Genomic DNA, 57,324 nt, shown 5'->3' on the forward strand with positions numbered 1-57,324 from the left:
TTAACGATTAAGCGTTTCTACAGAATAAACGCGGCGCCTGTGAGTCCATCGCCAGCAAGCCAGCTCCTACAGTGCAGCGGCGCACACAAGACCCAGCCTCACCCAAACCCTGTAGGAGCCGGCTTGCCGGCGATGGTCGTTAACGATTAAGCGTTTCTACAGAATAAACGCGGCGCCTGTGAGTCCATCGCTGGCAAGCCAGCTCCTACAGTGCAGCGGTGTACGCAAGACCAAGCCTCACCCAATCCCGCAAACGAGCCATTGTTGCTTCGCGCACTTCACTCCAACAGCGAGACCAGGCGCGGTTCTAAAGCAGTCTCGAATACCTCCAGCAACGCCAGCGTCACCGGCAGTTTGAAGCGCCTGCGTCCCGCACTACCCGGATTGAGATAAAGCACTTCACTGCGCCATTCGATGCACGGCTTGTGCGAATGGCCGGTGATCACCAGCTTGACCGTCGCATCAAGCTCGGCCGGGACATCGGCGATGTCATGTACCAACAAGGTCTCCAACCCGCCGAGGTCGAAACGCAGGCAATCTGCAAGATCCTTTGCCCAGGGAGCATCAAGATCATTGTTCCCGCGCACGACATGCAGTGGAGCGATTGCCCCAAGCTGCTCAAGGATTTCGGAGCTGCCGATGTCGCCCGCATGGATGATCCGTTCACACCCCTCCAAAGCCGCAAGGGCCTCAGGGCGGAGCAGTCCATGGGTATCGGAAATCACGCCAACCTTCATACAAAGCTCCCGACCAGGCTCAAGCAGTGGAGCATCGCAGACTAAACCAACGGCTGATGACTGGTCACACAATGAATACCGCCACCGCCGGCCGAGATCGCGTCGATGTTCAGTTGCACCACCTCTCGATCAGGATAAAGCCCGGACAACAGATCAAAGGCTTTGGCATCTGCCACCTTGTCACCAAACTCCGGCGCAATCACCGCGTCGTTGATCACGAAGTAGTTGATATAGCCCGCTGCAAAGTCCGGGTTGCTGCGGTTGAACCTGCTCTTTCGTGGATTAAGCGGCGGCGACACGGTATGGACCTGCAGCTTGCGGCCATCGGCATCCGTGGCATTTTTCAGAATATCCAGATGAGCTCGCGTGACCTTGTAATCGTATGACTCGGGGTCGTTGTCGAGGTTGGCGATCACCACGCCAGGCTTGACGAAACGGGCGTAGAAATCGACATGCGCATCGGTGATGTCCTTGCCCTTGATGCCCGGCAGCCAAATGATTTTGCGCAGGCCCAAGCGGGCTTTCAGTTCTTCCTCGACCTCGGCCTTGCTCCAGTCCGGGTTGCGATTTTTATTGATCCAGCTGCTCTCGGTCATGATCCCGGTGCCGTGACCATCCACTTCGATGCCGCCGCCCTCGCCCACCAGTTCGCTGCGCAGGTAACGCGCATCCGTGGCGTCGGCCACCTGTGCCGCCAGTTGCGCATCTTCGCTGTGCTGCTGTTTGTTGCCCCAGCCATTGAAGTTGAAATCCACGGCGCCAAGTACGCCCTTGTCATCAATGACGAAGTTGGCGCCGATGTCGCGCATCCAGATGTCGTCGAGTTCGGTGACGACGTAGGTGATGTTGCTCTTGCCGCAATGCTCTTCGGCCAGGCTCCGCTCGTGCTCGCGACAGAAAACGGTAACCGGTTCATGGCGGGCGATGGTGCGCGCAATCAGGCCAATGGCCGCTTGCACGTCGGCGGTGAAATCCTCCCAGATCGCCTCTTGTGCACCAAAAGCAATGAAGGCTTGCTCGTGGCGATCGCCCTCATCCGGCATGCGCCAACCGACTTGGGTGGCTGCGTGCGCGGACAAAGGCGTCAGGCCAAAACCGATGGAGGCAACCGCCCCCATCCCCGCCACGACCGAAACCTGCTTGATGAACTCGCGACGCGTCGACATGTATTGATCCTTGGAAAGTGAACTCATTTTGCGGTGGCCGTCTTGAACTTGGTCCAGGTGCGCATCCGCGCGCGCATATCGGATTGGGGGATGTCCTTGCCCGGAATCAGCCGCGCATAGGTGGCCTCATCGAGGTAAATGTCCGGGTTGTTGCGCATTGTCGCATCGACGCTCGGCCGCGCCTTGGCGTTGGAGGTCGGGTAGCCGGTGAAGTTACTGATGTCGGCCATGTTCTGCGGGCGCATGACGAAGTTGATGAACGCATAAGCGTACTCCGGATGTTTCGCATCGACCGGAATCGCCATGGTGTCCATCCACACGGTGGTGCCTTCACGGGGGATGCGGTACTCGAATCGGGTGCTTTTGCCGGCGCTGTCGGACGTCCGTTGCGCCTGGGTCATGTCGCCGCTGTAACCGAGCGACACGCACAGATTGCCATTAACCAGATCGGTCACCGGCTGCGACTGGAACTTGCGAATGTGTGGCCGCAATTTCATCAGCAATTCACTCGCCGCCGCGAGGTCTTCGGGCCTGGCGCTGCGCGGTTCCCGACCGAGGTAATTGAGCACCACGGCGAGCACTTCATCCGGTGAGTCGATCATCGAAATACCGCAGTCGGCAAATTTGCCGGCCAGCTCCGGCTTGAACAACATATCGAGGCTGTTGACCGGTGCATCGGGCAAGCGCTGTTTGATCTGCTCATCATTGTAGGTCAGGCCGATGGTGCCCCACGTGTAAGGCACGGTGGCCTGACTCGAAGTTTCATACTGCCTGCGCAGTTTCTGCAAACCGGGCTCGATGTCGTCCAGCGCGGTGAGTTTGCTGCGGTCCAGCGGCAGCAGGCTGCCGGCGCGCATCAAGCGTTCGGCCACCGTGTCGCCAGGGAAGATCAGGTCATAACCGCTGCCACCGGCGAGCATCTTGGCTTCCAGCGTTTCGCTGCCATCCATGACGTCATAGATCACTTTGATCCCGGTTTCAGCGGTGAATTTCGCCAGCGTGTCCTCGGCAAAATAATCGGCCCAGTTGTACAGCCTGAGGGTTTTCTCTTCGGCGTGCAGCGACGACGAGGCCAGTGCCAACCCCAAGGTGCCGAGCAACAACGTGTGCGCAATGCCCATATCAAACTCCTTGAGTGTTCCAGCGTGCATGAAGGTGACGACCGTCCTGACTCAACAACGCCCCGTACATCTCCGGGCGACGGTCGCGGTAGATGCCCCAGCTCAGGCGCTCTTCGCGCATGGCGCTCAAGTCCAGGCTGTGCACCAGCACGCCAGTGCTGTCACGGTCGGCCTCGGCGAGCAGTTTGCCCTTGTGATTGCAGATGAACGACGAGCCATAGAAGCCCATTTGCAAGGTCGGATCGGTGGTCGCCGCTTCTCGGCCGACGCGATTGGCGGCCACCACCGGCAGGATATTCGCGGCCGCATGGCCACGCATGGTCATCTGCCAGTGGTCACGGGAATCCAGCTCGGCGCAGCCAGGTTCAGAACCGATGGCGGTGGGAAACAGCAAGACTTCAGCGCCCATCAACGCCAGGCAACGGGCGGTCTCGGGGAACCACTGATCCCAGCAGATCCCCACACCGAGGCGCCCGAACGCGGTGTCCCAGACCCGGAAACCGGTATCGCCGGGGCTGAAGTATTCCTTCTCCTGATAACCGATGGCGTTGGGGATGTGGGTCTTGCGATACACGCCCAACAAGCGTCCGTCGGCATCCGCCACGCTCAGAGAATTGAAATAGGCATTGCCGGCCTTCTCGAACCAGCTCAGCGGCAGCACCACGCCCAACTCCTTGGCCAAGGCGGCAAAGCGTTTGAGTACACGGCTGTATTGATATTCCTCGGCCAGTGCCAAGTGTTTGTGGCTTTGCTCGATGCAGAAATACGGCGTGGCAAACAGCTCCTGCAACAGGATGACTTGAGCGCCCTTCGCCGCGGCCTCGCGAACCAACTGCTCGGCAAGGTCGAGGTTGCGCGGCAAATCCCAGGTGCAGGGCATTTGGGTGGTAGCAATCGTCAATAGAGTCATGGCATCAACCCTTCACTGGCCAGGCAGGCTGCTGTTGGGTGATGCAATGCACCCCGCCGCCGCCATGGGCCAGATGGTTGATCCGCACCAGCACCACTTCACGCCCAGGGAATGCCTGGGCCAACACTTCGGCCGCTGCGTGGTCGGCGTCGATGCCGTAGGCCGGCATGATGATCGCGTCGTTGGCGATGTAGAAATTGGTGTACGAGGCGCAGAACACTTCAGCCTCAGTGTCCACCGCATCGGTGGCTTCATAGAGCTCGATCAGCTCGAACTTCCGGCCTTGGGCATCGGTGGCCAGTTCCAGCGCACGGCGATTCTCGCGAGCCACTTCGGCATACACCGACTGCTTGTCGTGAGTCGCGTCCACCAGCAACACGCCGGGGCGTGCGAATGCGCAGACACCATCGACATGGCCGTCAGTCATGTCGCCGGTCACGTAGTCCGGATCGCCCGGCAGCCAGATGGTTTTCTTCACGCCCAGCAGACGCGTGAAAATCTCCTCCATCTCAGCCTTGGTCATCCCAGGGTTACGGTTAGGATTGAGCAACACCGACTCGGTGGTGATCAGCGTGCCCTCGCCGTCGACATGGATCGCCCCGCCTTCGTTACTCAGCGGAGTGCCGAAGCACGGCAAGCCCAGGTGATTGAGTGCGCGGCGCGCCAGGCCTTCATCCAGATCGTGCGCCGACTTGCCGCCCCACGCATTGAAACGCCAGCTCACACCGGCCAGCCCTTGTTGCGGGTGGCAAACGAAGCTTGGGCCGGAGTCGCGGCACCAACTGTCGTTTACCGCCAATTCGATCAGTTCGATGTTTGGCCCACAAAGCGCCTTGGCACTCGCGACAGCCGACGGATCAACGACCATTTTCACCGGTTCGAAACGAGCGATGGCGTTGGCTACCCCGGCGAAATCCTTTTGCACTTGTGCGAGGGTGACGCGCCAACCCGACTCCCAGAGTGCCTGATTGTGTGGCCAGACCATCCAGGTCGCTGCGTGCCTTACCCATTCTGCCGGCATCAACCAGCCGCTGTTCTGAAGTTCGTTCTGCTGCATGACAATCGCCCTTGAGTTAAGTCATTGTGTTCAATGAAAATGACCTTTGCGGTCTTGGCATGCATGCTACGGCTGTAAAAACGGGCGAACAAACGATGGATTTTGCAGAAAAGTGATTAGAGGAACTTATCAATATGCTCAAGCACTGGCCCCCGCTCAGCACCCTTCGCGGCTTTGAAGCCGCCGCTCGCCTGGGCAGTTTTCACAAGGCCGCCGACGAGCTGCACCTGACCCAATCGGCGATCAGCCAGCAGATTCGAACGCTTGAGGCGTACCTTGAGCAGCCGCTGTTTTTTCGCAGTGGACGCAGCGTCAGCCTGACCGATGCCGGACACGATTTGCTCAGCACCACGCAGGCGTTGCTGCAGCAATTATCGGTCGGCATTCGTCGTCTCGGGCAATACCAGAAACCCAACCAACTGGTGCTCAACACCACGCCGACATTCGCTCGTCATTGGCTGCTGCCACGTCTTGGGGATTTTCGCCGGCAGCATCCGGAGGTTGATCTGTGGATTTTCAGCACCGATGAAGTCCCGGACATGGCCACCCAGACCATCGACCTCGCTGTGCGCGATGACATCAGCTCCCAGGCCGAATGCAGCTTCAAAGTGCTGCACGCCGATCGCCTCTATCCGGCGTGTCATCCCGATGTATTGGCCGTGCCCATCGAACAGCGCACCACCCTGCACGGCGAGCGGGAAATGGACTGGAGCCATTGGGACGTCGAGGCCGGCATCGATGTGGGGCAGAAGGATCAGGGGTTGAATTTTTCCGACCCCGGATTGCTGCTGGACGCGGCGTGCGCGGGGTTAGGGATTGCGCTGGTCAGCCAGTTGCTGAGTCGGCAGGCGCGTGACAACGGACTGCTGCAACCGTTGGTGGAGGAAACCATTCGCGGGCCGAATTGGGCGTTGTTGACGCACCGGGACAGTGAGAACAATCCGTTGGCGCGCAGTTTTATCGAATGGTTGCTGAATAACCTGACGTGACGCGGTCTTTTCGACATCCTGCAAAGCGCTTTCGCAGGCCTCAAGGTAAGCTCCTCGTTCCTCTTTGGAAACGTGACCCAGGGATGTACAAATGACCGTTGAAAGCTACGACCAACTCGCGATCTTCTCGGCCGTGGCGCAGGAGCGCAGTTTCACCCGCGCCGCTGCCAGGCTGGGCATGTCACAGCCCGCATTGAGCCGGGCCATGCGCCAGCTGGAGGAACGACTGGGCGTCAGGTTACTGTCTCGCACCACGCGCAGCGTATCCCCCACGGAAGCGGGCGAACATCTGCTGAAAGTGATCGCCCCAAGGTTCGAAGAGATCGACATCGAGCTGGCATTGCTCAGCGAATTCCGCGACAAGCCCGCAGGTAAACTGCGTATTACCGCCGGCGAGCATTCCGCGATTACGGTCCTGCAACCAGTACTTGCGAAGCTGCTGCCCGACAATCCCGATCTCAATATCGAAATCATCGTCGACTACGGCCTGACTGACATTGTGGCGGAAGGCTTCGACGCTGGTGTTCGGCTGGGTGAGCAGGTCGCCAAAGACATGATCGCCATGCGCATCGGTCCCGACATGCGCATGGCGGTTGTCGGCTCCCCGGCGTATTTCGCCCGGCATTCAAAGCCAGACATCCCAAGCGACCTCATGCAGCACAACTGCATTACGCTGCGCATGCCCACCTACGGCGGCCTCTTTCTCTGGGAGTTCGAGAAGGATGGGCAAGAACTGAACGTACGCGTCGAAGGCCAAATGGTGTTCAACAACATCGCCATGCGCATGGAGGCCGCCCTTCAGGGGTTGGGGCTGGCCTATATGCCCGAAGACCAGGTGCAGGAGCATATTGCGCAAGGCCGGTTGATTCGCGTGCTCGCGGATTGGTGCGAGCCGTTCTCGGGGTACCACCTCTATTACCCGAGCCGACGCCAGAGCTCGCCCGCCTTCGCACTGCTGCGCGAAGCCCTGCGCTATTTGGGTTGATTTGCCTGGGCAGCATTCAGCGCCGCGTCGGCACGTTTGGCTGCATCGGCATGACCTTGCTCCGCCAGCAGCCGGACCAATTGACGCAATTGCGAAACGCTCAGGCCGACCCGCAGGCTCGCGGCCATGTGCGAACGCAGCTGCGACTCCACACCGGGAGTGACGGCCAACGCTGCGACCGTGGCCAACTCACGACTTTGCCAGTCCAGGTTATCGCGCTCGAAAATATCGCCGAACAAATGCGCCTGCAGATACTGGTTGATGACAGGTGCGAAGTCGAACAGCGGGCCCTGAACAGGCGCACCGGCAATACGGGTCTGATTGGCCTTGCCCACCGACAGCAGTTCACCACCGGTGGGAATGACACGACCGGGCTCGCGCCCCGGATCGTCCTGGATGCCGTTTTTCTTGCGCACCTCCACAACCCTCATCAGCTCGCCAAGTGCGTTGAGGCTGCGTGGAAAACCGGTGTAGGCGTAGAGTTGCACCAGTATTTCCTTCGCCTCGCTGACGGTCAGGCCCGCGTCCAGCCCCTGATTCAATGCAGTATTCAGCCCCGGCATGTTGCTGCTGGCCATATGGGCAGCAATCAGCGGGATGGCTTGCTGCCTCGCGGACAGCACCTCGGAAGCGAGATTTTCGGTGGACATTGATGTCGGCGTCACGGGTTCGTGGGCGCGGTATTGATCGTCGGTGACTTTCTCCAGCCAATCCACACTTTTGCCATTCACAGCACCGGTCACCGCCAGATGGGTCATGGCACTTGACGGTGCGGCGCCGTGCCAATGCTTGACGCCCGGCGGGCAGACGATCACGTCGCCGGGGAGGATTTCCTGCACAGGCTTGCCCCACTCCTGGGTCAAGCCCACACCGGAAACCACCACCAATCGCTGGCCTGCGGGATGGGTGTGCCAGGCCGAACGCGCCCCCGGCTCGAAGGTCACGTAGGCGCTGGACGCATTGATTTCATTCGTGACGGGGAACAAGGGGTCGACGCGTACTTGCCCGGTAAAATAATCCGCCGGTCCCGCTGTGGAAGATTGGGAGCCTGCGCGACTGATCTGCTGAACGGACCGGGACTCACCGGCACTTTCAGCACCCGCAGCGCTGGCGAAGGGCGCTGCGACGCAAACCGCGATCCCCAAAAGAGTGTTTTTCATAATGCCCCCCAAGTCAGAGCGTTCTGGCGTAAAACGCGTTCAACTGCGCAATGGCGACGTCAACATACTCAGGCACCCAATAGGTTTCGATATGAGTTGCGCCATCGATGGTGAACAGCTTCTTGTCCTGTGTACCGGTGGCCTTGGCAAAGGCTTGCTCCGACATATACAGGCTGTCCGCCTTGCTGCCCGCGATCATCAGCAACGGCTTGTCGATCAGTTCGATCTGATCCGTCGCATCGAAGCTCATCAGGTCCAGCAGGCTGCTCAGGGTGTATCTGAAGGTCGAGTTGGGGTGAGCATGAGTCTTGCCGTAGTACTCAAAACCCTGCCGATACAAATCAAATGGCAGCTTGGCGATCTGCTCGTCGGTGAGTTTGGCATCGCCGATGTAGAGGATTTCTCCGCCCGCCGCTTCCTGGGCACGGGCAGCCGAAGCCTGCCGTAAACGCTCCTGAACGGTGGACAGCTGCGAATCCCTGTAGCCATTGCGCCGTACCAGTCCGGAATTGAACATGCTCACCGTTGCGATGGACTGGAAGCGCTTGTCGGTTTGCGCCGCCTTCAATGAATAGCCGCCACCGCCGCAGATACCGAGCAAGCCCAAACGCGAGCCGTCGGCGCCCGGATAGCCAGCGATAAAATCCGCCATGCCATGGATGTCTTCGACGCGGTTCGTTGGTTTGTCGACGTTGCGCGGCTGACCGCCACTGCCTCCCTGATACGCCGCATCCGCAGTGATCGTGATATAGCCCTGATCTGCCAGGCGCTGGGCATACAGGCCTGCAACCTGCTCCTTCACCCCGCCATTGGGATGCGCCACGACAACAACCGGGTACTTCTTCGCCGAGTCATAGTTCGCGGGGGTGTAAACGTTGGCGGCAATGTCCAGGCCATTGAGTTTGTAGGTGACCGGATGGATGTTGACCTTTCCGGGCTCGTTCTTCGTCAGCGCGCCACCGTAGGTCAATGTGAATGGATTCTGCTTGTAGTCCCCTGCCTCGACTTCGGCTCCGGACATCCCGATCATGGCGGCCAGGAATGTGGCCTTTATCGTGGTTCGCGTCATATGAATATTCCTGCCAATTCCTGTTTCCAAGGTGCACGGCAGCCATGGCCGTGCGCGTAATCAATCAAGATTTTTTTCTGCGAGGAAGGTCGAAACCAGGTCCGCGATCTCGATGTTGTTCAAGTCAGAAAACGGGAAGTGGCTATTGCCCTTGATCCCGATCTCCGGCAAATGAATGAGCTTTACGTCACCGCCATGGCGATTCACCGCATCACGCCACAGGCGCGCCATCTCAAGCCGCGCGCGCCAGCTGTCCTGAGCAGGCAAACGAACCGGTTTGTCGGGGATGTTGTCGCCGTAGAAGATGAGGATGGGGATACGGGTCAGCGCTTCGAACTGTTCCTTCGAGACGATCTGTGCCGAGACTGTGTCGAATGCGCTGGGGATCGGCACGGGCCCCTCCCCCTCGGGAAACACGAAGCTGCTGCCCGGTTCAAATGCGACGATAGCCCGCACATTGCGGCTCTTGATCGCCGTCAGCCAACCGGGCCCGCCACCTTGCGAGTGGGTAAACAGAATGGCCGGTCCCGTCTTTTCCAGCAGCGCGGAAACGCCATCGGATACGACCTCAATGTCATAAGGGCCGGTGTTGGGTGTCATCGAGCGGAAGAACTGCTCCAGCGCCTGCGGCCCCCGAGGGAATTGGCTGCCCTCGAAAGTGTCGGGCCACAGGCCAATGCGGAACTGGTTGAACCACATCTGCTCGTCCGCCACCGGTTTGATCGTCGTTTCAACCAGACTGCGTCCTGCATCGCCACGGCGCGGCTGGTCGATCAACCAGGTGGAGAAGCCGCGACGCAAGAAGATGTTCTGAAACCCTTCGCGTCCGTCAGCCGTCGTTTCCCAGGATTTCGCAGACTGCCCCGCGCCATGCCACATGACAATCGGCAACGGGCGAGCGTCAACCGGGACCTGGTAGAACGCATACACATGGTCGCCATGGTAGCTTTGGCCATCAGACAGGGCAGGCTTGTACGGGTCAAAGATGCCCGGCTGAGTCTCAACCCTCCCGCCGGCAATCACGCTGCCCTGCTCCTTGATGACCAGCGGACTGCGCTCGTCCGCTTCGGCGACCGCAGAGGTGCACAGGGCAAAACACAGGGTGCCTGCCTTTGCCAGGGCTGAAACACGATAGAGAATAACGGGATGGGTCATGGGGTGCTCTCGGCGAGAAACGCAGAGAAGCAACTTACCCTCAGACTATTGATTGATAAACAGTACTAATCGGATAGCACTAATACCAAAATCACATAAATGTGATGAGAAAGCCCAACACTTTCCCTGTAGGAGCGAGCCTGCTCGCGATGGAGGCCAACGATAACGCGGGCTTTCTGAATAAGCGCGTTGCGCCTGAGTTCATCGCGAGCAATCGAGCGTCGACCGGCTGCTCCTACCATTTTGCTCAGCCCTTGGCTGCCATCGCGGTCACTTCCACACGCATGCCTTCAACTGCCAGCGAGGCCACGCCCACTGCCGCACGCACCGGCCACGGCTTGGCGAAGAAGCGCTTGTACACCTCGTTGAACGCGGCGCGGTCGGCCATGTCGGTGAGGTAGATGGTCAGGTGCATGACGCGATCCATGGAACTGCCGGCGCGTTCCAGCGCAACCTTCAATGCCTGCAACGTGCATTCGCTCTGCAGGGTGATGTCGCCCAGTTCCAGGCTGCCGTCGGCGCGGGTCGGGATCTGCGTGGAGACCAGGATGCCGTTGAAGCCGGCCACGTCGGAGGAGATGGAATCCGCGTCGGGATCAGGGGTGAAGGTGATGTCTTGGTTCGCCATGGGGTTCTCTTGTTCGAGGAAGTAAAAAGTGTGGGGAGTTTACAGCTTCACCGGGTGACTTGCGCCTCCCCTGCGGCGGGTGAATTGCTGTTCAGTCACCACGCTGCCCCACTGACTGCCTTGTTGTTCGTGGGTCAGCTCAAAACCTTCAGCTTCATAAAGCCGACGCGCGGCGTCCAGGCCCTTGAACGTTGCCAGCTCGATCGCCTCGAAGCCGAACCGGTCGCAGAACTCCACCGCCTCGCGCAGCAACTGGCGCCCCACCCCGCCACCACGGCAACCGTCATCAAGGATGAACCAGCGCAGGTGGGCCTGGTTATTGCCCAGATCCTGCCCGTCGATGGCGATCGAGCCGACGATGCGATCATTCACTGTCGCCACCCAGAGGTTGTTGCAAGGCTGGTCCAGACGCCCCACGAACTCAGCGATGCCGCTGGCGACCTTGCTCTCGAAGAATTGCCCGAACCCTGAGTGCCTGGCGTAAAAGGCGGCATGCATTTCAGTCACGCGCCCAACGACACCGGGACGGTAACCGACGCTGATCTCGACCGGGTTGCCCGGCGCTTTTCCTTCGCCGGTACGGTGTGCATTCAGGGCGTGGGCATACGCCGCCAGCCCCTGGGCGACCGCTTGTTGTTGTGATGGATTCAAGTGCTCCAGCGCCGTTTGGACCTGCGTTCGCCCGTAAGCATGGATCGCAGCCACCGTGCGCCGGCCCTGCTTCGTCAGTTGCAGGCGCTTGACGCGACCATCGCTGTCGGCACTTTCCACCAGCTCGCCGGCCTTGATGAGCTTGGCCACCATGCGGCTGACACTGGACTTGTCCAGATCGAGCAATTGCACGAGTTGAGCGGCGGTCAGCGCCAGGTGTGCTTCGATTTCCAGCAGCGCGTGTACGGCTGAAGGTGAGTAGTCGGTCGCCGCCAGCGTGGCGCGCATGAAGCCCAACTCACGCACCATTGTGCGCGACGCAGAGCGGATTTCTTCAACCAGAGCGGGATGAGTGGTCACTTCAGGCCTCCCCTGAAAAATAGTTGCACTATACAACCATATTTCAGCGTGGAGGTTCAACAGGCCCTGAGTCAAACGCTCTGCATCAGTTATTTATACTCAAATGCCAGCTTAATAATATTTTACCGATAACAGGGTCATCCCTAGTCTTGAGCCCAAGAAATGGCAGGCCGTTCGCGACCTAAATCCAACTCGAAGGGTATAGAGATGACCACTGAAAAAATAAAAACAGATACGCTGATTGTTGGTGCCGGTCAGGCTGGCGTGGCCATGAGTGAACACCTGAGCAAACTCGGCGTGCCGCACCTGGTGCTGGAGCGCAACCGTATCGCCGAGCGCTGGCGCACCGGGCGCTGGGATTCGCTGGTGGCGAATGGTCCGGCGTGGCACGACCGTTTTCCGGGCCTTGATTTTGACGACCTCAGCCCCGACGAATTTGCACCGAAAGAACGCGTGGCCGATTACTTCGAAGCCTACGCGAAGAAATTCAACGCGCCGATCCGCACCGGCGTGGACGTGCTGAAAGTTGAACGCAACGTTGGCCGTCCGGGTTTCACCATCGAAACTTCTGAAGGCGTGATCGAGGCTAACCGTGTGGTCGCCGCCACCGGGCCTTTCCAGCGTCCGGTCATCCCACCGATTGCACCGCAGGATCAGCCTTTCCTGCAAATCCACTCCGCCGATTATCGCAACCCGCAGCAACTGCCTGAAGGCGCGGTGCTGGTGGTTGGCGCGGGCTCGTCCGGCGTGCAGATCGCCGATGAATTGCAGCGGGCCGGCAAGCAGGTTTACCTCTCGGTCGGTGCCCACGACCGCCCGCCTCGCGCCTATCGCAACCGTGATTTCTGCTGGTGGCTGGGGGTGCTTGGCGAGTGGGATCAAGCGGCGATGAAGCCCGGTCGCGAACACGTGACCATCGCGGTCAGCGGCGCACATGGCGGCCGTACGGTGGACTTCCGTGGCCTCGCTCATCGCGGCATGACGCTGGTCGGCCTGACCCAGGCGTTCAACGGCGGCGTGGCGACCTTCCAGCCGAACCTGGCCGAGAACCTGGCGCGTGGCGACGAGAATTATCTGGCGCTGCTCAACGCCGCCGACGCCTACATCGAACGCAATGGCCTGGACCTGCCGCAAGAACCGGAAGCGCGTATCACCTTCCCCGATCCGGACTGCGTGACCCATCCGATTCTTGAGCTGGACCTGGCCAAGGCCGGCGTGACCTCAATCATCTGGGCCACCGGTTTTGCCACGGACTACAGCTGGCTGAAGGTCGATGCCTTCGACGACAAAGGCAAACCGCAGCATCAACGCGGTGTGTCGAGCGAACCAGGGGTGTATTTCCTCGGTTTGCCTTGGCAGTCCCGTCGCGGCTCTTCGTTCATCTGGGGCGTTTGGCATGACGCCAAGTACGTGGCGGATCACATCGCCATTCAGCGTTCGTACCTCGACTACCACGATGCGGCGCAACGCGAGGCTGAAGTTGTTTCGCTCGCCCCTAAAAAAACTGTCAGCGCTTAAGCCACTTTCCAGGAGCTTCACATGTCCACGCCAACCCATACCCGTATTCGCATGTTCAACACCAAGGAAACCTACCCGAACCAGAGCCTGGACAATGACCTGTGCCAGGCGGTCCGCGCCGGCAATACGGTTTATGTCCGTGGCCAGGTCGGGACTGATTTCGAAGGCCGTCTGGTGGGCCTTGGCGACCCGCGTGCGCAAACCGAGCAAGCCATGCGCAACGTCAAGCAGTTGCTGGAAGAGGCTGGCAGCGACCTCAGTCACATCGTCAAAACCACGACTTACCTGATCGATCCGCGGTATCGCGAGCCGGTGTATCAGGAAGTCGGGAAGTGGTTGAAAGGTGTGTTTCCGATTTCGACCGGGTTGGTGGTGTCGGCGTTGGGGCAACCGCAGTGGTTGATGGAGATTGATGTGATTGCGGTGATTCCCGAGTAGACCGAGTCGCGGCCTTCGCGAGCAAGCTTCGCTCCTACAGGTGATCTGGATTTCCTGTAGGAGCGAAGCTTGCTCGCGAAGAGGCCCGCCCAGACACCTCATTTGCCAAGGAGCAAAACCCATGACCTTCTCCATCGCCGCCCGTTGCCCCGAAACCGGTCAGTTCGGCATCGCCATCAGTTCCTCCAGCATCGCCGTCGGCGCCCGCTGCCCGTGGCTGCTGCCGGGTGTCGGCGCCGTCTCGACGCAAAACATCACCCTGCCCTCCCTCGGCCCGGACGTCCTCGCCCTGATGGAGCAAGGCCTCGCCCCCTTCGATGCGCTGGACAAGGTCCTCACGCGCAACGGCTACAGCCAATACCGGCAGATCACCGCCATCGACCACCTCGGCCAGACCGCCCACTTCAGCGGCGCGCAAACCCTGGGCAACCACAACGCCGTGTCCGGCGAACAATGTGTAGCCGCCGGCAACATGCTTGCGGACCGGGGCGTGATCGAGGCGATGGTCGAGGCCTTCGAACACGGCGAAGGTCAACTCGCCGACCGCCTGCTCGCCGCGATGAAAGCCGCCATCGCCGCTGGTGGCGAAGCCGGGCCGGTGCATTCGGCAGCGATGGTGGTGGTCGGCGAACTGACCTGGCCGATCATCAACCTGCGGGTCGACTGGGCAGATGAAGACCCCATCGGTGGGTTGGAAAAACTCTGGGACGCCTACCGCCCACAAGTCCAGGACTATATCGACCGCGCCCTCGCCCCGGACAAATCCCCCGGCTACGGCGTCGCCGGAGACGACCGATGAGCAGCAGCCGCGACGTGCTGCAAACCCTGGTGGCGTTTGACACCACGAGCCGCGAATCGAACCTGCTGCTCATCGAGTTTGTCCGCGACTATCTCGCGAGTCTCGATGTGCCTTGTGAACTGATCTACAACGAGCAGCGCAGCAAGGCCAATCTGTTTGCCACGATCGGCCCGGCGGACAAGCCAGGGATCGTGCTCTCGGGACATACCGATGTGGTGCCCGTCGATGGCCAGCCGTGGACCGTTGCGCCGTTCGAACTGACCGAGCGCGATGGCAAGTTGTACGGTCGCGGTACGGCGGACATGAAGGGCTTCATTGCTTGCGTGCTTGCCCTCGTTCCATCCTTGGTAAACGCTTCGCTGAGACTGCCGGTGCACATCGCGCTTTCGTACGATGAAGAGGTCGGCTGCCTCGGTGTACGCTCCTTACTGGCGGAGCTGGAACAACGCCTGGTCAAACCGATGCTGTGCATCATTGGAGAACCGACTGAGCTGAAACCGGTGCTCGGGCACAAGGGAAAACTGGCGATGCGCTGTGATATTCACGGTGAAGCGTGCCATTCGGCGTATGCGCCGCTTGGGGTCAATGCCATTGAGTACGCCGCCGAATTGATCGGTAAGCTGGGACGGATCGGTAACCGCCTGAAAGCGCCCGAGCATCACGACGCGCGTTTCGATCCGCCATTTTCCACCGTACAAACCGGTGTTATTTCCGGAGGCAAAGCGTTGAACATTGTCCCGGCCGATTGCCGGTTCGACTTCGAAATACGCGCCCTGCCCTCGCATGATCCAAGTGAAGTCGCCCAGGAATTGAAAGCCTACGCCGAGCAGCAAGTGCTGCCGCGAATGCGTGCGGTCAGTGAACAGAGCGAGATTCGCTTCAGTGAGTTGTCGGCGTATCCCGGATTGGCGACGGACGCCCACAGCGAAGCGGCTGAGTTGATCGCTGCATTTTCCGGCTCCAGGGAATTTGGAACAGTGGCCTTCGGCACCGAGGGCGGCCTGTTCGATGCAGCAGGAATCCCCACCGTTGTCTGCGGCCCCGGGAGCATGGATCAGGGCCATAAACCCGACGAGTTCGTCAGCCTCGAACAATTGAACCGTTGCGATGAAATGCTGCAACGAATGCTCACATTCATCAGCCAATAACGTCGCCCTTGTAGGAGCCAGCTTGCTGGCGATGGCGCCCTCAAAATCGCCATCGCCGGCAAGCCGGCTCCTACAGGTGGCGTGGTGATGCAACGACCCCGAACACCCCAAATAACCCTGTAGGAGCCGGCTTGCCGGCGATGGCGGACTAACATTCAACACCTGTGTTGACTGACACTCCGCCATCGCGAGCAGGCTCACTCCCACAGGGTTTTTGGGCGACCCATGGACCTACTTTTTTTAACGTCTGTACCAACAAAACTACTAATTTATCTATCCCACCCCACCGCACATCATCAACTCCAACAAGAAAAGCGTCGCCCCACGCGGCGCTCACCGAAGTACGTCCACGTACTCAAAATTGCCTTGGAGTCCGTCATGGTTACCGCAGCAACAGCCCCCGCCCCACTCATCGAAAAACACACCATCGGCTACGTGCCACCCGAAGATCGCCACGGCAAAACCCGTGACCTGTTCACCCTCTGGTTCGGCGGCAACATCGCCCCGCTGCCCATCGTCACCGGCGCCCTCGGCGTGCAGATGTTTCACCTCAACCTGGTGTGGGGCATTGTCGCCATCCTCGTCGGCCACCTGGTCGGCGGCGTGCTGATGGCTCTGCACTCGGCGCAAGGCCCGCAGATGGGCATCCCGCAAATGATCCAGAGCCGCGCCCAATTCGGTTCCCTCGGCGCGCTGCTGGTGGTGCTGATCGCCGGCATCATGTACATCGGCTTCTTCGCCTCCAATATCGTCCTCGCCGGCAAGTCCCTGCATGGCGTGGTCGACAGCGTGCCGGTGCCGGTCGGCATCGTCATCGGCGCCCTCGGTTCCGGCATCATCGGCATCATTGGCTATCGCTTCATCCACGTGCTCAACCGCATCGGCACCTGGGTGCTCGGCGCGGGTATCGTGCTCGGCTTCGGCTACATCTTCACCCACGTGCAGACCGCCGACTTCCTCACACGCGGCAGCTTCAATATTTCCGGCTGGCTCGCCACCGTGTCCCTTGCCGCACTCTGGCAGATCGCTTTCGCGCCTTACGTCTCCGACTACTCGCGCTACCTGCCGGCCAACGTGCCCGTCGCCGCAACCTTCTGGACGACTTATCTGGGCACCGTGCTCGGCTCCAGCCTCTCGTTCATCTTCGGCGCCGTCGCCGTCCTCGCCACGCCCGTCGGCATGGACACCATGGACGCCGTCAAACTCGCCACCGGCTCCATCGGCCCATTGATGCTCGTGCTGTTCCTGCTCAGCGTCATCAGCCACAACGCCCTCAACCTCTACGGCGCGGTGCTGTCGCTGATCACCCTGGTGCAAACCTTCGCCTACCGCTGGATCCCCACCGCCAAAAGCCGCGCCATCCTGTCGATCATCCTCCTCGCCGCCTGCTGCTTCGCCGCCGTCGGCGCCTCTGCCAACTTCATCGGCCACTTCGTCGACATGGTGCTGGTGTTGCTCGTGGTGTTGGTGCCATGGACCGCGATCAACCTGATCGACTTCTACGCCATCCACAAAGGCCAGTACGACATCAATTCGATCTTCAAGGTCGATGGCGGCATCTACGGCCGGTACAACCCGCAGGCACTGTTGGCGTACGCGATCGGGATCGTAGTGCAGATTCCGTTCATGAACACGCCGCTGTACGTCGGGCCGATTTCGGAGCACATCAATGGGGCTGACCTGTCCTGGCTGGTGGGCCTGATCATCACCTCGCCGCTCTACTACTGGCTGGCCAATCGCGACACCGCGTACAAGCGCCGCCTCTCCACCGGGAAACTGGCCAATAGCCTCTAACTCCCTCACATTTCAACCGCAATAAAAAACCGCATTAATGCGGTTTTTTATTGCTTGATCATATTATGCAGCTCCAAGATATTGACTATCACGCATAATAAAAACGCCAATAAAACCGTTATTGAAAATTTGACATGTCTCAGCAACTTTACACTCTAATAAAAAATTGATCTGGCTGATTGCAAAATTGTAACGCTGGCGTTGCACCGCGCCAGTGCCGCTTCAAAAAAACGATATATCCACCTGCCTGATTTTGGTGCAAAAATACATATTCTACTCATATGACCAAACGAAATAAGTTAGATATCCATCTGTTTTTATTGATGTTTTTTATTTGCAATTCACATATTGTCTTTTGGCACCTTCCTTGTAACCCCCACTCTTTATATTGCTGGCGCGAACTGTTCGAAATTCCTGTTAAAAAAATGACAGTGCCAGGAAGATGTTTGTCTACACTCTTGGTTCTGCGATTGCTGGCCCGAAAAACACGTTGAACCAAACTGCCGCTTAGTTAGCCAAATAGAGCAACTGTCGGCCTGTGTGGCATGCCGACGGCCATCCGAAATCCGGGTATATGGGGAACTTACCAATGCGTATCAGCATATTTGGTCTGGGGTATGTGGGCGCTGTATGCGCGGGCTGTCTGTCTGCTCGCGGTCATGACGTAATCGGGGTGGATGTCTCGCAAGTCAAGATTGACCTGATCAACCAGGGCAAATCGCCTATCGTCGAGCCCGGCCTGGAACCGCTTCTCGAACAGGGGGTGAATTCGGGGCGGCTGCGCGGCAGCAGTGATGTAAAGGCGGCCGTGATGGACACGCAGATGTCATTCCTCTGCGTCGGTACACCCTGCAAGAAGAATGGCGATCTGGATCTGGTCTACATAGAGTCCGTGTGCCGCGAGATCGGCGAAGCCCTGCACACCAAGGACAGTTGGCATACGGTGGTGGTGCGCAGCACCGTGCTACCGGGCACCGTCAAGAATGTGGTGATCCCGATACTGGAAGACTGTTCCGGCAAGAAGGCCGGGGTCGACTTCGGTGTGGCGATCAACCCGGAGTTCCTGCGTGAAAGTACGGCAATCAAGGACTACAACTGTCCGCCCATGACAGTGATCGGTGAACTCGACCAACGCAGCGGCGACCTGCTCGCCTCGCTCTTTCAAGAGCTGGACGCGCCGCTCCTGCGCCGCAGTATCGAAGTGGCCGAGATGATCAAGTACACCTGCAATGTCTGGCACGCGACCAAAGTCACCTTCGCCAATGAGATCGGCAATATCGCGAAGGCTGCCGGCGTGGACGGTCGCGATGTGATGGACGTGGTCTGCCAGGACACCAAGCTCAACCTGTCGCGTTATTACATGCGCCCAGGTTTCGCGTTCGGCGGTTCCTGCCTGCCCAAGGATGTGCGTGCGCTGAACTACCGCGCCGGGCAACTGGATGTCGAGCACCCGCTGCTGGCGTCGATCATGCGCAGCAATGCGGCGCAGGTTCAGCGAGCCTTCGACATCATCACCAGTTACGGCAAGCGGCGTATCGCCCTGCTCGGCCTGAGCTTCAAGGCCGGCACCGATGACCTGCGCGAAAGCCCGCTGGTGGAGTTGGCCGAAATGTTGATCGGCAAGGGCTACGACCTGCATATCTTCGACCGCAACGTTGAATACGCGCGCATCTACGGCGCCAACAAGGACTACATCGAATCGAAGATTCCGCACCTGGCTTCGCTGCTACGCGCTGACCTTGTGAAGGTGATCGACGAGGCGGAGGTGATTGTACTTGGCAACGGTGACGAGTCCTTCAGAGCCCTCGCGCTTGAGGTGCCCGAGGGCAAGCAGGTGGTTGACCTGGTGGGTTTCATGCCACACACCAGTGACGATCAGCTCGAAGGCATCTGCTGGTAAGAGAGTCACCGAACTGCAACCCGGGCAATACGGGTTTATCGAACAGGAGTCACAAGTATGGCTGGTGCCAGGGATTACTTGCGCGAAGCGGCGGGCTGGCTGTTTTACGTCACCGCGTTGCTGGGGCTTGCACTGCTGCTGCCGCGCTCAGTGTTCGATCCCCAATCCAGGGACTTTCTCCTGTTGCTGGGGGCTGTCGGTATCTGGCGCTACTCGATGGGGGCTGTCCATTACATACGAGGGTTACTGTTCCTTTATGTGGTGTTCCCCTACTACAGACGCAAAGTCACCCGGCTCGGCAGCATTGCCGACCCGTCGCACGTGTTTTTGCTGGTCACCAGTTTTCGGATCGAGGCGCTGACCACGGCGCAGGTGTACCGCTCGGTGATCGAAGAAGCCATCGGTTGTGGTTACCCGACCACGGTGGTCTGTTCCATCGTCGAGCTCGCCGATGAATTGCTGATCAAGGCACTCTGGGACAGCTATACCCCGCCGGAGCAGGTCAAGCTGAGCTTCGTGCGGATTCCCGGCACCGGCAAGCGCGACGGCCTGGCCCATGGTTTCCGGGCGATCTCCCGGCACGTGCCGGACGCCGATGCGGTGGTGGCCGTGGTCGATGGCGACACCGTGCTTTCCGCCGGGCTGGTACGTCAGACCGTGCCCTGGTTCAAGCTTTTTCCGAACGTCGGCGGGTTGACCACCAATGAGTTCTGCGAGGTACGCGGCAGCTACCTGATGAGCGAATGGCACAAGCTGCGGTTCGCCCAGCGGCACATCAATATGTGCTCGATGGCACTGGGCAAGCGGGTGCTGACAATGACCGGGCGGATGTCGGTGTTCCGCGCCCAAGTGGTGACCGATCCCGGATTCATTCAAGACGTCGAGCGCGATTATCTGCAGCACTGGCGCCTGGGGCGTTTCCGCTTTTTGACCGGCGATGACAAGTCCAGTTGGTACAGCCTGATGCGGCTGGGTTACGACACCTTTTATGTGCCCGACGCGGCGATCAACACCGTCGAGCATCCACCGGAAAAGAACTTCATCAAGGCCAGCCGCAAGCTGATGTTCCGCTGGTATGGCAATAACCTGCGGCAAAACTCACGGGCCCTGCACCTGGGCGTGCGGCGGCTGGGCTGGTTCACCTCGCTGGTGTTGCTCGACCAACGCGTATCGATGTGGGCCAGCCTGCTCGGGCCGTCGGTGGCGATCATTGCCAGCCTCAAATACAGCATCGCCTACTTGCTGATTTATGTGCTCTGGATCGGCGTGACGCGCCTGATCCTGAGCCTTCTGTTGCTGGCGTCGGGGCACCCGGTCGGGCCGGCTTATCCCCTGATTCTCTATTACAACCAGCTGGTCGGCGCCATGGTGAAGATCTATGTGTTCTTCCGTCTCGACCAGCAATCGTGGACGCGCCAGAAAACCAAACTCGACCGTGGGCTGGCGAGCTATCAGCGCTGGTTCAATACCTGGTCGTCGCGGGCCATGACGTTTTCGGCCGGCAGCGTGTTTTGCGCGCTGCTGATGTGGATTGTGTAGTGCAGGTGTCAGGGCCGTGGCAGGCCGTGCCGGATCGGACTCAATCGATGGGAAGGAACGCGTTATGAACACAGCTTTTGTTGCTGTTGATGACAATGTCGTGCACGAGTCGGAGGTGCAGCGTCAGCATGCGCGGCTGACTCTGCCGGCGAGGATCAAGTTTCACGGGCCGGACCGGGAGCCGTTCGATTGCGAGCTGATCGACTTGTCAGCCGGTGGATTCAGCCTGAGTCAGCCGGGTACAACGCTGATCGTTGGCCGGCAACACAAAGGCAAACTGGTGTTCCAGGTCGATGCGCTGGGGTTTGCCATCGACGTGGAGTTTGTCGTGCGCTCGATTAACGACGAGGGGCAGCGCATAGGTTGCGAGTTTCAAAACCTGCGCCCTCGTGCGATTTCCGCCTTGCGTTACGTGATCACCTCTTACCTCTCGGGCGGGGTGATCAGCCTGGGTGACATGCTCTCGACCCAGCAGCGCGACAACTTCACCAAGCCGCGAAAGCACGAAAGCGGCCACGGCATGGGCATTCTCGCTCGCGTGCGGGCCACCGCGGTAAGCCTGCTGATGTTCCTGGTGGGACTGTTTGCCTTTGGTTATGTGGTGCACCAGTTGTATGGCATTTATTTCGTCACCCATGCCGAATCGGCGCGGGTCAATGTGCCCGGCCAGTTGATCGGTCTGCCGCGCGACGGCAGCGTCAATTCGTTGGTCAAAGTCGGGTCGGTGGTGGCCAAGGGCGCCCCGCTGGCGACCTTTTCCGCCTCGCTGCTGGATGTGATGAAAGGCAACCTGCCGCCCGGACAGGCGACCCCGGAAAACCTTGAGCGCCTGTTCAGCCGAACCCTGCAAGGTTCGCTGACCAGCCCTTGCGATTGCCGGGTGGTTTCGCAACTGGTGCCGGACGGCCAGGTCGTCGGCAAGGGCACCACGGTGTACGAGTTGATGCCAATCGACGGTGTGGCAACCATCGAGGCGCGCTTCCCCTACAAGAATTTTGCCAAGATCCAGCCCGGCAAAGCGGTGAGCTTCCAGTTGATCGGCGAAGAACAGCCGCGCGCGGGCAAAATCACTGCGGTGGCGCTGGACAACGGCGGCCTGGCCTCGGACCTGCGGGTCACCATTGAGCCTGACAGCCCGTTGCAAACCGATCAGGCCGGGCGGCCGGTGGAGGTCAGTATCGAAGACCTGCAAGGCAATGTCTGGGTGCAGAGTGCCTCGGCGGCCAATGCCTGGGTGAAAAACACCTGGGCGAATAAAGTCATGGCGGCCGGAAAATGAACGGCGCATGGCGATCGGGGCTGCGGTTTTCCGCGCTGGCCGCTGCCCTGACAATGATTCATGGGTGCGGCACCCTCCCCGATCAAGGCTTGGCGCGCGAGGCCATGGCGCGCGGCGATTATGAGACGGCTCGCAAGAACTTCGCGCCGCTGGCCGAGGACGGCTATGCCGACGCCCAGGCCGGAATGGGCGACTTGACGGCCTCGGCGGGCGACCCCGCGAGCTTGAAAGAGGCTGAGGGATTGTACCGGCAGGCCGCGCCGGAATCGGTCAAGGCGCAGTCACGTCTGGGCCGCGTGTTGCTGCGTCAGGGACCGACGGATCCCAAGCAAGTGCAAGAGGCCCGGCAACTGCTGGAAGGCGCGCTGGACAAAGGCGAGTTCAGTGCAGTGGTGCCGCTGACCTTGTTGTACCTGGGTTACCCGCAACTGACGCCGGGGGTGGATCCGCAGCAGAAGGTCAACGGTTGGCGCGCCCAGGGCATTGTCGAGGCAGACCTGGCGCAAATCCTGATTTACCGCAATCAGGGCACTTATAACGCTCACCTGCCGCAGATCGAGCAGATGTGCCGGGCAAGACTGGCATTACTCGATGCCTGTTATGTGGAGTTGGCCACCATCAACCGGATGCGCGCCCAGCCCAAGGCGCAAGCCGACTTGCTGGCGCAGTTGCGCCAGGGTTGGCGCGAGGGACGAGTCGCGCCCTTGCGGGTCGAGTCGGTGGCGCGCGTTCTGTCGACGCCGACACTCGAAGGCCCGGCCGATCCGCAAAGCGCCCAGCGCCTGCTTGAGGAACTGGCACCCGACTATCCACCGGCCTGGACCAGCCTGGCGCGGCTGATCGACGACTACCCCGCCCAAGGCGATGCGCCGCAATTGCTCTCGGCCTTGCAGCGCGGGCGCGAAGCGGGCGATCCACGGGCGGAACTGCTGACCGGGCGCCTGTATTACCTCGGCAAATGGCTGCCGCAGGATCCGCGCCTGGCGCAAGAGCACCTGCTCAAGGCGGCCGCCGCCGGTGAAGTCGGGGCGCATTACTACCTCGGCCAGTTGTACCGGCGCGGTTATCTGGGCCAGGTCGAACCACAGAAAGCGCTGCAACACTTGCTGCTGGCAGCACGCAACGGTTCGCCCAATGCCGACCTGGCGCTGGCGCACATGTTTTCCGATTCACGCGGGGTCAAGGTCAATCGAATCAATGCCTTTGTCTTTGCGCAACTCGCGCAACGCCAGGGCGTGGTAAATGCGGGGCCAGTGCTGTCGGCCGTGCAGTCGGGGATGACCCCGGCAGAGAGGAAAATCGCGCAGCCCTTACTTGAGGAAGAAGCTCAGGCCCGTCTGACGGGCGCGGCTCTCGCCAGGCTGCAAACTCCGGAAAATGGACAGGACTTACTATGAAACAAGCACTGTTGGCAGGTTATGGTCTGGGAGTTTCGCTGATGTGCAGCGCCGGTCTGGTGCTGGCGGCGGAAGTGGCGCCGAAGAATTTCGGCCTGGATGTGAAGATTACCGGCGAGTCGCAGGACGACCGGGACCTGGGCACTGCACCCGGTGGCACCCTCAACGATATTGGCCTCGACCTGCGTCCCTGGGCCTTTGGCCAATGGGGCAACTGGAGCGCCTATGTGATGGGCCAGGCGGTAGCGGCGACCGACACCATCGACACCGACACCGTGAACAACGGCGTCGACGACAGCAACACCCGTGAAGCGGATGACAGCTACCTGGCGCTTCGCGAATTCTGGGTCGACTATTCGGGCATCACGGCCTATCCGGGCGAGCATCTGCGCCTGGGGCGCCAGCGTCTGCGCGAGGACAGCGGCGAATGGATGGACACCAACATCGAAGCGCTCAACTGGACCTTCGAAACCACGCTGCTGCGCAGCCACGTCGGCGCCGCTCAACGCTTTTCCGACTACCGCACCGACCTGGACGACCTGGCGCCGGAAGACAAAGACCGCTCCCATGCCTTCGCCGACATCTCTACGCAATGGACGCCCAACAATTGGGTTGGCCTGCGCGTACATCACTCGGAAGACAGCGGTAATCTGCCGGATCCCGGTGACCGGCTCGACACACTCGACAAGACCACCACCGGCAGCCTGACCTGGGTCGGCCTTGAAGCGAACGGTGACGGCTACAACTATCGCTCGACGATGCCGCTCAATTACTGGGTCAACGCAACCTGGCTGACCGGCGATCGCGACAACCTTAACAGCGTGATCGTCCCTTCCGGCGATCGAATCGCGACAGGCCACACCAGCGGCGACGTCAATTCCTGGGCTGCGGACCTGGGCTTGCGCTGGAACATCGATGACGCCTGGCGCCTCGGTGCTGCCGCCGCCCGTGGCGATGGCGGCGGCAACGACCAGGAGAACCAGTTTCAGCAAACCGGCCTGCAAAGCAACCGCTCGAACTACACCGGCACGCGCTCACGGGTACACCGCTTCGGCGAAGCCTTTCGCGGTGAACTGAGCAACCTCCAGACCGCGACGCTGTTCGGCGCCTGGTCGTATCGCGAGGACTACGACGCCAGCCTCGTCTACCACCGCTTCTGGCGGGTCGACGACCAGACGGAAACCGGCGACGACGGGATCATCAATGCGGCGCTGGTGGACGGCGAGAAAGACCTGGGCCAGGAAGTCGATCTGGTCATGACCAAGTACTTCAAGCAAGGCCTGTTGCCCGCGAGCATGGTGGATTGGGTCGACGAACCTTCGGCACTGATCCGCCTGCGCCTGGGCGTGTTCTTCCCTGGTGACGCCTATGCCAACGACACCGATTCGAGCATGCACCGGGCGTTCATCGATTTCGTCTGGAAAATCTAGGACCCGGTGGCTGCCCGCGCTGAAGCCATCGCGGGCAACGGCACATTGATCACAACCGGCTGCCTTTTGGATGAGTGAGACTTATGGACCGTGTCGTCAAGATAGGACTGATGCTCGCCGCAATGCTGTTGGTGCAGACGGCAGGTGCCAGTGCGGCAGGTGACCTCCTGATACCGCGCTACAGCATCAGCGAGGCTCCGGGAAAACCGTTGCTGATCAAGGAACCGAAAATGCCCGACCTGTCCGGCTATACCGCCGAGGCAGTCGCCGCGAAGATTGCCTACAAGCCCGCCGGCCGTGCCTTGATCCAGCCGATGCTCAAGGAGAACGCGCTCGATGAGTTCATCGGCGGCCAGGACCGCTTCAAGGAATGGGTGGTGCGCCAGAAGCAAATGCCCGTGGCGATCTTCATCGACCGTGGCTACATGAGCCTGACGCAACTGGCACGCAGCCTGCCGCAGACAGCCCTGCGCGAGACCGCACCGGGGGTGTTTCTGGCGCGCTTGCCGATCGTCATCCGTCCCGGCGGGACGCTGCATATCGACAAATCGGTGAAGGAATTGCGCTTGTCCCAGGACGGCGGTTCGTTCCTGGTCAACGACGGCAAACTGTTCATTACCGATACCAAGGTCAGCGCCTGGAGCGAGAAAGACGACAGCCCGGCCTGGTTCAAAAAAGAGGAAACGTTTCGCCCGTTCCTGATTTCCTGGGGCGGCACCGAAACCTACATCGTCAACAGCACCATCACCAGCTTCGGCTACACCGAGAGCAAGAGTTATGGGGTGAGTATTTCCCAGTACAGCCCGAGCATGGCGCCGAAGATGAAGCGCAAGAAACCGACCGGCTGGCTGATCAATTCGCAGTTCATCGACAACTATTTCGGCTTCTATTGCTACGAGGCCGACGACGTGGTGATTCTGCGCAACACCTATCGCGCAAACATCGTATATGGCATCGACCCGCACGACCGTTCGCGCCGGCTGATCATTGCCCATAACGATGTCTTCGATACCCACAAGAAGCACGGCATCATCCTCTCGCGCGAGGTCAACGACAGCTGGATCATCTACAACCGCACCTACAACAATCATCTGTCGGGCATCGTCCTGGACCGTTCCAGCGTCAATAACCTGCTGGCCTACAACGAAACCTACAAAAACCGTTCCGACGGCATCACCTTGTACGAGAGCGGCAACAACCTGATCTGGCGCAACCGCGCGGCCGACAATGACCGACACGGGATCCGGGTGCGCAACAGCACCGGCGTGCGGCTGTACGAAAACGAGCTGATGGCCAACGCCCTGACCGGGATCTATGGCCACACCAAGGATTTGCGTGGCAGCGACCGCGATCTCAAGGAAGACCCTTACGAAGCCAAACTGTCGCTCACCGTGGTCGGCGGCAAGCTGATCGGCAACGGTTCCAGTCCCATCGCCGTGTTTTCACCCTCGCGCCTGGAACTCTATGACTTGACCTTTCTCGCGCCGCAGAAACAGGACGGCCTGGCCTTCACCGGTTTGCTGGGGGACGTCCAGGGCGACTTGATGGACATCCTCCTGCGCCGCCACGCCGCCGCGTTGATTCTGCCCGAGACACTGTGAGGAGCCTGCCGATGAACACCTTTCATGGATTTGCCGCGCTTGGCCTGCTGTCCATGTCGATGGGGGCACAAGCGCAGCCGCAGTACACGGCCGAGGCCTGCTGTCAGCTGTGCCCGCAAGCGGCGCAGGCAACCTATTACGAGCCACCAGAACTGAAAAATTACGCGACGCTGGTGGAGGCCAAGGACCAGTGGCTGTTTCGCACCCGTAGCGATTTGCGCACCGACTTCGGCCTCGACGAGAGCGGCTACAAAGCCCTCAAGCGCCTGCGCGACGGGCTCGCCCAGCGCGGCGTCGAACTGGTGTTGGTGATGCCACCCAGTCGCGGCCTGCTGCACGCCGACCGCCTGACGCCGCTGGAACTGGCCAGCTTCGATCAGGCCAGGGCCCGGCAAAACTACCTGCAAACCCTGGACCGGGTGCGCGGCCTGGGCATCCTGGCGCCCGACTTTGCCAACCTGCTGAGTTCGCCACAGCCCGCCGGGCAGCCCTTCTACTTCAAGGGCGATCACAACTGGACGCCCTATGGCGCCGACCGCAGTGCCCAATTGGTGGCCCAGACGCTCAAGGGCAGCGATGTGCTCAAGGCGTTGCCGCATCAGGTCTTCGCCAGCCAACCGGCCGGCCTGTTGGGACGCTCGGGCACGCTGCAAAAAGCCGCCGCACAGATCTGCGGCAACGGTTATGCGGCGCAGTATGTGACCCGTTATCAAACCCGCGCCCAAGGCGATGCCAAGGGTCCGGCCAAGGTCGCACTGATCGGCACCAGCGCCAGCAGCGAGCTGTTCAACTTTCCCGGTTTCCTTGAACAATACCTGGAGACGCCGGTCCGCAACTTCAGCGTACCGGGCGGTGGCTACGATGATTCGTTGATCGCCTACCTGCTCGGCGACGACTTCCAGAACGCCCCGCCGGCGGTGCTGGTGTGGGAAACCGACAACCTCGACAGCCTTGGCAAACCCAGCTTCTACCGCCAGGCAATGGCGGCGCTGAGCGACGGCTGCGACAACCAGTCCCCGCTGCTCAAAAGCCAGGCGACCCTGCACAGCGGGCGCAATCAAGTGTTGTTCAACGGCAGTGGCGGCAACGTGTATCCGATCAAGGGCAATCGATATCAGGTCGACCTCAAGTTCGCGGATCCCGGCGTGCGTCTGTTGAACGCGACCCTGACCTACCTGAACGGTCGCCAGGAAAACCTCAGCTTGAGCCGTTCGCCGACGGTCAATACCCAGGGCCGCTTCGCCTTCGAGCTGCGCGGCGACGGGGATTGGGGCGAACAGACGCTTCTTTCCATGGACGTGCAACCGCCGCCGGGTATGACCACCACAGGGCTTTCAACCCGACTGTGCGTCAAACCCGCCATTACGGCAGCACCGACCCTGCGCACCGCGCAGACGGAGGAAAACTGATGCGCCCGGCACACTGGGCCGCCATTGGCGTGGCCTTCATTCTGATGGGGCCGATCATGCAAGCGGCCGCACAACTTCGCCCGCCGCAGGGCTATTACGCGCCGGCCACAGAGAAAAAGGGCGACGCGCAGAGCTGTCCGGCGACGCCCAAACCCTATACCGGCGACCTGTTGATCCCCAGCAAATACGAAGGCTCGGGCAAGGCTCGGGATCAGCTCAACGCAGAATCCAACAAACGCTACAAGGAAATGTCCGGCGATATCAACGAACTGGAAAAAGGCGTCAACAAACAAGTCGCCGCCTACTTGCGGCTCGGCCGCCCCGGTCATGTGGACTGCACGTTGAGCTGGCTGGGCGATTGGGCCAAGGCGCAGGCGCTGCTGAGCACCACCTACACCCACACCGGCAAGTCGATGCGCAAATGGGCGCTGGGCAGTATTTCTTCGGCGTACCTGCGGCTCAAGTTTTCGCGTTCACAGCCATTGAAAGGCCGTGAAGCGCAGACCCGTCCCATCGAAGCCTGGATCGGCAAACTCGCCGAACAGGTAGTGCGGGACTGGCGCGACCAACCGCTGGACCGCCTCAACAATCACCAGTATTGGGCGGCATGGTCCGTCATGGCGGCCTCGGTGGTGGTTGACCGGCGTGACCTGTTCGACTGGTCGGTTGCACAGTTTCGCATCGGCGCGTCCCAGGTCGATGCCGACGGGTACCTGCCCAACGAATTGGGCCGCGACACCCGTGCTCTGGCTTACCATAACTACGCGATGGGGCCGCTGATGATGATCGCCTCCTTCGCCCAAGCCAACGGCGTCGACCTGCGCGAAGAAAACCACGGCGCCATGCGGCGTCTGGCGACGCGCGTGGAAGAAGGCATCAAGAATCCAGGTTTGTTCGAACGCAAGACCGGCCACAAGCAAGCACTCGAAGACCTCAACGAGGATGGCAAGTTTGCCTGGCTGGAACCGTACTGCGCCCTATACGACTGCTCGGCGGAAACCAACCGCTGGCGCCAATCGGTCGAACCGATGAAAAACTACCGCCTGGGCGGCGACATCACCCAGCTGTTTGCAGACCAGAAAGACCAGGTGCAACAGCCGGCACGCCCCTGATTGCGGCCGATTTGAATTGAGCTTGTGTTTCAAATAATGGAAGGCAGTCCTTCGCTGTTCGAAGCGCCTTCATATCGAACGATGAAGGTGTGGGAGGAAAGAAAAATGATTCCAGTCATTCTGTCCGGGGGCAGTGGTTCCCGGTTGTGGCCATTGTCACGCAAGTTGTATCCCAAACAATTCCTGAGCCTGGCCGGTGAAGGATCACTCTTTCAGCAAACCCTTCAGCGCCTGGCGTTCAACGGTATCGGCAAACCGATCGTGGTGTGTAATCAGGAGCATCGCTTTCTCGTCAACGAACAACTTGCCGCCATCGGCTGCACGCCGCAGGCGATCCTGCTCGAACCCTTCGGCCGCAACACCGCACCGGCGGTGGCGCTGGCGGCCCTCAAGCTGATTGCCGAGGGCCGCGATGAGCTCATGTTGGTCCTTCCGGCCGACCATGTGATCAGCGACGTCCCCGCCTTGCGCGCCACACTGGAACACGCAGAGCAAGAGGCGCTCAAAGGCAATCTGGTGCTGTTCGGCATTCCGGCGACGCGTCCGGAAACCGGCTTCGGCTACATCAAGGCCGACTGCAGCGATGCGGGTGCCCATGCCTTCAAGGTCGAGCAATTTATCGAAAAACCCGACCAGCAAACCGCCGCCGAATTTGTCCGCTCCGGCGAATACTTCTGGAACAGCGGCATGTTCCTGTTCCGTGCCAGCCGCTACCTCGAAGAGCTGCGCACTCACGAACCGGACATGTACGACACCTGCGTGATGGCCCTGGAGCGCAGCCCCAGCAGCGAAGGCGTGACCAGCATCGATCGCGTCACCTTCGAATGCTGCCCGGACAACTCCATCGACTACGCAGTGATGGAACGCACCCACCGCGCCTGGGTCGTCCCGCTCAGCGCTGGCTGGAGTGACGTCGGTTGCTGGTCGTCGCTGTGGGATGTGCACGAAAAGGACACCGACGGCAATGTGCTCAAGGGCGATGTCGTCAGCTACAACAGCCGCAATTGCTTCGTCCATGGCAGCAGCAAACTGGTGACCCTGCTCGGGGTGGAAAACCTCGTCGTGATAGAAACCGAAGATGCACTGATGGTCGCGCACCGCGACACCGTGCAAGACGTGAAAAAACTGGTGAATGCGCTCGACGCCCAAAATCGCTCGGAAACCCAGAACAACTGCGCGGTGTATCGTCCCTGGGGCAGCTACCACTCGGTGGACAACGGCATCCGCCACCAAGTCAAACACATCACCGTCAAACCGGGCGCGCAACTGTCCCTGCAAATGCACCACCACCGTGCCGAACACTGGATCGTGGTCTCCGGCACGGCCCAGGTGACGTGCAATGAAAAGGTCTTCCTGCTGACGGAAAACCAGTCCACCTACATTCCGATTGCTTCGGTGCATCGGCTGGCCAACCCCGGGAAAATTCCGCTGGAGGTGATTGAGGTGCAGTCCGGGAGTTATTTGGGTGAGGATGATATTGAGCGGTTGGAGGATGTTTATGGGAGGAACCAGCAGGTCAAGAATTGAGCCCATCCAGTAACCCCACCGAATACGACGAAGAGGTTATCAAAAAAATAGTAACTTGTCGGACGCACTTTGAGTGGTTACGCTGAACCTTATCAATCCAGGCTTTAGCGGACATCCTCATGAACAGCACTCCCCGTGGACCGGCCCTCTTCGTCGCCGACGCCGCCGCTCTCGATTTTCTGAACTCGATAGCAACGCCGGTCGATGAACCCGTCGACTGGATCGACGACGGCAACGGCTGGCTTGAATGGCTGAAACAATCGGGCTGGGTGGAAGACGAGATCCTGCAACGGCTTCAGGAACAAGCGATGCCTGGCGAGCTGGAAACCGTCGCGGCGCAGGCACGGTCATTGCGCGAATGGTTTCGCGGCTTTGTCCTGAAATACAAAGGCCAACCGCTTGAAGCCTCGGCCCTGACAGAGTTAGAGGCCTTGAATCGCCTGCTCGAACGCGACGAAAAATACACCCAGATCACGCTGCAGGACGGCGAAACACCAAAGCTCGCCTGGGAACTGAAACGGCGCTGGCGCAGTCCGGATTCCCTGCTGTTGCCACTGGGCGAAGTGCTCGCACAGTTCGTCAGCGAGGAAGATTTCACCAACGTGAAATGTTGCGAAGGACCGAGCTGCACCCTGATGTTCGTCGATCACACCCGAGGCAGAAAACGCCGCTGGTGCAGCATGGCGGTCTGCGGCAACCGAGCGAAAGCAGCGGCCCACCGCGAACGGCAAAAGAAAGTCATCGATGCTTGAGGGCGAAAAACAATAACCTGTCAAAATCATTTTGACAGGTTACTTTGTTCGTGCCAGATTTAATCTCGAAAACCGGCTTGATCTCATCCATGCGGTTACGAGGCCAATCATCATGACCACCACTGCACCCATCCGCTACACATTTGCCGACGTCGACGGCGTTCGCGTCTTCTACCGGGAAGCAGGAGAACCGGCCAAGCCGACCCTCCTTCTGCTCCATGGGTTTCCCAGCTCATCCCACCAGTTCCGCCAACTCATCCCGCTGCTGTCGGCACACTTCCACATCATCGCCCCGGACCTGCCCGGCTTTGGATTCACCGAAGTGCCTGCCGAGCGCAAATACGCGTACACCTTCGACGCACTGGCAGAAACGCTGGGGCATTTCGTCGAGACCCTGGGACTGAAACGCTACGCGATGTACGTCTTCGATTACGGCGCACCGACCGGCCTGAGACTGGCAGTCAAATACCCCGAAAGAATGACCGCGCTGATCTCGCAAAACGGCAACGCGTATCTGGAAGGATTGGGCGATGCCTGGGCACCGATCAGAGCCTACTGGGCAGAACCGTCGGCTGAGAATCGCCAGGTCATTGCCGACGCGGTCCTGCACCTGGAAGGCACGCGCTGGCAATACGAACATGGCGTCAGCACGCCTGAACTCATCGCTCCCGAGTCCTACACCCTCGACGCGCTGCTATTGGAGCGGCCGGGCAACAAAGACATCCAGCTCGACCTGTTCCTGGACTACGCGAACAACCTCAAACGCTACCCGGACTTTCAGCACTTCTTCCGCGAGACCCAACTGCCGACACTGGCCATCTGGGGCCAGAACGACCCCTTCTTCATCCCGCCTGGCGCAGAGGCGTTCAAACGCGACAACCCCAATGCCGTTGTCGAACTACTCGACACCGGACACTTCGCCCTGGAAACCCACGTCGACTACATCGCGAAGCGCATCATCGAAGTGATCGGTCACACGGCATAAAGCAATCACAGGCGGACGCAACAATGCGCCCGCCTACCCCGCCCCCTGTAGGAGTGAGCCTGCTCGCGATGAGGCCCTCAAATTCAACAGAAATATTCACTGTCACACCTTTCAGCCCACTCGACTCGCAAACCTGACATCCGAAAAACGTGTAGGAATTCACCTTTTGTAACGAGGGGATTTATTCCCAACAAGCAGCGAAGCAGCCCCAAAACCTGCCCCCGATTTCCCAAGGCACTCCATACCGCCCGGATTACCGCGAAAGCCCCGTAAACAGTGGCATTAAGCCTTGCCGCAACAAACGCCAAAGCGTCCTACAGCCCGGTTGTGAGCGCCAAAATCGCAGCTTATAGTTTCCCCCGTCGCTGCCATTGTCGGTGACCGGGATTCGCAGCCCAAAAGAGAAGACACCGAAGACCGCCAGACCCACGCAGCCGACCTCCGTCGGTAAACGAGTAATGGCGATTGTGATTCATCTTTTTAGGACTACATCCATGACGACCCAACATCCGCCCCGCCGCTTCACCCCGATGTCCCAATTCGCCACCGACTACCCCGTACTAGTCATCGACAGCCACGCCCCAATCCGTGAACTGCACAACGTCGTCAGCGAACGCCTGAACGCCGTCCTCCCCTACCTCCAGCTCATGGGCTGCACCAGCCTCCCCGACTACGCCGAAAACGACATCAACACCGTCGCCAACATCGCCCGGATTTTGCTGCAGGACGTGAGTCATGTTTTTCGAGTCATAGAGCAGCGTGGATTTGAGGCTCCCAAGGATCACTGACCCGCTTTGAACCGCAGCAACACTCGTCGCTGCGGTTTTTTGGTCGCTTGAACACACGCTGTAATGGTCACTTTCTTTTCAGTGAGCCGGTTTCAGGGGATCGTTACAGAGAGCTATTGGCAAAAGCCCCCGCATTTCATGCTGGAAAATCTGTCCTTCACACAGTGATCAAGGCTTACACTACCGAGGAAATTGATATGGAACTGATGACGTTCGAAAGCCCGGTTAATGCGGTATTATCCGGACAAGAAGCACCAGAGCGCTCGCTCAAGCGGAGAGTCCCGATGACTGCAAGAACCAAACAGCTTTCGGATAAGGAGATGGACGCTCTCGAGCGCCAGATACCTGATCTCGCTCAAATAGCCACCAAGACTGCTTATGCTCGCGCACTGTTGGTGAGTGATAGCGTACTTCGTGTCGATTCCGGCGATTTGGTACGGGTTTCACTTGATGGCAGCAAGACAGTTGTAGCCAAAGCCGAGCCGCGTCGCAAAGTCAAAGTAGGTGAGGTGATCACCGTGCGCCGTATCGAAGATCAAACGGCTGGTGGTCGTGCCTAGGTTTCGGGTATTTGCGGGACCGAACGGATCAGGCAAAAGCACCATCAAGGGAGAAATTGATCCCGCCCTTATCAAGATGTACGTGAATGCCGATGATCTCGAGAAGGAAGCGAAAGCAACCGGATTCATCGATTTGGCTACCTTTGAAGTCGCCACTACATTGCCTGAGTTACTCACGTTCCATGCCGAACACTATCTGGTAAGAAACAAAGAGCTCAGCGATCAAGCCAAAAAAATTGGTTTGCTGGGCACTAAAGTTGACTACCGAAACGTACACGTCAATTCCTATCTGGCTTCCGTGATATCGGACTTCATACGCCAGCACCTGCTGGAAAAAGGTGTGAGTTTTACCTTCGAAACGGTGATGTCACATCGCAGCAAGGTCGACTTCATGAAAGAAGCCCAGGCTCACGGTTATCGGATATATCTTTACTTCGTTTCGACTGAAAATCCGGCAATCAACATAGACCGCGTAAAAATCAGAGTCCGCGAAGGTGGTCATCCCGTGGCATCTGACAAGGTACGCGAAAGGTACTACAAATCGCTGGGTCTACTGCCAGAAGCCATTGCAGTCAGCAATCGGGCTTACATCTTCGATAACTCCGGCGACAGTACGGTTTTTCTTGCGGAGATTACTGATGGGGACAGCCTTGAATACCGTACTGAAGACATCCCTGACTGGTTCTTCAAGTCTTACGTCGATGAAGTCGAAAATACATAAGCGTTAACGAATCATTCAATCAGCAAAAAATCAAAAAGGTGACAGACCTGTTTAATAAATAGATCTGTCACCTTTTTCACTCACGGGCGTCAGTCTAGCAGTGCTAATTTCTTAAGTAGTTCGTGCAAACCATCAGGAACCAACGGCGCTTCGGCAGTAAAGCTTGCGCATGGGAGCCACTTCGCAACGAAGGCCGCACCATCGCTTTCTTGAGCATTCAAGTGCGACAACTCATAGACGCTGGCATCCACAAACTTCGCGTCGTACACCTGCACGATTTCGTGCCCTGGTGTGCCGTTATACGTAAATAGGCTTTCAAGCGTACCGAGCAAGCGAACATCGGTGATGGGTAAACCGAGTTCTTCCTGTACTTCTCGTACAACGGCTTGGGCACTGGTTTCACCGAATTCGATTCCGCCACCGATTGGGCGGAAGAATGGCTTTTCAGTGATGGGGTCGCGAGCTTCGTTGACCAGTATCTTGCCATCGTGATGGAAGATGCAGAGTGCGAGGGGGCGGATGCGGGGGGTGGTCATGATGTGAAGTCCATTTACTTTGAAAATTCCTGAAGCAGCTGCTCCCATTCGGCATGGGTGTTGGTCGCGGACGCAACCTCGGCAGCTGCTACAGGTTGGCGTCCGTTTTTGAGATCAGAAGTTAGCCGGGGTGTTGGCGCTGATGATTTCCGCTTCATCCTGGCCGATGTTGCGGAACTTGTGCGGTAAGGTTGTCGGGAAGTAGTAGCCGTCACCTGCGTTGAGCACACTAATCTGCCCATCCACCGTCAACTCAACCGTCCCCCGCGTAACCAACCCACACTCTTCCCCTTCCGAGTGCACAATCGGCTCTTCCCCCGAACTCGCCCCCGGCGCGTATTGCTCGCGCAGCAAGCGCATCTGCCGGCTCGGCACCGAAGCGCCAATCAGCAGCAACCGCAGCCCATGACGCCCAAGATCCGGTTGTTCGTTGGCGCGGAACACGTATTGATGTTCACGTGGCGGCTGATCAAAGGTAAAGAAGTCTGCCAAAGACATGGGGATGCCTTCGAGCAGTTTTTTCAGGGAGCTGACGGAGGGACTGACGCGATTCTGTTCGATCAGGGAGATGGTGGCATTGGTGACGCCGCTACGCCGGGCCAGCTCGCGCTGGGAGAGTTTGTAGCTTTCGCGTACTAATTTGAGTCGTGAGCCCGTGTCCATGACAGCCTTATGCGAGGAAAACTTAAGGGTTATGGGGGTGGATGGCGGGCGACTTTTGGCCGCGAAAGTACCGCTTCCCTGTCCCGTAATTGTGAAAGGCGGGTATTAAATCACGTTTGGGGGTGTTGCTGTAGGCGCATGGTTATTGGTGATGGTGGTGGGTCAGTTGGCATTGATGGGGAACCGGATGGCGCCATCGCGAGCAGGCTCGCTCCCACAGTTTTTGACCTCTGCTGCACGTACATTTTGTGCCTGCCATGGATCCAATGTAGGAGCAGAGCTTGCTCGCGAAGGCGGTGTGTCAGACAGCACCGATGTCGGATGTGCCGCCGTCTTCGCGAGCAAGCTCTGCTCCTACAGGGTTGTGTTGGGTTAGATACCGAAACGGTCGCGAAGCGCGTAGTACGCAGCGCCCATGGCGGTGAGCGGGGCCTGGAAGGTGCGGCCGCCGATCATTGGCATGTGCGGCAAGGATGCGAAGGCATCGAAGCGTTCGGCGTCGCCGCGGATCATTTCCGAGATCAGCTTGCCGGCCAGGTGCGAGCAGGTGACGCCGTGGCCACTGTAGCCCTGCATGTAGTAGGCGTTTTTCTCGATGCGGCCGAATTGCGGCATGCGCGACATGGTCAGCAGGAAGTTGCCGGTCCAGCGGTAGTCGATCTTCACGTCCTTCAGTTGCGGGAAGGTCTTGAGGATTTTCGGCTTGATCAGTTGCTCGATGTCGTCCGGTTCACGGGCGCCGTAGACCACGCCGCCGCCGTACAGCAGGCGGTTGTCGGCGGTGAGGCGGTAGTAGTCGAGCAGGTAGTTGCAGTCTTCGACGCAGTAGTTGTTTTTGATCAGGCTGCGCGCAACCTTCTCCGACAACGGTTCGGTGACGACGATTTGCGAACCGCACGGCATGCTTTTAGCGGTCACGCGATTGTCGAGGCCCTGCGGCAGGTAGGCGTTGCCGGCGATCAACAGGTATTTGGCGCGGACCACACCTTTGGCGGTGCGCACGGTGATCGGTTCGCCGTAGGTGATTTCCACCGCCGCCGATTGTTCGTAGATTTTGCCGCCCAGGCCGATGATCGCCGAGGCTTCGCCGAGGGCCAGGTTCAGCGGGTGGATGTGGCCGCCCTGCATGTCGAGCAGGCCGCCGACGTAGTTGTCGCTGCCGACTTCGCGCTTGATGTCCGCCGCGTCGAGCATTTTCAGGTTCTTGTTGCCGTAGCGCTCCCAGCTGTTTTTCTGCTCGGCCAGGCCTTTGAGCTGCTTTTTGTTCAGCGCTGCGAAGATGCCGCCCGGCTTGTAGTCGCACTGGATGTCGTAGTGTTGTATGCGCTGACGGATGATGTCGGCGCCTTCGAAGATCATGCTGCCGAGGACTTCAGCGGTTCTGTCGCCATAGCGCTCTTCGATGACATCGACGTCGCGGCTGTAGGAGTTGACCAGTTGGCCGCCATTGCGACCGCTGGCGCCGAAACCGACTTTGGCGGCTTCGAGTACGGTCACGCTGTAGCCGGCTTCGGCGAGGAACAGCGCCGAGGACAAACCGGTGTAGCCGGCGCCGATGATGCAGACGTCGCAATCCACCGCTTGTTCCAGCACCGGGAAGTCGCCGGTGAAGTTGCGGGTTGCGGCGTAGTAGCTGTTTACATGTGCTTGTTTCATAGGTTTCTCCGATGGCCGCTGGCATGTGCCGGCGGCCGCCGTTGTAGAAGTATTAGAGCTTGATCCAGGTCGCTTTGAGCTCGGTGTATTTGTCGAACGCGTGCAGCGATTTGTCCCGACCGTTACCCGACTGCTTGTACCCGCCGAACGGCGCGGTCATGTCGCCACCGTCGTACTGGTTGACCCAGACGCTGCCGGCGCGCAAGCCGCGAGCGAAGGTGTGGGCCTTGCTCAGGTTGCTGGTCCAGACACCGGCAGCCAGGCCGAAGATGCTGTCGTTGGCGATGGCCAAGGCTTCTTCAGCGGTATCGAAGGTGATCAGCGACAGCACCGGGCCAAAAATTTCTTCCCGGGCGATGGTCATGGCGTTGGTCACGCCGTCGAAAATCGCCGGCTCCACGTACAGGCCGCCAGTGGCTTCCAGGGTGCGGCTGCCGCCCGCGATCAGTTGCGCGCCCTGGTCTTTGCCGACCTGGATGTAGCGCAGCACGTTGTCCAGTTGACGCTGATCGACGACCGCGCCGACGGTGGTTTTCGGGTCCAAAGCATGCCCCGGTTTCCAGGCTTGCAGCGCTTCTACCAGCAGCGGAATGAACTGCTCGCGAATCGAACGCTCGACCAGCAAACGCGAACCGGCGGTGCAGACTTCGCCCTGGTTGAAAGCGATGCCGCTGGCCGCTGCCTGTGCTGCCGCGCGCAGATCCGGCGCATCGGCGAACACCACGTTCGGGCTCTTCCCCCCTGCTTCGAGCCAGACGCGTTTCATGTTGCTTTGGCCGGCGTAGACCAGCAGTTGCTTGGCAATCGCAGTCGAACCGGTAAAGGCCAGCACGTCGACGTCCATGTGCAACGCCAGCGCCTTGCCGACGGTGTGGCCGTAGCCCGGCAGGACGTTGAACACGCCTTTCGGAATGCCGGCGTCCAGCGCTAATTGCGCGATGCGGATCGCGGTCAGTGGCGACTTTTCCGAAGGCTTGAGGATGAACGAGTTACCCGCCGCGAGGGCCGGGGCGAACTTCCAGCTGGCCATGATCAGCGGGAAATTCCACGGCACGATGGCGGCGACAACACCGGCAGGTTCGCGGGTGATGAGGCCGAGTTGATCGTGCGGCGTGGCAGCGACTTCGTCGTAGATCTTGTCGATGGCTTCGGCGCTCCAGCGGATCGCGTTGGCGGTCGCCGGGATGTCGATGTTCATCGAGTCGTTGATCGGTTTGCCCATGTCGAGGGTTTCGAGCAGGGCGAGTTCTTCCCGGTTGGCCAGGATCAGGTCGGCGAAGCGGATCAAAGTGCGCTTGCGCTCGGCCGGGGCGAGATTGGCCCAGACGCCGGATTCGAAGGTGCGGCGTGCGACGGCAACGGCTTCGTTGGCGTCGGCTTCGTCGGTGCTGGCGACATTGGCCAGGAAGCGGCCGTCGACCGGGCTGATGCATTCGAAGGTTTCACCGCTGAGTGCAGCGCGGTATTGGCCGTCGATGAAGGCGCGGTTTTCGATGGTTAGGGACTGGAAGCGTTGTTCCCAGTCGCTGCGAGTGTTTGTCATGGTTGTGACTCGACGCAGAGGAATGTTGGGTGGGCCGTGGGCGATGGCGGTGTGTCAGGCGAGATCAATGTTGATTGATCTACCGCTATCGCCAGCAAGCTGGCTCCTACAAGGTTTTGTGTCGTCGACGCAGATCTCGTCAAACCGTGTGCAGGTACCAGTTGTACTCAAGGTCCGAAATGGAGTTTTCGAACTCGGCCAGCTCGCTTTCCTTGCACGCCACGAACACGTCGATGTACAGCGGGTCGATGTATTTGGCCATGACTTCGCTGTCGTCCAGCTCGCGCAATGCATCGCGCAGGTTGTTCGGCAGGCTTTGCTCGTTTTGCTCGTAGCTGTTGCCTTCCACGGGTGCGCCCGGCTCGATCTTGTTGGTCAGGCCGTGGTGCACGCCCGCCAGCACCGAAGCCATCAACAAGTACGGGTTGGCATCCGCACCGGCAACGCGGTGTTCGATGCGCACGGCATCGGAGGAACCGGTCGGCACACGTACCGCAACAGTACGGTTGTCGATGCCCCAGCTCGGCGAGTTCGGTACGTAGAACTGCGCGCCGAAACGGCGGTACGAGTTGACGTTCGGGCACAGGAAAGCCATCTGCGCCGGCAGGGTCTCGAGCACACCGCCGATCGCGTGTCGCAGCGCGGCGTTCTGCTCGGGATCCTCGCTGGCAAAGATGTTGTTGCCTTCTTTGTCGAGAATCGAAATGTGCACGTGCAAACCGTTGCCCGCCTGGCCCGGATACGGCTTGGCCATAAACGTGGTGTCCATCTCGTGGTCGTAGGCGATGTTCTTCACCAGACGCTTGAGCAACACCGCGTAGTCGCAGGCCTTGATCGGGTCGTTGACGTGATGCAGGTTCACTTCGAACTGCGCCGGGGCGCTTTCCTTGACGATGGCGTCGGCCGGAATGCCCTGCTCTTTCGCACCTTCGAGGATGTCTTGCAGGCAATCGACGTATTCGTCGAGGTCGTCGATCAAATACACCTGGGTCGACATCGGACGTTTGCCGGAGACCGGCGAGCGTGGCGATTGCGGACGACCGTTCACGTTGTCCTGGTCGATCAGGTAGAACTCGAGTTCGAACGCAGCGCAAATGGTCAGGCCAAGTTCATCGAACTTGCGCACCACATTGGCCAGCACTTCACGCGGGTCGGCGAAGAACGGTTCGCCTTCGAGCTCGTGCATGGTCATCAACAGTTGCGCGGTCGGGCGCTTCTGCCAAGGCTCGATGCTCAGGGTGCCAGGGATTGGATAGCAGATCCGGTCGGAGTCGCCGATGTCCAGACCCAGGCCGGTGCTTTCCACCGTGGAGCCATTGATGTCCAGGGCAAACAGGGACGCCGGCAGGTTGATGCCTTTTTCGTAGACCTTATGAAGACTGGTGCGCTCGATGCGCTTGCCGCGCACCACACCGTTCATATCCGCAATCAGAAGGTCGACGTACAAAACCTCAGGATATTTCTTAAGGAATGCGTTTGCTTCGTTGAGTTGAACGGCACGCAGAGGGACCGACATGATGCACCTATTAGCTGTTAATTATTATGTTCACCGCACTTTCTGGAGCCCAGTCAACCCGAACGGCAAAGTGAAGTCAATAGCGAACACTTGGCCTTTCATCCTTTATTTTTGGGACTTTTCTGGGCACGAGAGTGCCATATAGGCCCTCAACACCGCACAAAGACTAGCAATCGGACGTGCGGCGTTTAGAATTTTTTACATGAGAGTTGTTAATTAAAATCAACAAAGCTAAGCTCCTGAAAAACTCGTTCAAGGTCGAGGTGATAAAAATGGCATTCAAGCCATTGATCGGCGTTACAGCGTGCGTCAAACAGATTGGCCTGCACCCCTACCACATCAGCGGCGACAAGTACTTGCGTGCTGTCAGCGTCGCGGCTCTGGGGCTGCCCGTGGTCATTCCTTCCTTAGGCGAACTGACTGAAATCGAGGATGTGCTCGCGCATCTCGACGGTCTGTTGCTGACCGGTTCGCCATCGAATGTGGAGCCCTTCCACTATCAAGGCCCGGCCAGCGCTCCCGGCACGGATCACGATCCGGCGCGGGACGCCACTACCCTTCCTTTATTGCGTGCAGCCATTGCGGTGGGCGTTCCGGTACTCGGCATCTGCCGTGGCTTCCAGGAAATGAACGTGGCGTTCGGCGGCAGCCTGCATCAGAAGGTGCATGAGCTGCCGGGCATGCTCGATCATCGCGAAGCGGACAGCCCTGAGCTGGCGGTGCAATACGCCCCGGCGCATGCGGTGACGGTGCAACCGGGTGGCGTGTTCGAAGCGCTGGAGTTGCCGACCGAGTTCATGGTCAATTCGATTCACAGCCAGGGCATCGACCGCCTCGCTCCCGGCCTGCGTGCCGAGGCGATTGCGCCGGACGGTCTGATCGAAGCGATTTCGGTGGACCACAGCCCGACCTTCGCGGTCGGTGTGCAATGGCACCCGGAATGGCAGGTGCTTTCGAATCCTCCTTATTTGAGTATTTTCCAGGCGTTCGGCGATGCATGCCGACGACGGGCCGCGCAGCGCAAAACCCGCTGACCCAAAACACCCATTTACTGCCCCCGCGAGTTTGGCGGGCGTGCCTTTGCGCGTCCGTGGCTCGCGAAAAAAACACACTGCAATAACAACAAGTACGACCCAGGCAGCCAGGACGGCGGCGCCGAATAAGCCCGAGCGGTATGGATCAGGCGAGCGCAATCCTTTGTAGGAGCGAGGCTTGCCCGCGAAGGCGGTGTTTCAGGCAACGATGATATCGACTGACATACCGTCTTCGCGGGCAAGCCTCGCTCCTACAGGGGGTTGCGCCAACCGAATGCCCCGGGCTTGCAATCCACTCTTAAGTCAGGCCGCGTTGGCCCGACGACTGAAACCTGTTGGGAGTTTCACATGGCAAACGCCTCCAGCATTTACAGGAAGGCTCTTGAAGGTCACCAGGCACCGAAAAAGGTGTTGGTGAAAGTCGACCGCGTCACCAAGAAATTCGACGAAACCACCGCAGTGGACGATGTTTCGCTTGAGATTCATCAAGGGGAAATCTTCGCCTTGCTCGGCGGTTCCGGTTCCGGCAAATCGACGCTGCTACGCATGCTCGCCGGCTTCGAGCGCCCGACCGAAGGGCGGATCCTGCTCGATGGCGTGGACATCACCGACATGCCGCCGTACGAACGGCCGATCAACATGATGTTCCAGTCGTACGCCCTGTTCCCGCACATGACCGTCGCACAGAACATTGCCTTCGGCCTCAAGCAGGACCGTTTGCCCGCCAGTGAAATCGACGCCCGCGTGGAAGAGATGCTGCGCCTGGTGCACATGACCCAATACGCCAAACGCAAACCCCATCAACTGTCCGGCGGTCAGCGTCAGCGTGTCGCCCTCGCCCGCTCCCTGGCGAAACGTCCGAAGCTGTTGCTGCTCGACGAACCGATGGGCGCGCTGGATAAAAAACTGCGTTCGCAGATGCAGCTTGAGCTGGTGGAAATCATCGAACGCGTTGGCGTGACCTGCGTGATGGTGACCCACGACCAGGAAGAGGCCATGACCATGGCCCAGCGTATCGCGATCATGCACCTGGGCTGGATCGCCCAGATCGGCAGCCCGGTGGACATTTACGAAGCCCCGGTCAGCCGCATGGTCTGCGAATTCATCGGCAACGTGAACGCCTTCGAAGGCACCGTTGTCGAGGACCTTGAAGGTCACGCGATCATTCACAGCAAGGATCTGGAACAGAAGATCTACGTCGGCCACGGCGTCAGCACTTCGGTGGAGGACAAGTCCATCACCTACGCGATCCGTCCGGAAAAACTGCTGGTCAGCACCACCCAACCCGAGTCCCGCTACAACTGGTCCCAGGGCAAGGTGCATGACATCGCCTACCTCGGCGGTCACTCGGTGTTCTACGTCGAATTGCCTGGCGGCAAAGTCGTGCAGTCGTTCATGGCCAACGCCGAACGCCGTGGCGCGCGTCCGACCTGGGACGACAAGGTCTACGTGTGGTGGGAAGACGACAGCGGCGTGGTACTGCGCTCATGAAAACACTCAATCAGCGGTTCATGCGGCTGATGCCGAGTGGTCGAAAGCTCGTCATCGGGATTCCATTCCTGTGGCTGTGCCTGTTTTTCCTGTTGCCGTTCTTCCTGGTGATGAAGATCAGCTTCTCGGAAGCGGCGCTGGCCATTCCTCCTTACTCCGAGATCTACACCTTCGCCGAACAGAAACTCCAGCTGTTCCTCAACGTCGGCAATTACCTGCTGCTGACCGAGGATGAGTTGTACATCTCGGCTTACTTCGGCTCGTTGAAGGTCGCGTTTTTCAGCACGCTGATGTGCCTGGTGATCGGTTTCCCGATGGCCTACGCGATCACCAAGGCAAGCAAGGAAGCGCAAAACGTCTTGCTGCTGTTGATCATGATGCCGACCTGGACTGCGATCCTGATCCGCGTGTATGCGTGGATGGGCATCCTCAGCAACAACGGTTTGCTCAACGCGTTCTTGATGTGGACCGGGCTCACCGATCACCCGATCGAGATCCTCAATACCAACACGGCCGTGTACATCGGCGTGGTCTACGCCTACCTGCCGTTCATGGTCTTGCCGCTGTACGCCAACCTGGTCAAGCACGATCAAAGCTTGCTGGAAGCGGGTTCGGACCTGGGGTCGAGCAACTTCAACAACTTCTGGAAGATCACCGTGCCGCTGGCCAAGAACGGGATCATCGCCGGCTGCATGCTGGTGTTCATTCCGGTGGTCGGTGAGTTCGTGATTCCGGAACTGCTGGGCGGCCCGGAAACCCTGATGATCGGCCGTGTGCTGTGGCAAGAGTTCTTCAATAACCGCGACTGGCCGGTGGCGTCTGCCCTGGCGGTGGTGATGCTGTTGATCCTGATTGTGCCGATCCTGTTGTTCAACCGTAGCCAGGCCAAAGAGATGGAGGGTCGGGGATGAAACGCTTCGGATTTTCAAAGTTCATGCTGATTTTCGGCCTGTCGTTTATCTACCTGCCGATGCTGATTCTGGTGATCTACTCGTTCAACGCCTCGAAACTGGTGACGGTGTGGGGCGGCTGGTCGGTGAAGTGGTACGTCGGCTTGCTCGACAACTCGCAACTGATGGGCTCGGTGGTGCGCTCGCTGGAAATCGCCTGCTACACCGCGATTGCGGCTGTGGCGCTGGGGACTTTGGCGGCGTTCGTGCTGACTCGTGTCACGCGTTTCAAGGGCCGTACGCTGTTTGGTGGCCTGGTCACCGCGCCGTTGGTGATGCCAGAAGTGATCACCGGCCTGTCGCTGTTGCTGCTGTTCGTGGCCATGGCGCAGCTGATCGGCTGGCCGATGGAGCGTGGCATCGTGACCATCTGGATCGCCCACACCACGTTTTGTGCGGCCTATGTGGCAGTGGTCGTCTCTGCCCGCCTTCGTGAGCTGGACCTGTCCATCGAAGAAGCGGCCATGGACCTCGGGGCGAAGCCGTTCAAGGTGTTTTTCCTGATCACCATCCCGATGATCGCGCCGTCACTGGCGGCCGGCGGCATGATGTCGTTTGCCCTGTCGCTGGATGACCTGGTGTTGGCGAGCTTCGTGTCCGGCCCAGGCTCGACGACCCTGCCGATGGAAGTGTTCTCGGCGGTGCGTCTGGGCGTGAAGCCTGAGATCAACGCCGTGGCCAGCCTGATACTGCTCGCCGTTTCGATTGTGACCTTCATGGTCTGGTACTTCAGCCGCCGCGCCGAAGCCAGCCGCAAACGGGCGATCCAGGAAGCGATGGACCAGACCGCCAGCGAATCCTGGCAGCAACCTGAAAAGCAAATGGCAGGAGCGACGGCCTGATACCCGTCCCTGTAGGAGCGAGCCCGCTCGCGATGGACTTCAACGATAACGCGGGCTGTCTGATTGAACGCGGCGTCCTCAGGTTTTTCGCGAGCAGGCTCGCTCCTACAAAGGAGCGCGCAAGCGCTTGCTGTGTGATTTTGAATAAAAAGAGAAATGGAGTTGTACCGATGAAAATGTTTGGCAGGACTCTGCTGACACTGTCCTTATTGGGCGCGATGGCTACCGGCGCCCAGGCCAATGACAAGGTACTGCGCGTCTACAACTGGTCGGATTACATCGCCCCGGACACCGTCAAGAAGTTCGAAGACGAGACCGGTATCCGCGTGACCTACGATGTGTTCGACAGCAACGAAACCCTTGAGGCACGCCTGCTCGCAGGCAAATCCGGCTACGACATTGTCGTGCCGTCCAACAGCTTCCTGGCCAAGCAGATCAAGGCTGGCGTCTACCAGGAACTGGACAAGTCGAAGCTGCCGAACTGGAAAAACCTCAACCCGGTGTTGCTGAAAAACGCTTCGGCCAGCGACCCGGAAAACGGTCACGCCTTCCCGTATATGTGGGGCTCGATCGGCATCGGGTTCAACCCGGCCAAGGTCAAGGAAGTGCTCGGTGCCAATGCGCCGACCAACTCCTGGGACTTGCTGTTCAAACCGGAAAACGCCGAGAAGCTGAAAGCCTGCGGCATCAGCTTCCTCGACTCACCGACCGAAATGCTGCCCGCCGCCCTGCACTACCTGGGCTACCCGGTGAACTCGCAGGACAAGGCGCAGATCGCCGAAGCTGAAGCGCTGTTCATGAAGATCCGGCCGTCGGTGGCGTACTTCCATTCGTCGAAGTACATCTCCGACCTGGCCAACGGCAACATCTGCGTCGCTGTCGGTTATTCCGGCGACGTGCTGCAAGCCAAGGCCCGCGCACAGGAAGCGGGCGACAAGGTGAAAATCGAATACAGCATTCCGAAGGAAGGCGCCGGCAGTTTCTACGACATGGTCGCAATCCCACGGGATGCGGCGAACGTCGACAACGCCTATCTGTTCATGAACTTCCTGATGCGCCCGGACATCATCGCCGAGATCACCAACAACATCGGCTACAGCAACGCCAACGCGGCGGCGACGCCCTTGGTGGATGAAGCGATTCGCGATGATCCGGGCTCGTATCCGCCCTTGGCCGTGATGGCGACGTTGTACGCGATTCCGGACATGCCGATCGGGGTTCAGCGGGTGATGACGCGCGGCTGGACGCGGGTGAAGCTCGGGAAATAATCGTCGGACCCAAGATTGCTATCGCTGGCAAGCCAGCTCCTACAGGGTACGCGTCGCACCGCAGATCATTGTAGGAGCCGGCTTGCCGGCGATGAGGCCATCACTGGCAACACAAAATCCAACTGTTTCCGTTCACGCAGCGCCTTACCACCGCTGCACTCCTCTCTGACGAACGGCCTCACCTGGCTTCCTCGGTTAAGGTGAGTTCGGCGCCCTCCTCGGGCGCCTTTTTTTATGCCGGCACCAGCGGCCATTCGGCCAGCGCCCGATAGCGGCCCTTGTGGGATTCAAACAACACAAATCGATCCGCCCGCAGAAAAAACTCCGGCGGCGTCGTCGACTCAGGCACCGGCGCCCGATAGTCACGCATCAACGTCAGATGCGGCCTGAATTCCTTGTGTGCCTCTTCAAACCCGAACGGCAACATCGCCTGCTCCAGTGCATACACCAGCCGCAGCAACTCCGGCGGCGCCTGTTCCGGCGCGAGCACCAACACCCCGGCCCTGCGCCACACATCCAGGCGATCCAGCGCCAACCGCAACGCCGCACCCGGCACGCGCACCTTTGCTGCCGCCGTGCAAATTTCGGCAATCTGCGCCACCTCCACAGCGCCCAAAAACAGCAACGTCAGATGGAAATTTTCCACCGGCACCGGACGCCCGATGCGCAATAGCAGCGCGCTGCGCCATTGGGCAATCGCCTTGCGCTGTTCGGGTGGGCAATCCAATGCAAAAAACAGCCGTTTGACCGGCTCCGGGGTTTCGTCGCTCACGCCTGGCACCTCCTGACATGCACGTTATAGTTGAACCAACCGAATAAACGGGACGGGGCCATGCGAGAGATCATCAGCAAAGAGCCATGGTGGGCCGTGCCACCGCAACCGGGTCAGGATGAGTCAGAGCTGGAATGGGGCTGGCTGGTTCACTATAGCGAAGGTGAACCGCGTTTCGAGTTTGTCAAAGAGCGACCGACGGACAGCGAGATCCGCAATCGCAAGAGTTGCAGGATCACCCCGACGCCGGAGTGATCCTGCCACACGCTCAGACCTGCAAGAGGATGTTGAAGCCACCGAAGATCATCCGCTGACCATCGAACGGCATCGGGTTGACGTCCTGCTGCATACGCGGGTCGGCCATCAATTTCTGCATGCCGGCATCGCGGGTGGGCTTGTCCGGCCAGACGATCCAGGAAAACACCACGGTTTCGTCATCCTTAAGTTTCACGGCCAGCGGAAACGAAGTCACTTTGCCATCGGGCACGTCATCGCCCCAGCATTCGACAATACTCAGGGCGCCGTTTTCCTTGAAAATCACAGCGGCGGATTCCGCGTGTTTCTTGAATTTTTCGCGGTTGGCACTGGGCACCGCAAAGACACAGCCATCGACGTAAGACATGGTCATTCTCCTGCCGGGGGTTGAGGGTCGATCTGCGGTTTAGTCGGTTCGGACGGGCTCCAATCGACAGCGCCGCTGCCCGAACTGACCGACGGTACGTCGGCACTCCCCGCCAGGTTGCCCTCGATCTGCCCTGCCATGTACAACGTCCCCGCCATCACACCAGAGGTCGGGTTCTGCACCATTTTTATCCAGGCCTTATCGAACGTGTTGCCCAGGCTGCTGCGAATCAGCGCCTCGCTGTCCGGTCGGTCGTTGGCCTGAATCAGTGCGCGAATTCCCGCCACGCCCAAGGTAATCAAGCCTCCGGCGATTTTTCCCGCCGCTGCGGACACCGCGCTGGCGGCACCGCGCGGGGCCATTTCGGCTTCCATCCGCTGGCTGGCGCGCTTGGCCACCGGCGCCATGGCTTGGTCGGTGGAATCAACACCCTTGCTACCGCCGGCCTTGTGGATTTTGTCGATCAGCGCCGCGTACGCCGGCAGGGTGTTGAGCGGCTGGGTGTGCACGACCTGGTACAGCGAAGCGTCTCGCGCGGGCGGCGGTCCGAGGGCAATGGCCGGGATTTTCTGGATACGGCCATTGAGCTGGGCCATGGGCACGCCGTGGCGCTGGGAGATTTTTTGCAGTTCTTCCTGAAGAATATCCACGTAGAACGCCGTGGCCAGACCGAGGATCTGGTCGGGATCAATCTCAACCGCGACCGGGGCCAGCACGCGTTTCTGGTATTGCTCCAGCAGATAGGCCGCCAGGCGTTTCGACGAGGCATCCTGCTCACCCTGGGCGCTGAGGCTGTACCAGCTGACTTTCATCGACAGCCATTCCTGGGTCCAGTAACTGCTGAACCAGGGAATGAATTTTTCTTCGGTCAGTTGATAGACCCGGGTTCGCCAGTAATCCATGGCGCCGCGCGAATAGATTTTTGCCTGTTCGGTGGCGGACTGGGATGCCGCGACGATGTCCCGATCCACCTGCTGCCAGGTGCTCTGGGAAATGACCACGGGCGGCGCAGGCGCCGGGGCACGCGCAGGCGTGACGCATCCCGCCAACACCAGCAGCACGGCGACGATCAGCGAACGCAGGTTCAAGATCGCGGTTCTCTAGGGTTGAAATCAGATTAAGGGTTTCTACCTGAGTATAGGTGTTTGCCCGCAAGAGCATCGCGAGCAGGCTCGCTCCCACAAGGGATCAGCGTCGTTCACAAAATAACATCTCAATACCGGCCCCTGTAGGAGCGAGGCTTGCCCGCGAAGGGTCCCTCAAGAACACCACAAAAACCCGACCATCACTCACATCGATATTCACCATCGCCGCGAATGCCTTCCGCTCATGAACCGTCAGCGTAGGATCAACTTCAACCCGACACACAACCCCGAACCGGAGGGGCAAATCATGTTGATCCATCTGCTGACCTGCCTGGCCCTGACAGCCTTCACGCTGACCGTTTTTTCGTGGTACGTCCTGACCGAGGAGCGCACATCATGATCCACACCGTCACCCTCGCCGTGAGCTTTCCGGTGTTCGGCAACAACTACTACTCGCAGCAGGCCGTCTCGCGCAAAGTGCTGTCGCTGGTGTTCGACAAGAACTTCGAAGCGCTGCTGATGCCCGCCGCCGGCAACCACTTCAGCAACGAAGTGGTCGGCCTCAACGATCAATTCCGCTTTTTGAATGATGTGCTGGCCGAACATCTGCTGGATGCCGAGCTGGCCCAACACACTTCGCGGTCGTTCAGTTTTTGAGACTGACCGTCACTGGCTATTGCGCACAGACCTCACGAACACACCCGCGTAACCAGCGATGCACCGGATCGGCGTCCAGACGCGGATGCCAGAGCATCGCGACGGTGAATTCCGGCAAGGCAACCGGCAGCGCAAAACTGTGCATGCCCGCCCGCAGGTTTTCGGTGTGGCGTTCAGGAACGGCAGCGATCAAATCGGTGGCTCGGGCAAGCGCCAACGCGGTCGAGAAACCGGCAACGATGGTCGCGACCTGCCGTTCCAGTTGCAGCGCCGCCAGCGCTTCATCGACAGGCCCCTTGTCGAGCCCGCGCCGCGAGACGCTGATGTGACCACCCGCCGCATAACGTTCCGGAGTGATCTCGCCCTGGCTCAACGGATGACCCACACGCACCACGCCGATGAATCGGTCACGAAACAAACCCTGGGTCCTTAACTCAGGCCCGGCAGCCTTCCCCACCACACCGGTTTCCAGATCAACGGTCCCGTCCCGCAGCGACGTGCTGTCCTTGTCAGGTTTGTGCATGAAGCGCAGCAGCACGCCCGGCGCTTGCTCGGCGACGCGGGCGATGAGCGGCGCGCCAAAGGTCTCCACAAAGCCCTCGCTGGTACGCAGCGTGAACGTGCGGACCAATTGTGTCAGGTCAGGCTGTTGCGCCGGGCGCAGCACCGCTTCGGCGTCCTGCACCAACTGGCTGACCCGCTCGCGCAATTCCAGCGCCCGAGGCGTGGCGACCAGTCCGCGCCCGGCCCGGACCAGCAACGGGTCACCGGTGGTTTCGCGCAACCGCGCCAACGCCCGGCTCATCGCCGACGGGCTCAGGCGCAAGCGTTTAGCGGCACGCGCCACGCTGCCTTCAGCGAGCAGCACATCAAGGGTGATCAGCAAATTGAAATCGGGAGTCGACATGCGTTGCCCCACGGCCGGGTGAGATGGCGTTTGACGCACGAGTAGAGTGCAACCCGTGCGCCTTCCGCCATGTTAGGCGCCAGCGTAGATTTCTGATAGCTCCACTTCGGGAGCGGTCAGATCCAGAGGGACAGCATGAAGCCGACTATCGCCATCGTCGACAACACAACACAGACACCCGCCGTGCGCTGGGCGCTGGTCAGCCTTTCGCTGTCGATGCTGCTGTCGTCACTCGGCACCAGCGTCGCCAACGTCGGCTTGCCGACGCTGGCCCAGGTGTTCGGTGCGACCTTTCAGGACGTGCAATGGGTCGTCATCGCGTATCTGCTGGCGATCACCACGCTGATCGTCAGCGTCGGAAGGCTCGGTGACCTGATCGGCCGCCGCCGGTTGCTGCTCGGCGGCATTGGCCTGTTCACCCTCGCCTCGGCGCTGTGCGCGTGGGCACCGACATTGGGCACGTTGATCGGCGCCCGAGCCCTGCAAGGCCTCGGTGCGGCGATCATGATGGCGCTGACCATGGCCTTCGTCGGTGAGACAGTGGCGAAAGCCAAAACCGGCAGCGCCATGGGGTTGCTCGGGACGATGTCGGCGATTGGCACCGCACTGGGGCCATCGCTGGGCGGTCTGTTGATCAGTGGGTTCGGTTGGCAGGCGATGTTCCTGGTCACCGTGCCATTGGGCCTGATGACGCTGCTGCTTGCGCATCGCTACCTGCCGGCGGATCGGCAGAAGGCAACCACCGGGAGCGTCCATTTCGACGCGTGGGGCACGCTGGTGTTGGCGTTGACGTTGGCGGCGTATGCGCTGGCCATGACGCTGGGCCGTGGCCATTTCGGGCTGCTTAATATCGGCTTGCTGTTGGCGGCGGGGTTCGGCGTGGGGCTCTTCGTTTTGGTTGAAATGAAAGTCGCTTCGCCGCTGATACGGCTGGCGATGTTTCGCAACCCGGTGCTGAGCGCGAGCCTGGCCATGAGCACACTGGTCGCGACGGTGATGATGGCAACGCTGGTGGTCGGGCCGTTTTATCTGGCCCACGGGCTTGGGCTGAAGGCGGTTGTGGTGGGCATAGTGCTCGCGGTCGGGCCCTGTGTCGCGGCCCTGACAGGTGTGCCCGCCGGCCGGATCGCCGACCGATTCGGCGCCCAACGGATGACTGTCGCCGGGCTGATCGCCATGGCCGTCGGGTGCCTGGTGTTATCGGTGTTGCCGCTGACAGTTGGCATCGGCGGGTACGTTGCACCGATGGTGGTGATCACGCTCGGCTATGCCGTATTCCAGACGGCCAACAACACCACGGTCATGAGCGATGTACAGCCCGATCAGCGCGGCGTTGTCTCGGGCATGCTCAATCTGTCGCGAAATCTGGGATTGATCACCGGTGCCTCGGCATTGGGCGCTGTATTTGCCCTCGCCTCGCAGGCGGCCGACATCACCCTGACGCCACCCGAAGCCGTGGCCCACGGCATGCGGGTCACCTTCGCGGTAGCGTTGGGGCTGATCGTTGTTGCGCTCGGCGTCGTGCTAGCCCGCCGAACGCTGAAACCTTTGTAGGAGCCGGCTTGCTGGCGATGGCGGCGTATCAATCACCATTGATGTTGGCTGACACACCGCTATCGCCGGCAAGCCGGCTCCTACAAGTGCGCGTATGGACGGGGAATGTTCGGTTAACGTAAATCCTGTAGGAGCCGGCTTGCCGGCGATGGCGGCTTATCAATCACTATTGATGTTGGCTGACACACCGCTATCGCCAGCAAGCCGGCTCCTACAGGGGATTTGCGTGCCTTTGGCTTACTGTTTGATCACAACCAGCGGTTCGCCTTTCTTGACGATGTACGTCGCCAGTTCGGAGCTGGTTTTGGTCCCGATGTTCTTCGCGATATGCGCGACGCCAGCCGGGATATACAGCGAGTCACCGGCCTTCAACGTCACCGGTGGCTGCCCTTCCAGTTGATATTCGAACGTGCCGTCGATGACATAAGCCACCTCCACGCCGGGATGGGAGTGGTTGGGCGACGAGACGCCCGGATCGATATCAACCCGTACCTGGATCACTTCACGACCGTCGACATCGAGGTCCTTTTTCAGGAGATCGGTGCGATGAATCCCTGTCTGCCAGCTTTTTGCGGGGGCCTTCACTTCCTCGGCCTGAGACATCCCGGAGAACGCCGCGAGTGCGGCAGTGGTGACAACAGCGACGCCAAGCATTCTGGCGGTGTGACGAGCGTTGATACGGAACATGGCATTTCTCCGGGTGATACCGTTGTGGTGCCCCATTAGGCGGCCGTCGTGTATCGGGGACGTGTCGCGGATGCCATGGTTTTGTAAGCCAAGATAGCTGCGGCCCCGAGGGATACACAGGAATACAAACCGGCCGACTCATTTGGAGGTGTTGAGCACCACCGCCGCCCGGATCAGCGCCTTCAATGCTGTTTCATCAAGCGTCTCGCCTTCATGAACATCAATCGCCCGACGGGTATTGCCTTCCAGGCTGGCGTTGAAGAGATGGGCAGGATCGTCCAGCGCAGCGCCTTTGGCGAAGGTCATTTTCACCGCCGCTTTGTACGTCTCGCCCGTGCAGATGATCCCGGCATGCGACCACACCGGCACGCCCCTCCACTTCCACTCCTCGACCACGTCGGGGTCTGCCTGTCGGATGATCGCCCTGACGCGCGCGAGCGTCTCGCCCCGCCAGTCATTCAATTCCCTGATTCGTGCGTCGATCAGCGCAGAGGCCGATTCGCCCCCGCTGCTTTCCTTCGTCATGGTGCTCGCCCTCGACTGATGGTGGTCGCTTGAGTATTGCCGACTCGGGGATTCTCTCCAGCAATCAGGTGACCGGCTGGTCGCACAAAGTTGCGAGAGGCGCATTCGCGGCCTATGGTCCAAACGATGCATTGCTGGCGACCGGCGTGCGATGGCTCGCCGCCGGTTGCTGTCCTTCCCGTGCGAATTTTCGCAAAGAGGTGACAACATGCCGAACGACTCCCGCCCTGCCGTGCTTGAACTGATCGGCAATACGCCGCTGGTGCGCGTCAGCCGCTTTGACACGGGCCCGTGCACCCTGTTTCTGAAGCTCGAATCACAGAACCCCGGCGGCTCGATCAAGGACCGCATCGGCCTGGCGATGATCGACGAAGCCGAGCGCGACGGCCGGCTGAAGTCCGGCGGCACCATCGTCGAGGCCACCGCCGGCAACACCGGCCTCGGTCTGGCCTTGGTCGGCCGTGCCAAGGGCTATCGGGTGGTGCTGGTGGTGCCGGACAAGATGTCCACCGAGAAAGTCTTGCACCTCAAGGCCATGGGCGCCGAGGTGCACATCACCCGCTCCGACGTGGGCAAGGGCCATCCCGATTATTACCAGGACGTCGCCGCACGGCTGGCGCTGGAAATTCCCGACGCATTCTTCGCCGATCAGTTCAACAACCCGGCCAACCCGCTCGCCCATGAGTGCAGCACCGCACCGGAGATCTGGGCGCAAACCCAGCATGACGTGGATGCGATTGTCGTCGGCGTCGGCTCGGCCGGCACGCTGACCGGGCTGACCCGTTTCTTCAAGCGCGTACAGCCCAATCTGGAAATGGTGCTGGCCGACCCCATCGGTTCGGTGATGGCCGAATACAGCCGCAGCGGCACCATGCAGACGCCCGGTTCGTGGGCGGTGGAAGGCATCGGCGAAGACTTCATCCCCTCGATTGCCGACCTGTCCAGCGTGCGCCACGCCTATTCGATCAGCGACGAGGAAAGCTTCGATCACGCCCGCCAACTGCTGCGCGCCGAAGGCATTCTCGGCGGTTCTTCGACCGGCACCCTGCTGGCGGCGGCGCTGCGTTACTGCCGCGAGCAAACCACGCCAAAACGCGTGGTCAGCTTCGTCTGCGACACTGGCACACGCTACCTGTCGAAGGTCTACAACGACCAGTGGATGAACGATCAGGGCTTGCTCAAGCGCAAACCTTATGGCGACCTGCGCGATGTGATCGCACGGCGCTTCGAGGATGGCCGGGTGATCAGCGTCGGGCCGGACGACACGCTGCTGACGGCGTTCCAGCGCATGCGCCTGGCGGATGTGTCGCAATTGCCGGTGCTGGCGGACGGCAAGCAACTGGTCGGCGTGATCGACGAATCCGACATTCTGCTGGGCATGCAGGAAGATCCTTCACACTTCCGCTTGACCGTGGCCAGCGCAATGACCGACAAAGTAGAAACCCTGCCGCCCAGCGCCAGCCTGGAAAAGCTGCAGGCAGAACTCGATCGCGGGCTGGTCGCGATCATCGCCGACGCCTCGGGCTTCCACGGCCTGATTACTCGCGTCGACCTGCTCAATCATTTGCGGAGATCCCTTGCATGAGTCAACACGATGAAAACGCCGCGGCACGCGCCTTTGCCACTCGGGTGATCCACGCCGGGCAAACGCCGGACCCGACCACCGGCGCATTGATGCCACCGATTTATGCCAACTCCACCTATTTGCAACAAAGCCCCGGCGTGCACAAAGGTTTCGATTACGGGCGCTCGCACAACCCGACGCGCTTCGCCCTGGAACGCTGCGTCGCCGACCTGGAAAGCGGCACCCAGGCCTTCGCGTTCGCCTCCGGGCTGGCGGCGATTTCCACGGTGCTGGAACTGCTCGACGCAGGGTCGCACATCGTGTCCGGCAATGACCTGTACGGCGGGACGTTCCGACTGTTCGACAAGGTGCGTAAACGCAGCGCCGGGCATCGCTTCAGCTTCGTCGACCTGACGGACCTCGGGGCGTTCGAAGCGTCGTTGCAGGACGACACCAAAATGGTCTGGGTCGAGACGCCGAGCAATCCATTGCTGAGCCTGACCGACCTCGCCGCCGTCGCACGTATCTGCCGCGACCGCGACATCATCTGCGTCGCCGATAACACCTTTGCCAGCCCGTGGATCCAGCGCCCGCTGGAGCTGGGTTTCGACATCGTGCTGCACTCGACCACCAAATACCTGAACGGCCACTCCGACGTGATCGGCGGCATCGCCGTGGTCGGGCAGAACCCGGAACTGGCGCAACGCCTGGGTTTCCTGCAGAACTCGGTGGGCGCGATCGCCGGACCGTTCGACGCATTTCTGACCCTGCGCGGCGTGAAAACCCTGGCGCTGCGCATGGAGCGCCACTGCAGTAACGCGCTTGAGTTGGCGCAATGGCTGGAACGCCAGCCGCAAGTGGCGCGCGTCTACTACCCGGGCCTGCCGTCGCACCCGCAGCATGAATTGGCAAAGCGGCAGATGCGCGGTTTCGGCGGGATGATTTCTGTCGATCTGAAGAGTGATCTGGCGGGTGCCACGCGCTTCCTTGAGAGCGTACGGATATTCGCCCTGGCCGAGAGTCTGGGCGGCGTGGAAAGCCTGATCGAGCACCCGGCGATCATGACCCACGCCACCATCCCCGCAGAAACCCGTGCACAGCTGGGGATTGGCGACGGGCTGGTGCGGTTGTCCGTGGGAGTTGAAGATGTCGAGGATCTGCGTGCCGACCTGGCGCAGGCGCTGACGCGGATCTGAAAAACAAAGGGCTGTGGCATGCCCCCTGTAGGAGCCGGCTTGCCGGCGATGGCGGTGTGCCAGCCAACATTAATGCTGATTGATCTACCGCTATCGCCGGCAAGCCGGCTCCTACAGGGGAATGCGTAAGGCCGGCCGATTGCGCTCCGCCTTGGGTGTTATTCGCCGGACTTGATGCTGGTCCAGACCCGCGTGCGCACCCGCTCAAGCTTTTGCGGCAGCGGTTGCACCACATACAGGGTTTTCAACGCTTCGCTGGTCGGCGTCAGGTTCGGGTTGCCGGTGATCTCTTTGTTGATCAGCGCAAGCGAGTCCTTGTTGGCGTTGGGGTAGCCGAGGAAATCACTGATCGGGGCGATGACTTTCGGGTCCAGCAAGGTGTTGAGAAACTCGTGGGCTTCCTCCACGTTCTTCGCGCTTTTAGGGATGGCAAAGGTATCAAACCAGATCGGCGCGCCCTCCTTCGGCAAGCGCCAGTCGACCACTACGCCGTTGCCCGCTTCCTTGGCGCGATTGCCGAACTGATAGAAGCTGCCGGAATAGCCGATGGCGACGCAGATGTCGCCGTTGGCGATGTCGGTCATGTACTTGGCGGAGTTGAAGTAGGTGACGTAAGGGCGAATCTTCAGCATCAATGCCTTGGCTTTTTCGTAGTCGTCCGGGTTCTGGCTGTTCGGGTCCAGCCCCAGATAGTGCAGCGCCAGCGGCAGGATTTCCGAAGGTGAGTCGAGCATGGCGACGCCACAGGATTTCAGCTTCTGCATGTTCTGCGGGTTGAACACCAGATCCCAACTGTCCACCGGCGCATTCTCACCCAGCGCGGCCTTGACCTTGGCCGGGTTGAAACCGATCAGCACGGTGCCGTACATGTAGGGCACGCCGTATTGGTTGCCCGGATCGTTCTTGTCCAGCAATGCGAGCAGTGCCGGGTCCTGGTGTTTCCAGTTCGGCAGCTTGGACTTGTCGAGTTTCTGGAATACACCTGCCTTGATCTGGGTTTCGATGAACTGGTTCGACGGCACCACCAGGTCGTACCCCGAGTTACCCGTCAGCAGCTTGGCTTCCAGCGATTCGTTGGTGTCGAAGGTGTCCCAGGTCACTTTGATTCCGCTTTTCTGGGCGAAGTCCTTGGGCACGGACGGCAGGATGTAGTCCGCCCAGTTGTACACCCGCAATTCCCGCTGTTCGGCGTGCACGGCACTCGCCAACAGCGTCAGCCCACAAACAGTGGCGCCCAGTATGCGTTTCATCATGACCATGAATGAATTCCCCAAATGTGTCGCTCGTTGGTTTTTATGTTCTGTACACGGCAGGCCTTAAAAATTGCCCAGGGCAAGGAAAACAGGATTTCAGTTGTGGATTCGCAAGCGTGCTGAAACAGCAATGCTGCTTCGATTCTTGCTGACGAACGAGTGAGTTCATAGTGCGAGGTCGGCCAAAAGGAGATCGAAATGGCCAATATCGGTGTCCCGGTGGATCCGGTGGCGGAAGACGCCCTGATCACCCTGTTGTACGCAATCCCTGTAGGAGCCGGCTTGCTGGCGATAGCGTCCGTCCAGTCAACAAACAAG

53 protein-coding genes are annotated in these 57,324 nt (G+C 60.0%); 31 read left to right on the forward strand and 22 right to left on the reverse strand.

What is annotated here, in order from left to right; genetic code table 11:
* Window positions 1-278: 278 nt before the first annotated feature.
* Genes KGB25_RS21770 through KGB25_RS21790 form a run of 5 tightly spaced genes read right to left on the reverse strand, consistent with a single transcriptional unit; the run spans window position 279 to window position 4,991 of the window.
* Window positions 279-737 (reverse strand): metallophosphoesterase family protein, encoded by a 459-nt coding sequence (locus tag KGB25_RS21770; RefSeq protein WP_223436581.1) that lies wholly within the window; start codon window positions 735-737, stop codon window positions 279-281.
* Between the two features lie 41 nt (window positions 738-778).
* Entirely contained in the window at window positions 779-1,903 is a 1,125-nt protein-coding gene (locus KGB25_RS21775; protein WP_223436583.1) for an agmatine/peptidylarginine deiminase, read from the reverse strand.
* 23 nt (window positions 1,904-1,926) lie between these two features.
* Window positions 1,927-3,024: an extracellular solute-binding protein gene (locus KGB25_RS21780; RefSeq protein WP_192415795.1), complete on the reverse strand. Its 1,098-nt coding sequence runs from the start codon at window positions 3,022-3,024 to the stop codon at window positions 1,927-1,929.
* Between the two features lies 1 nt (window position 3,025).
* Entirely contained in the window at window positions 3,026-3,934 is a 909-nt protein-coding gene (gene aguB, locus KGB25_RS21785) for an N-carbamoylputrescine amidase (protein ID WP_223436585.1), read from the reverse strand.
* 4 nt (window positions 3,935-3,938) lie between these two features.
* Complete coding sequence (locus KGB25_RS21790) at window positions 3,939-4,991, reverse strand: agmatine/peptidylarginine deiminase (protein ID WP_223436588.1); 1,053 nt, start codon at window positions 4,989-4,991, stop codon at window positions 3,939-3,941.
* 134 nt (window positions 4,992-5,125) lie between these two features.
* Between KGB25_RS21790 and KGB25_RS21795 the strand changes: the two genes are divergently transcribed.
* Window positions 5,126-5,980, forward strand: coding sequence for a LysR substrate-binding domain-containing protein (locus tag KGB25_RS21795; protein WP_223436590.1), 855 nt, complete (start codon window positions 5,126-5,128; stop codon window positions 5,978-5,980).
* Window positions 5,981-6,071: 91 nt separating this feature from the next.
* Window positions 6,072-6,965: a LysR family transcriptional regulator gene (locus KGB25_RS21800; protein ID WP_223436592.1), complete on the forward strand. Its 894-nt coding sequence runs from the start codon at window positions 6,072-6,074 to the stop codon at window positions 6,963-6,965.
* Here KGB25_RS21800 and KGB25_RS21805 read toward each other — a convergent pair.
* From KGB25_RS21805 to KGB25_RS21825, 5 genes are all read right to left on the reverse strand, one after another.
* On the reverse strand, window positions 6,953-8,125 hold the full coding sequence (locus tag KGB25_RS21805; RefSeq protein ID WP_223436594.1) for a cupin domain-containing carboxymuconolactone decarboxylase family protein: 1,173 nt from the start codon (window positions 8,123-8,125) through the stop codon (window positions 6,953-6,955). The genes KGB25_RS21800 and KGB25_RS21805 overlap by 13 nt on opposite strands.
* Window positions 8,126-8,138: 13 nt before the next feature.
* Complete coding sequence (locus KGB25_RS21810) at window positions 8,139-9,194, reverse strand: alpha/beta hydrolase (RefSeq protein ID WP_223436596.1); 1,056 nt, start codon at window positions 9,192-9,194, stop codon at window positions 8,139-8,141.
* Between the two features lie 60 nt (window positions 9,195-9,254).
* Window positions 9,255-10,349: an alpha/beta hydrolase gene (locus KGB25_RS21815; protein ID WP_223436598.1), complete on the reverse strand. Its 1,095-nt coding sequence runs from the start codon at window positions 10,347-10,349 to the stop codon at window positions 9,255-9,257.
* A gap of 247 nt (window positions 10,350-10,596) precedes the next feature.
* Window positions 10,597-10,977: a RidA family protein gene (locus KGB25_RS21820; protein ID WP_008027160.1), complete on the reverse strand. Its 381-nt coding sequence runs from the start codon at window positions 10,975-10,977 to the stop codon at window positions 10,597-10,599.
* A 39-nt stretch (window positions 10,978-11,016) separates the two neighbouring features.
* Entirely contained in the window at window positions 11,017-11,988 is a 972-nt protein-coding gene (locus KGB25_RS21825) for a GNAT family N-acetyltransferase (RefSeq protein ID WP_223436600.1), read from the reverse strand.
* 207 nt (window positions 11,989-12,195) lie between these two features.
* Here KGB25_RS21825 and KGB25_RS21830 point away from each other — a divergent pair, with 207 nt between their 5' ends.
* The 19 genes from KGB25_RS21830 (at window position 12,196) to KGB25_RS21920 (ending at window position 34,685) form a co-directional block, all read left to right on the forward strand.
* Window positions 12,196-13,506, forward strand: a complete 1,311-nt coding sequence (locus KGB25_RS21830) for a flavin-containing monooxygenase (RefSeq protein ID WP_032832474.1) — start codon at window positions 12,196-12,198, stop codon at window positions 13,504-13,506.
* Window positions 13,507-13,527: 21 nt separating this feature from the next.
* Entirely contained in the window at window positions 13,528-13,944 is a 417-nt protein-coding gene (locus KGB25_RS21835; RefSeq protein WP_008038953.1) for a RidA family protein, read from the forward strand.
* Window positions 13,945-14,065: 121 nt separating this feature from the next.
* Window positions 14,066-14,743 carry a DUF1028 domain-containing protein gene (locus KGB25_RS21840; protein WP_008038956.1) on the forward strand — a complete coding sequence of 226 codons (678 nt, stop codon included), beginning with the start codon at window positions 14,066-14,068 and terminating at the stop codon, window positions 14,741-14,743.
* Window positions 14,740-15,891, forward strand: a complete 1,152-nt coding sequence (argE, locus tag KGB25_RS21845) for an acetylornithine deacetylase (RefSeq protein ID WP_223436602.1) — start codon at window positions 14,740-14,742, stop codon at window positions 15,889-15,891. Before KGB25_RS21840 ends, argE begins: the two co-directional genes overlap by 4 nt.
* A 378-nt stretch (window positions 15,892-16,269) precedes the next feature.
* Window positions 16,270-17,685, forward strand: a complete 1,416-nt coding sequence (locus KGB25_RS21850; RefSeq protein ID WP_223436605.1) for a purine-cytosine permease family protein — start codon at window positions 16,270-16,272, stop codon at window positions 17,683-17,685.
* Between the two features lie 589 nt (window positions 17,686-18,274).
* Complete coding sequence (locus KGB25_RS21855; protein ID WP_008027175.1) at window positions 18,275-19,585, forward strand: nucleotide sugar dehydrogenase; 1,311 nt, start codon at window positions 18,275-18,277, stop codon at window positions 19,583-19,585.
* 57 nt (window positions 19,586-19,642) lie between these two features.
* Window positions 19,643-21,124, forward strand: a complete 1,482-nt coding sequence (locus tag KGB25_RS21860; RefSeq protein ID WP_008038964.1) for a glycosyltransferase family 2 protein — start codon at window positions 19,643-19,645, stop codon at window positions 21,122-21,124.
* 64 nt (window positions 21,125-21,188) lie between these two features.
* Window positions 21,189-22,403 (forward strand): alginate biosynthesis protein Alg44, encoded by a 1,215-nt coding sequence (locus KGB25_RS21865; RefSeq protein WP_223415517.1) that lies wholly within the window; start codon window positions 21,189-21,191, stop codon window positions 22,401-22,403.
* Window positions 22,400-23,800 (forward strand): alginate biosynthesis protein AlgK, encoded by a 1,401-nt coding sequence (locus KGB25_RS21870; protein WP_223436606.1) that lies wholly within the window; start codon window positions 22,400-22,402, stop codon window positions 23,798-23,800. Before KGB25_RS21865 ends, KGB25_RS21870 begins: the two co-directional genes overlap by 4 nt.
* Window positions 23,801-23,841: 41 nt before the next feature.
* Window positions 23,842-25,230, forward strand: coding sequence for an alginate export family protein (locus tag KGB25_RS21875; protein ID WP_223436639.1), 1,389 nt, complete (start codon window positions 23,842-23,844; stop codon window positions 25,228-25,230).
* 83 nt (window positions 25,231-25,313) lie between these two features.
* Window positions 25,314-26,831, forward strand: coding sequence for a mannuronan 5-epimerase AlgG (algG, locus tag KGB25_RS21880; protein ID WP_192228291.1), 1,518 nt, complete (start codon window positions 25,314-25,316; stop codon window positions 26,829-26,831).
* A gap of 11 nt (window positions 26,832-26,842) precedes the next feature.
* On the forward strand, window positions 26,843-28,240 hold the full coding sequence (locus KGB25_RS21885; RefSeq protein WP_207284512.1) for an alginate O-acetyltransferase AlgX-related protein: 1,398 nt from the start codon (window positions 26,843-26,845) through the stop codon (window positions 28,238-28,240).
* Entirely contained in the window at window positions 28,240-29,352 is a 1,113-nt protein-coding gene (locus KGB25_RS21890; RefSeq protein WP_223436608.1) for a mannuronate-specific alginate lyase, read from the forward strand. The genes KGB25_RS21885 and KGB25_RS21890 overlap by 1 nt, the downstream gene beginning before the upstream one ends.
* A gap of 105 nt (window positions 29,353-29,457) precedes the next feature.
* Window positions 29,458-30,879: a mannose-1-phosphate guanylyltransferase/mannose-6-phosphate isomerase gene (locus tag KGB25_RS21895; protein WP_223436609.1), complete on the forward strand. Its 1,422-nt coding sequence runs from the start codon at window positions 29,458-29,460 to the stop codon at window positions 30,877-30,879.
* Window positions 30,880-30,998: 119 nt separating this feature from the next.
* Complete coding sequence (locus tag KGB25_RS21900; RefSeq protein ID WP_223436612.1) at window positions 30,999-31,631, forward strand: CGNR zinc finger domain-containing protein; 633 nt, start codon at window positions 30,999-31,001, stop codon at window positions 31,629-31,631.
* A gap of 112 nt (window positions 31,632-31,743) precedes the next feature.
* A complete protein-coding gene (locus KGB25_RS21905) occupies window positions 31,744-32,616 on the forward strand; it encodes an alpha/beta fold hydrolase (RefSeq protein ID WP_223436614.1) in 873 nt (290 codons plus the stop codon).
* Window positions 32,617-33,110: 494 nt separating this feature from the next.
* Window positions 33,111-33,404, forward strand: a complete 294-nt coding sequence (locus KGB25_RS21910) for a fructose-bisphosphate aldolase (RefSeq protein WP_223436616.1) — start codon at window positions 33,111-33,113, stop codon at window positions 33,402-33,404.
* A 197-nt stretch (window positions 33,405-33,601) separates the two neighbouring features.
* Entirely contained in the window at window positions 33,602-33,964 is a 363-nt protein-coding gene (locus KGB25_RS21915) for a hypothetical protein (RefSeq protein ID WP_223436619.1), read from the forward strand.
* Window positions 33,951-34,685: a zeta toxin family protein gene (locus KGB25_RS21920; RefSeq protein ID WP_223436621.1), complete on the forward strand. Its 735-nt coding sequence runs from the start codon at window positions 33,951-33,953 to the stop codon at window positions 34,683-34,685. Before KGB25_RS21915 ends, KGB25_RS21920 begins: the two co-directional genes overlap by 14 nt.
* Before the next feature lie 89 nt (window positions 34,686-34,774).
* On the opposite strand, the gene KGB25_RS21925 is transcribed toward KGB25_RS21920, so the two are convergent.
* The 5 genes from KGB25_RS21925 to KGB25_RS21945 all read right to left on the reverse strand — a co-directional run bounded on the left by KGB25_RS21925 (window position 34,775) and on the right by KGB25_RS21945 (window position 40,599).
* Window positions 34,775-35,221 carry an NUDIX hydrolase gene (locus KGB25_RS21925; RefSeq protein WP_223436623.1) on the reverse strand — a complete coding sequence of 149 codons (447 nt, stop codon included), beginning with the start codon at window positions 35,219-35,221 and terminating at the stop codon, window positions 34,775-34,777.
* Window positions 35,222-35,335: 114 nt separating this feature from the next.
* Window positions 35,336-35,884, reverse strand: coding sequence for a cupin domain-containing protein (locus tag KGB25_RS21930; protein ID WP_007946335.1), 549 nt, complete (start codon window positions 35,882-35,884; stop codon window positions 35,336-35,338).
* A 372-nt stretch (window positions 35,885-36,256) separates the two neighbouring features.
* Window positions 36,257-37,540, reverse strand: coding sequence for an NAD(P)/FAD-dependent oxidoreductase (locus KGB25_RS21935; protein ID WP_207284522.1), 1,284 nt, complete (start codon window positions 37,538-37,540; stop codon window positions 36,257-36,259).
* A gap of 52 nt (window positions 37,541-37,592) precedes the next feature.
* Window positions 37,593-39,083, reverse strand: coding sequence for an aldehyde dehydrogenase (locus tag KGB25_RS21940; RefSeq protein ID WP_223436625.1), 1,491 nt, complete (start codon window positions 39,081-39,083; stop codon window positions 37,593-37,595).
* A 139-nt stretch (window positions 39,084-39,222) separates the two neighbouring features.
* A complete protein-coding gene (locus tag KGB25_RS21945; RefSeq protein ID WP_008039000.1) occupies window positions 39,223-40,599 on the reverse strand; it encodes a glutamine synthetase family protein in 1,377 nt (458 codons plus the stop codon).
* A gap of 272 nt (window positions 40,600-40,871) precedes the next feature.
* Between KGB25_RS21945 and KGB25_RS21950 the strand changes: the two genes are divergently transcribed.
* The 5 genes from KGB25_RS21950 (at window position 40,872) to KGB25_RS21970 (ending at window position 46,184) form a co-directional block, all read left to right on the forward strand.
* The gene (locus KGB25_RS21950; RefSeq protein ID WP_223436627.1) at window positions 40,872-41,633 is read left to right on the forward strand and encodes a gamma-glutamyl-gamma-aminobutyrate hydrolase family protein; all 762 of its coding nucleotides are present in this window, start codon (window positions 40,872-40,874) and stop codon (window positions 41,631-41,633) included.
* 348 nt (window positions 41,634-41,981) lie between these two features.
* Window positions 41,982-43,124 carry a polyamine ABC transporter ATP-binding protein gene (gene potA / locus KGB25_RS21955; protein ID WP_008027211.1) on the forward strand — a complete coding sequence of 381 codons (1,143 nt, stop codon included), beginning with the start codon at window positions 41,982-41,984 and terminating at the stop codon, window positions 43,122-43,124.
* 29 nt (window positions 43,125-43,153) lie between these two features.
* Window positions 43,154-44,035 (forward strand): ABC transporter permease subunit, encoded by an 882-nt coding sequence (locus KGB25_RS21960; RefSeq protein ID WP_162130710.1) that lies wholly within the window; start codon window positions 43,154-43,156, stop codon window positions 44,033-44,035.
* The gene (locus KGB25_RS21965) at window positions 44,032-44,916 is read left to right on the forward strand and encodes an ABC transporter permease subunit (RefSeq protein WP_008027215.1); all 885 of its coding nucleotides are present in this window, start codon (window positions 44,032-44,034) and stop codon (window positions 44,914-44,916) included. Before KGB25_RS21960 ends, KGB25_RS21965 begins: the two co-directional genes overlap by 4 nt.
* A gap of 170 nt (window positions 44,917-45,086) precedes the next feature.
* Window positions 45,087-46,184 (forward strand): polyamine ABC transporter substrate-binding protein, encoded by a 1,098-nt coding sequence (locus tag KGB25_RS21970; protein WP_008027216.1) that lies wholly within the window; start codon window positions 45,087-45,089, stop codon window positions 46,182-46,184.
* A 232-nt stretch (window positions 46,185-46,416) separates the two neighbouring features.
* On the opposite strand, the gene thpR is transcribed toward KGB25_RS21970, so the two are convergent.
* The gene (gene thpR, locus KGB25_RS21975) at window positions 46,417-46,956 is read right to left on the reverse strand and encodes an RNA 2',3'-cyclic phosphodiesterase (RefSeq protein ID WP_223436629.1); all 540 of its coding nucleotides are present in this window, start codon (window positions 46,954-46,956) and stop codon (window positions 46,417-46,419) included.
* A 60-nt stretch (window positions 46,957-47,016) separates the two neighbouring features.
* Between thpR and KGB25_RS21980 the strand changes: the two genes are divergently transcribed.
* Window positions 47,017-47,211 (forward strand): hypothetical protein, encoded by a 195-nt coding sequence (locus tag KGB25_RS21980; protein ID WP_192415742.1) that lies wholly within the window; start codon window positions 47,017-47,019, stop codon window positions 47,209-47,211.
* 13 nt (window positions 47,212-47,224) lie between these two features.
* On the opposite strand, the gene KGB25_RS21985 is transcribed toward KGB25_RS21980, so the two are convergent.
* Complete coding sequence (locus KGB25_RS21985) at window positions 47,225-47,578, reverse strand: DUF1428 domain-containing protein (RefSeq protein WP_008027222.1); 354 nt, start codon at window positions 47,576-47,578, stop codon at window positions 47,225-47,227.
* Window positions 47,579-47,580: 2 nt separating this feature from the next.
* Window positions 47,581-48,666: a hypothetical protein gene (locus tag KGB25_RS21990; protein WP_223436631.1), complete on the reverse strand. Its 1,086-nt coding sequence runs from the start codon at window positions 48,664-48,666 to the stop codon at window positions 47,581-47,583.
* A 393-nt stretch (window positions 48,667-49,059) separates the two neighbouring features.
* Here KGB25_RS21990 and KGB25_RS21995 point away from each other — a divergent pair, with 393 nt between their 5' ends.
* Complete coding sequence (locus tag KGB25_RS21995; RefSeq protein WP_008027230.1) at window positions 49,060-49,320, forward strand: hypothetical protein; 261 nt, start codon at window positions 49,060-49,062, stop codon at window positions 49,318-49,320.
* A gap of 16 nt (window positions 49,321-49,336) precedes the next feature.
* On the opposite strand, the gene KGB25_RS22000 is transcribed toward KGB25_RS21995, so the two are convergent.
* The gene (locus KGB25_RS22000; RefSeq protein ID WP_223436633.1) at window positions 49,337-50,227 is read right to left on the reverse strand and encodes a LysR family transcriptional regulator; all 891 of its coding nucleotides are present in this window, start codon (window positions 50,225-50,227) and stop codon (window positions 49,337-49,339) included.
* A 135-nt stretch (window positions 50,228-50,362) separates the two neighbouring features.
* Here KGB25_RS22000 and KGB25_RS22005 point away from each other — a divergent pair, with 135 nt between their 5' ends.
* A complete protein-coding gene (locus KGB25_RS22005; RefSeq protein WP_223436635.1) occupies window positions 50,363-51,781 on the forward strand; it encodes an MFS transporter in 1,419 nt (472 codons plus the stop codon).
* A 237-nt stretch (window positions 51,782-52,018) separates the two neighbouring features.
* Here KGB25_RS22005 and KGB25_RS22010 read toward each other — a convergent pair whose 3' ends face one another.
* Window positions 52,019-52,468, reverse strand: coding sequence for a cupin domain-containing protein (locus tag KGB25_RS22010; RefSeq protein ID WP_192228310.1), 450 nt, complete (start codon window positions 52,466-52,468; stop codon window positions 52,019-52,021).
* Window positions 52,469-52,606: 138 nt separating this feature from the next.
* Window positions 52,607-52,993: a DUF1801 domain-containing protein gene (locus KGB25_RS22015; protein WP_223436637.1), complete on the reverse strand. Its 387-nt coding sequence runs from the start codon at window positions 52,991-52,993 to the stop codon at window positions 52,607-52,609.
* Between the two features lie 208 nt (window positions 52,994-53,201).
* Here KGB25_RS22015 and KGB25_RS22020 point away from each other — a divergent pair, with 208 nt between their 5' ends.
* Window positions 53,202-54,578 carry a pyridoxal-phosphate dependent enzyme gene (locus KGB25_RS22020; protein ID WP_008039030.1) on the forward strand — a complete coding sequence of 459 codons (1,377 nt, stop codon included), beginning with the start codon at window positions 53,202-53,204 and terminating at the stop codon, window positions 54,576-54,578.
* Window positions 54,575-55,753 (forward strand): cystathionine gamma-synthase, encoded by a 1,179-nt coding sequence (locus KGB25_RS22025; RefSeq protein WP_008027244.1) that lies wholly within the window; start codon window positions 54,575-54,577, stop codon window positions 55,751-55,753. Before KGB25_RS22020 ends, KGB25_RS22025 begins: the two co-directional genes overlap by 4 nt.
* A gap of 158 nt (window positions 55,754-55,911) precedes the next feature.
* Here KGB25_RS22025 and KGB25_RS22030 read toward each other — a convergent pair whose 3' ends face one another.
* Window positions 55,912-57,012: a polyamine ABC transporter substrate-binding protein gene (locus tag KGB25_RS22030; RefSeq protein WP_008027246.1), complete on the reverse strand. Its 1,101-nt coding sequence runs from the start codon at window positions 57,010-57,012 to the stop codon at window positions 55,912-55,914.
* Window positions 57,013-57,324: the final 312 nt, after the last annotated feature.

The organism is Pseudomonas sp. BF-RE-21 (assembly GCF_019947305.1).
GTDB lineage: Bacteria > Pseudomonadota > Gammaproteobacteria > Pseudomonadales > Pseudomonadaceae > Aquipseudomonas > Aquipseudomonas migulae.

Coding starts and splice junctions, on each gene's coding strand:
- KGB25_RS21770 (WP_223436581.1), bottom strand. CDS start 737: ATGAAGGTTGGCGTGATTTCCGATACCCATGGACTGCTCCGCCCTGAG.
- KGB25_RS21775 (WP_223436583.1), bottom strand. CDS start 1,903: ATGTCGACGCGTCGCGAGTTCATCAAGCAGGTTTCGGTCGTGGCGGGG.
- KGB25_RS21780 (WP_192415795.1), bottom strand. CDS start 3,024: ATGGGCATTGCGCACACGTTGTTGCTCGGCACCTTGGGGTTGGCACTG.
- aguB (WP_223436585.1), bottom strand. CDS start 3,934: ATGACTCTATTGACGATTGCTACCACCCAAATGCCCTGCACCTGGGAT.
- KGB25_RS21790 (WP_223436588.1), bottom strand. CDS start 4,991: ATGCAGCAGAACGAACTTCAGAACAGCGGCTGGTTGATGCCGGCAGAA.
- KGB25_RS21795 (WP_223436590.1), top strand. CDS start 5,126: ATGCTCAAGCACTGGCCCCCGCTCAGCACCCTTCGCGGCTTTGAAGCC.
- KGB25_RS21800 (WP_223436592.1), top strand. CDS start 6,072: ATGACCGTTGAAAGCTACGACCAACTCGCGATCTTCTCGGCCGTGGCG.
- KGB25_RS21805 (WP_223436594.1), bottom strand. CDS start 8,125: ATGAAAAACACTCTTTTGGGGATCGCGGTTTGCGTCGCAGCGCCCTTC.
- KGB25_RS21810 (WP_223436596.1), bottom strand. CDS start 9,194: ATGACGCGAACCACGATAAAGGCCACATTCCTGGCCGCCATGATCGGG.
- KGB25_RS21815 (WP_223436598.1), bottom strand. CDS start 10,349: ATGACCCATCCCGTTATTCTCTATCGTGTTTCAGCCCTGGCAAAGGCA.
- KGB25_RS21820 (WP_008027160.1), bottom strand. CDS start 10,977: ATGGCGAACCAAGACATCACCTTCACCCCTGATCCCGACGCGGATTCC.
- KGB25_RS21830 (WP_032832474.1), top strand. CDS start 12,196: ATGACCACTGAAAAAATAAAAACAGATACGCTGATTGTTGGTGCCGGT.
- KGB25_RS21835 (WP_008038953.1), top strand. CDS start 13,528: ATGTCCACGCCAACCCATACCCGTATTCGCATGTTCAACACCAAGGAA.
- KGB25_RS21840 (WP_008038956.1), top strand. CDS start 14,066: ATGACCTTCTCCATCGCCGCCCGTTGCCCCGAAACCGGTCAGTTCGGC.
- argE (WP_223436602.1), top strand. CDS start 14,740: ATGAGCAGCAGCCGCGACGTGCTGCAAACCCTGGTGGCGTTTGACACC.
- KGB25_RS21850 (WP_223436605.1), top strand. CDS start 16,270: ATGGTTACCGCAGCAACAGCCCCCGCCCCACTCATCGAAAAACACACC.
- KGB25_RS21855 (WP_008027175.1), top strand. CDS start 18,275: ATGCGTATCAGCATATTTGGTCTGGGGTATGTGGGCGCTGTATGCGCG.
- KGB25_RS21860 (WP_008038964.1), top strand. CDS start 19,643: ATGGCTGGTGCCAGGGATTACTTGCGCGAAGCGGCGGGCTGGCTGTTT.
- KGB25_RS21865 (WP_223415517.1), top strand. CDS start 21,189: ATGAACACAGCTTTTGTTGCTGTTGATGACAATGTCGTGCACGAGTCG.
- KGB25_RS21870 (WP_223436606.1), top strand. CDS start 22,400: ATGAACGGCGCATGGCGATCGGGGCTGCGGTTTTCCGCGCTGGCCGCT.
- KGB25_RS21875 (WP_223436639.1), top strand. CDS start 23,842: ATGTGCAGCGCCGGTCTGGTGCTGGCGGCGGAAGTGGCGCCGAAGAAT.
- algG (WP_192228291.1), top strand. CDS start 25,314: ATGGACCGTGTCGTCAAGATAGGACTGATGCTCGCCGCAATGCTGTTG.
- KGB25_RS21885 (WP_207284512.1), top strand. CDS start 26,843: ATGAACACCTTTCATGGATTTGCCGCGCTTGGCCTGCTGTCCATGTCG.
- KGB25_RS21890 (WP_223436608.1), top strand. CDS start 28,240: ATGCGCCCGGCACACTGGGCCGCCATTGGCGTGGCCTTCATTCTGATG.
- KGB25_RS21895 (WP_223436609.1), top strand. CDS start 29,458: ATGATTCCAGTCATTCTGTCCGGGGGCAGTGGTTCCCGGTTGTGGCCA.
- KGB25_RS21900 (WP_223436612.1), top strand. CDS start 30,999: ATGAACAGCACTCCCCGTGGACCGGCCCTCTTCGTCGCCGACGCCGCC.
- KGB25_RS21905 (WP_223436614.1), top strand. CDS start 31,744: ATGACCACCACTGCACCCATCCGCTACACATTTGCCGACGTCGACGGC.
- KGB25_RS21910 (WP_223436616.1), top strand. CDS start 33,111: ATGACGACCCAACATCCGCCCCGCCGCTTCACCCCGATGTCCCAATTC.
- KGB25_RS21915 (WP_223436619.1), top strand. CDS start 33,602: ATGGAACTGATGACGTTCGAAAGCCCGGTTAATGCGGTATTATCCGGA.
- KGB25_RS21925 (WP_223436623.1), bottom strand. CDS start 35,221: ATGACCACCCCCCGCATCCGCCCCCTCGCACTCTGCATCTTCCATCAC.
- KGB25_RS21930 (WP_007946335.1), bottom strand. CDS start 35,884: ATGGACACGGGCTCACGACTCAAATTAGTACGCGAAAGCTACAAACTC.
- KGB25_RS21935 (WP_207284522.1), bottom strand. CDS start 37,540: ATGAAACAAGCACATGTAAACAGCTACTACGCCGCAACCCGCAACTTC.
- KGB25_RS21940 (WP_223436625.1), bottom strand. CDS start 39,083: ATGACAAACACTCGCAGCGACTGGGAACAACGCTTCCAGTCCCTAACC.
- KGB25_RS21945 (WP_008039000.1), bottom strand. CDS start 40,599: ATGTCGGTCCCTCTGCGTGCCGTTCAACTCAACGAAGCAAACGCATTC.
- KGB25_RS21950 (WP_223436627.1), top strand. CDS start 40,872: ATGGCATTCAAGCCATTGATCGGCGTTACAGCGTGCGTCAAACAGATT.
- potA (WP_008027211.1), top strand. CDS start 41,982: ATGGCAAACGCCTCCAGCATTTACAGGAAGGCTCTTGAAGGTCACCAG.
- KGB25_RS21960 (WP_162130710.1), top strand. CDS start 43,154: ATGCCGAGTGGTCGAAAGCTCGTCATCGGGATTCCATTCCTGTGGCTG.
- KGB25_RS21965 (WP_008027215.1), top strand. CDS start 44,032: ATGAAACGCTTCGGATTTTCAAAGTTCATGCTGATTTTCGGCCTGTCG.
- KGB25_RS21970 (WP_008027216.1), top strand. CDS start 45,087: ATGAAAATGTTTGGCAGGACTCTGCTGACACTGTCCTTATTGGGCGCG.
- KGB25_RS21980 (WP_192415742.1), top strand. CDS start 47,017: ATGCGAGAGATCATCAGCAAAGAGCCATGGTGGGCCGTGCCACCGCAA.
- KGB25_RS21985 (WP_008027222.1), bottom strand. CDS start 47,578: ATGTCTTACGTCGATGGCTGTGTCTTTGCGGTGCCCAGTGCCAACCGC.
- KGB25_RS21995 (WP_008027230.1), top strand. CDS start 49,060: ATGATCCACACCGTCACCCTCGCCGTGAGCTTTCCGGTGTTCGGCAAC.
- KGB25_RS22000 (WP_223436633.1), bottom strand. CDS start 50,227: ATGTCGACTCCCGATTTCAATTTGCTGATCACCCTTGATGTGCTGCTC.
- KGB25_RS22005 (WP_223436635.1), top strand. CDS start 50,363: ATGAAGCCGACTATCGCCATCGTCGACAACACAACACAGACACCCGCC.
- KGB25_RS22010 (WP_192228310.1), bottom strand. CDS start 52,468: ATGTTCCGTATCAACGCTCGTCACACCGCCAGAATGCTTGGCGTCGCT.
- KGB25_RS22015 (WP_223436637.1), bottom strand. CDS start 52,993: ATGACGAAGGAAAGCAGCGGGGGCGAATCGGCCTCTGCGCTGATCGAC.
- KGB25_RS22020 (WP_008039030.1), top strand. CDS start 53,202: ATGCCGAACGACTCCCGCCCTGCCGTGCTTGAACTGATCGGCAATACG.
- KGB25_RS22025 (WP_008027244.1), top strand. CDS start 54,575: ATGAGTCAACACGATGAAAACGCCGCGGCACGCGCCTTTGCCACTCGG.
- KGB25_RS22030 (WP_008027246.1), bottom strand. CDS start 57,012: ATGGTCATGATGAAACGCATACTGGGCGCCACTGTTTGTGGGCTGACG.